This is a genomic window from Acinetobacter sp. YH12100 (assembly GCF_013419135.1).
Classification (GTDB): domain Bacteria; phylum Pseudomonadota; class Gammaproteobacteria; order Pseudomonadales; family Moraxellaceae; genus Acinetobacter; species Acinetobacter pseudolwoffii.
The window spans coordinates 1-56973 of sequence record NZ_VPAQ01000006.1; the positions used below are offsets into that span (position 1 = coordinate 1).

The 56973-nt window shown below is 42.7% G+C and carries 61 protein-coding genes and 1 rRNA gene (1 of these 62 only partly in view); 25 read left to right on the forward strand and 37 right to left on the reverse strand.

What is annotated here, in order from left to right; translation table 11 throughout:
* The 5 genes from FTU40_RS05580 to ftsY form a co-directional block, all read right to left on the reverse strand.
* Positions 1-221, reverse strand: a 16S ribosomal RNA gene (locus FTU40_RS05580); the annotation flags it as partial.
* 475 nt (positions 222-696) lie between these two features.
* On the reverse strand, positions 697-1350 hold the full coding sequence (locus FTU40_RS05585; RefSeq protein WP_180040113.1) for a DUF2057 domain-containing protein: 654 nt from the start codon (positions 1348-1350) through the stop codon (positions 697-699).
* Between the two features lie 199 nt (positions 1351-1549).
* Entirely contained in the window at positions 1550-2143 is a 594-nt protein-coding gene (locus FTU40_RS05590; RefSeq protein ID WP_005097059.1) for a nitroreductase family protein, read from the reverse strand.
* A 191-nt stretch (positions 2144-2334) separates the two neighbouring features.
* Positions 2335-3024 (reverse strand): nitroreductase family protein, encoded by a 690-nt coding sequence (locus FTU40_RS05595; RefSeq protein ID WP_180040115.1) that lies wholly within the window; start codon positions 3022-3024, stop codon positions 2335-2337.
* A gap of 173 nt (positions 3025-3197) precedes the next feature.
* Positions 3198-4304, reverse strand: coding sequence for a signal recognition particle-docking protein FtsY (ftsY, locus tag FTU40_RS05600; protein WP_005097061.1), 1107 nt, complete (start codon positions 4302-4304; stop codon positions 3198-3200).
* 178 nt (positions 4305-4482) lie between these two features.
* Between ftsY and FTU40_RS05605 the strand changes: the two genes are divergently transcribed.
* On the forward strand, positions 4483-5877 hold the full coding sequence (locus FTU40_RS05605) for a pitrilysin family protein (RefSeq protein ID WP_180040117.1): 1395 nt from the start codon (positions 4483-4485) through the stop codon (positions 5875-5877).
* Between the two features lie 11 nt (positions 5878-5888).
* Positions 5889-7466 (forward strand): pitrilysin family protein, encoded by a 1578-nt coding sequence (locus tag FTU40_RS05610; protein ID WP_180040119.1) that lies wholly within the window; start codon positions 5889-5891, stop codon positions 7464-7466.
* On the opposite strand, the gene FTU40_RS05615 is transcribed toward FTU40_RS05610, so the two are convergent.
* Both FTU40_RS05615 and FTU40_RS05620 read right to left on the reverse strand, forming a co-directional pair.
* A complete protein-coding gene (locus FTU40_RS05615; protein ID WP_005097067.1) occupies positions 7390-7713 on the reverse strand; it encodes a hypothetical protein in 324 nt (107 codons plus the stop codon). The genes FTU40_RS05610 and FTU40_RS05615 overlap by 77 nt on opposite strands.
* 97 nt (positions 7714-7810) lie before the next feature.
* Positions 7811-8170, reverse strand: a complete 360-nt coding sequence (locus tag FTU40_RS05620) for a hypothetical protein (RefSeq protein ID WP_035337940.1) — start codon at positions 8168-8170, stop codon at positions 7811-7813.
* A 224-nt stretch (positions 8171-8394) separates the two neighbouring features.
* On the opposite strand from FTU40_RS05620, the gene FTU40_RS05625 reads away from it, so the two are divergent.
* The 3 genes from FTU40_RS05625 to FTU40_RS05635 all read left to right on the forward strand — a co-directional run bounded on the left by FTU40_RS05625 (position 8395) and on the right by FTU40_RS05635 (position 9696).
* Entirely contained in the window at positions 8395-8628 is a 234-nt protein-coding gene (locus tag FTU40_RS05625; protein ID WP_005097069.1) for a hypothetical protein, read from the forward strand.
* A 151-nt stretch (positions 8629-8779) separates the two neighbouring features.
* Entirely contained in the window at positions 8780-9160 is a 381-nt protein-coding gene (locus FTU40_RS05630) for a DUF2750 domain-containing protein (protein ID WP_005170652.1), read from the forward strand.
* A 104-nt stretch (positions 9161-9264) separates the two neighbouring features.
* Positions 9265-9696: a CBS domain-containing protein gene (locus tag FTU40_RS05635; protein ID WP_005170650.1), complete on the forward strand. Its 432-nt coding sequence runs from the start codon at positions 9265-9267 to the stop codon at positions 9694-9696.
* Positions 9697-9822: 126 nt separating this feature from the next.
* Here FTU40_RS05635 and trpB read toward each other — a convergent pair whose 3' ends face one another.
* The 9 genes from trpB to FTU40_RS05680 form a co-directional block, all read right to left on the reverse strand.
* Entirely contained in the window at positions 9823-11031 is a 1209-nt protein-coding gene (gene trpB, locus FTU40_RS05640) for a tryptophan synthase subunit beta (protein ID WP_005170649.1), read from the reverse strand.
* A 103-nt stretch (positions 11032-11134) separates the two neighbouring features.
* Positions 11135-12322, reverse strand: a complete 1188-nt coding sequence (locus FTU40_RS05645; RefSeq protein ID WP_100357027.1) for a VWA domain-containing protein — start codon at positions 12320-12322, stop codon at positions 11135-11137.
* Between the two features lie 13 nt (positions 12323-12335).
* Positions 12336-13187: a MoxR family ATPase gene (locus FTU40_RS05650; RefSeq protein WP_180040121.1), complete on the reverse strand. Its 852-nt coding sequence runs from the start codon at positions 13185-13187 to the stop codon at positions 12336-12338.
* A gap of 21 nt (positions 13188-13208) precedes the next feature.
* Entirely contained in the window at positions 13209-13592 is a 384-nt protein-coding gene (locus FTU40_RS05655) for a hypothetical protein (RefSeq protein WP_074383190.1), read from the reverse strand.
* 21 nt (positions 13593-13613) lie between these two features.
* Positions 13614-13919 (reverse strand): YcgL domain-containing protein, encoded by a 306-nt coding sequence (locus tag FTU40_RS05660; protein ID WP_159138294.1) that lies wholly within the window; start codon positions 13917-13919, stop codon positions 13614-13616.
* Between the two features lie 130 nt (positions 13920-14049).
* Positions 14050-15192 carry an HRDC domain-containing protein gene (locus tag FTU40_RS05665; protein WP_005097077.1) on the reverse strand — a complete coding sequence of 381 codons (1143 nt, stop codon included), beginning with the start codon at positions 15190-15192 and terminating at the stop codon, positions 14050-14052.
* Between the two features lie 178 nt (positions 15193-15370).
* On the reverse strand, positions 15371-15967 hold the full coding sequence (recR, locus tag FTU40_RS05670) for a recombination mediator RecR (RefSeq protein WP_004278698.1): 597 nt from the start codon (positions 15965-15967) through the stop codon (positions 15371-15373).
* A gap of 13 nt (positions 15968-15980) precedes the next feature.
* Positions 15981-16310, reverse strand: coding sequence for a YbaB/EbfC family nucleoid-associated protein (locus tag FTU40_RS05675; RefSeq protein WP_004731251.1), 330 nt, complete (start codon positions 16308-16310; stop codon positions 15981-15983).
* Between the two features lie 28 nt (positions 16311-16338).
* Positions 16339-17526 carry an O-succinylhomoserine sulfhydrylase gene (locus FTU40_RS05680; RefSeq protein WP_100355326.1) on the reverse strand — a complete coding sequence of 396 codons (1188 nt, stop codon included), beginning with the start codon at positions 17524-17526 and terminating at the stop codon, positions 16339-16341.
* Between the two features lie 142 nt (positions 17527-17668).
* On the opposite strand from FTU40_RS05680, the gene FTU40_RS05685 reads away from it, so the two are divergent.
* From FTU40_RS05685 to FTU40_RS05730, 10 genes are all read left to right on the forward strand, one after another.
* Entirely contained in the window at positions 17669-18766 is a 1098-nt protein-coding gene (locus FTU40_RS05685) for an alpha/beta fold hydrolase (protein ID WP_100355327.1), read from the forward strand.
* Positions 18767-18828: 62 nt separating this feature from the next.
* The gene (locus FTU40_RS05690) at positions 18829-19701 is read left to right on the forward strand and encodes an NAD(P)-dependent oxidoreductase (RefSeq protein WP_005097081.1); all 873 of its coding nucleotides are present in this window, start codon (positions 18829-18831) and stop codon (positions 19699-19701) included.
* A gap of 86 nt (positions 19702-19787) precedes the next feature.
* Positions 19788-20057 (forward strand): YARHG domain-containing protein, encoded by a 270-nt coding sequence (locus tag FTU40_RS05695; RefSeq protein ID WP_005170626.1) that lies wholly within the window; start codon positions 19788-19790, stop codon positions 20055-20057.
* 31 nt (positions 20058-20088) lie between these two features.
* Complete coding sequence (locus tag FTU40_RS05700) at positions 20089-20502, forward strand: HIT family protein (RefSeq protein ID WP_005170623.1); 414 nt, start codon at positions 20089-20091, stop codon at positions 20500-20502.
* 303 nt (positions 20503-20805) lie between these two features.
* A complete protein-coding gene (locus FTU40_RS05705; protein ID WP_180040123.1) occupies positions 20806-21861 on the forward strand; it encodes a porin in 1056 nt (351 codons plus the stop codon).
* Between the two features lie 369 nt (positions 21862-22230).
* Positions 22231-22422, forward strand: a complete 192-nt coding sequence (gene cydP, locus FTU40_RS05710) for a cytochrome oxidase putative small subunit CydP (protein WP_004645265.1) — start codon at positions 22231-22233, stop codon at positions 22420-22422.
* Entirely contained in the window at positions 22422-24005 is a 1584-nt protein-coding gene (locus FTU40_RS05715) for a cytochrome ubiquinol oxidase subunit I (protein WP_180040125.1), read from the forward strand. Before cydP ends, FTU40_RS05715 begins: the two co-directional genes overlap by 1 nt.
* Entirely contained in the window at positions 24002-25147 is a 1146-nt protein-coding gene (gene cydB / locus FTU40_RS05720; RefSeq protein ID WP_074383199.1) for a cytochrome d ubiquinol oxidase subunit II, read from the forward strand. The genes FTU40_RS05715 and cydB overlap by 4 nt, the downstream gene beginning before the upstream one ends.
* Before the next feature lie 25 nt (positions 25148-25172).
* A complete protein-coding gene (gene cydX / locus FTU40_RS05725; protein ID WP_004278713.1) occupies positions 25173-25274 on the forward strand; it encodes a cytochrome bd-I oxidase subunit CydX in 102 nt (33 codons plus the stop codon).
* A 3-nt stretch (positions 25275-25277) separates the two neighbouring features.
* Positions 25278-25580, forward strand: a complete 303-nt coding sequence (locus FTU40_RS05730; protein ID WP_005170606.1) for a cyd operon YbgE family protein — start codon at positions 25278-25280, stop codon at positions 25578-25580.
* Positions 25581-25778: 198 nt separating this feature from the next.
* On the opposite strand, the gene rodA is transcribed toward FTU40_RS05730, so the two are convergent.
* The 6 genes from rodA to FTU40_RS05760 all read right to left on the reverse strand — a co-directional run bounded on the left by rodA (position 25779) and on the right by FTU40_RS05760 (position 31990).
* Positions 25779-26918 carry a rod shape-determining protein RodA gene (gene rodA / locus FTU40_RS05735; RefSeq protein ID WP_074383200.1) on the reverse strand — a complete coding sequence of 380 codons (1140 nt, stop codon included), beginning with the start codon at positions 26916-26918 and terminating at the stop codon, positions 25779-25781.
* A gap of 111 nt (positions 26919-27029) precedes the next feature.
* Positions 27030-27743 (reverse strand): 2-C-methyl-D-erythritol 4-phosphate cytidylyltransferase, encoded by a 714-nt coding sequence (gene ispD / locus FTU40_RS05740; RefSeq protein WP_005097091.1) that lies wholly within the window; start codon positions 27741-27743, stop codon positions 27030-27032.
* Positions 27712-28104 carry a septum formation initiator family protein gene (locus FTU40_RS05745; protein ID WP_005097092.1) on the reverse strand — a complete coding sequence of 131 codons (393 nt, stop codon included), beginning with the start codon at positions 28102-28104 and terminating at the stop codon, positions 27712-27714. The genes ispD and FTU40_RS05745 overlap by 32 nt, the downstream gene beginning before the upstream one ends.
* A 7-nt stretch (positions 28105-28111) precedes the next feature.
* The gene (gene eno / locus FTU40_RS05750) at positions 28112-29401 is read right to left on the reverse strand and encodes a phosphopyruvate hydratase (protein ID WP_005097093.1); all 1290 of its coding nucleotides are present in this window, start codon (positions 29399-29401) and stop codon (positions 28112-28114) included.
* Between the two features lie 59 nt (positions 29402-29460).
* Positions 29461-30318: a 3-deoxy-8-phosphooctulonate synthase gene (gene kdsA, locus FTU40_RS05755; RefSeq protein ID WP_005106657.1), complete on the reverse strand. Its 858-nt coding sequence runs from the start codon at positions 30316-30318 to the stop codon at positions 29461-29463.
* A 31-nt stretch (positions 30319-30349) separates the two neighbouring features.
* The gene (locus FTU40_RS05760; RefSeq protein ID WP_005097095.1) at positions 30350-31990 is read right to left on the reverse strand and encodes a CTP synthase; all 1641 of its coding nucleotides are present in this window, start codon (positions 31988-31990) and stop codon (positions 30350-30352) included.
* 226 nt (positions 31991-32216) lie between these two features.
* Here FTU40_RS05760 and FTU40_RS05765 point away from each other — a divergent pair, with 226 nt between their 5' ends.
* Positions 32217-32651: a hypothetical protein gene (locus tag FTU40_RS05765; protein ID WP_005097096.1), complete on the forward strand. Its 435-nt coding sequence runs from the start codon at positions 32217-32219 to the stop codon at positions 32649-32651.
* Positions 32652-32707: 56 nt separating this feature from the next.
* Here the strand turns inward: FTU40_RS05765 and FTU40_RS05770 are convergent, their stop codons facing one another.
* The 3 genes from FTU40_RS05770 to FTU40_RS05780 all read right to left on the reverse strand — a co-directional run bounded on the left by FTU40_RS05770 (position 32708) and on the right by FTU40_RS05780 (position 36471).
* Entirely contained in the window at positions 32708-33820 is a 1113-nt protein-coding gene (locus tag FTU40_RS05770; RefSeq protein WP_005097097.1) for a YheT family hydrolase, read from the reverse strand.
* 69 nt (positions 33821-33889) lie between these two features.
* Positions 33890-34300: a nuclear transport factor 2 family protein gene (locus FTU40_RS05775; RefSeq protein ID WP_005097098.1), complete on the reverse strand. Its 411-nt coding sequence runs from the start codon at positions 34298-34300 to the stop codon at positions 33890-33892.
* Between the two features lie 146 nt (positions 34301-34446).
* The gene (locus FTU40_RS05780; protein WP_005097099.1) at positions 34447-36471 is read right to left on the reverse strand and encodes an NADPH-dependent 2,4-dienoyl-CoA reductase; all 2025 of its coding nucleotides are present in this window, start codon (positions 36469-36471) and stop codon (positions 34447-34449) included.
* A 164-nt stretch (positions 36472-36635) separates the two neighbouring features.
* On the opposite strand from FTU40_RS05780, the gene FTU40_RS05785 reads away from it, so the two are divergent.
* The 3 genes from FTU40_RS05785 to FTU40_RS05795 are packed head-to-tail and all read left to right on the forward strand — an operon-like array spanning position 36636 to position 38852.
* On the forward strand, positions 36636-37172 hold the full coding sequence (locus FTU40_RS05785; protein WP_100329579.1) for a PadR family transcriptional regulator: 537 nt from the start codon (positions 36636-36638) through the stop codon (positions 37170-37172).
* A 30-nt stretch (positions 37173-37202) separates the two neighbouring features.
* Entirely contained in the window at positions 37203-38135 is a 933-nt protein-coding gene (locus FTU40_RS05790) for an alpha/beta fold hydrolase (protein WP_180040127.1), read from the forward strand.
* A gap of 18 nt (positions 38136-38153) precedes the next feature.
* Complete coding sequence (locus tag FTU40_RS05795) at positions 38154-38852, forward strand: NAD-dependent deacylase (RefSeq protein ID WP_180040129.1); 699 nt, start codon at positions 38154-38156, stop codon at positions 38850-38852.
* A gap of 160 nt (positions 38853-39012) precedes the next feature.
* Here FTU40_RS05795 and FTU40_RS05800 read toward each other — a convergent pair whose 3' ends face one another.
* Positions 39013-39921, reverse strand: coding sequence for a polysaccharide deacetylase family protein (locus FTU40_RS05800; RefSeq protein ID WP_074383203.1), 909 nt, complete (start codon positions 39919-39921; stop codon positions 39013-39015).
* A 312-nt stretch (positions 39922-40233) separates the two neighbouring features.
* Between FTU40_RS05800 and FTU40_RS05805 the strand changes: the two genes are divergently transcribed.
* Complete coding sequence (locus FTU40_RS05805; RefSeq protein ID WP_005097107.1) at positions 40234-41133, forward strand: LysR substrate-binding domain-containing protein; 900 nt, start codon at positions 40234-40236, stop codon at positions 41131-41133.
* 232 nt (positions 41134-41365) lie between these two features.
* Here the strand turns inward: FTU40_RS05805 and map are convergent, their stop codons facing one another.
* The gene (gene map, locus FTU40_RS05810) at positions 41366-42160 is read right to left on the reverse strand and encodes a type I methionyl aminopeptidase (RefSeq protein WP_074383204.1); all 795 of its coding nucleotides are present in this window, start codon (positions 42158-42160) and stop codon (positions 41366-41368) included.
* Between the two features lie 350 nt (positions 42161-42510).
* Here map and brnQ point away from each other — a divergent pair, with 350 nt between their 5' ends.
* Both brnQ and FTU40_RS05820 read left to right on the forward strand, forming a co-directional pair.
* Positions 42511-43797, forward strand: a complete 1287-nt coding sequence (brnQ, locus tag FTU40_RS05815; protein ID WP_100355332.1) for a branched-chain amino acid transport system II carrier protein — start codon at positions 42511-42513, stop codon at positions 43795-43797.
* A gap of 584 nt (positions 43798-44381) precedes the next feature.
* Positions 44382-44600 (forward strand): hypothetical protein, encoded by a 219-nt coding sequence (locus tag FTU40_RS05820; RefSeq protein WP_005097112.1) that lies wholly within the window; start codon positions 44382-44384, stop codon positions 44598-44600.
* A gap of 82 nt (positions 44601-44682) precedes the next feature.
* On the opposite strand, the gene FTU40_RS05825 is transcribed toward FTU40_RS05820, so the two are convergent.
* Positions 44683-45141: a hypothetical protein gene (locus FTU40_RS05825; protein WP_005097113.1), complete on the reverse strand. Its 459-nt coding sequence runs from the start codon at positions 45139-45141 to the stop codon at positions 44683-44685.
* Positions 45142-45258: 117 nt separating this feature from the next.
* Between FTU40_RS05825 and FTU40_RS05830 the strand changes: the two genes are divergently transcribed.
* Entirely contained in the window at positions 45259-46122 is an 864-nt protein-coding gene (locus FTU40_RS05830; protein WP_180040131.1) for an alpha/beta fold hydrolase, read from the forward strand.
* Between the two features lie 152 nt (positions 46123-46274).
* Here FTU40_RS05830 and gltS read toward each other — a convergent pair whose 3' ends face one another.
* From gltS to FTU40_RS05860, 6 genes are all read right to left on the reverse strand, one after another.
* A complete protein-coding gene (gltS, locus tag FTU40_RS05835; protein ID WP_005097189.1) occupies positions 46275-47498 on the reverse strand; it encodes a sodium/glutamate symporter in 1224 nt (407 codons plus the stop codon).
* 124 nt (positions 47499-47622) lie between these two features.
* Entirely contained in the window at positions 47623-47844 is a 222-nt protein-coding gene (locus FTU40_RS05840) for a hypothetical protein (protein ID WP_074383208.1), read from the reverse strand.
* A 462-nt stretch (positions 47845-48306) separates the two neighbouring features.
* Positions 48307-50946: a bifunctional aconitate hydratase 2/2-methylisocitrate dehydratase gene (locus tag FTU40_RS05845; protein WP_074383209.1), complete on the reverse strand. Its 2640-nt coding sequence runs from the start codon at positions 50944-50946 to the stop codon at positions 48307-48309.
* 297 nt (positions 50947-51243) lie between these two features.
* The gene (locus FTU40_RS05850; RefSeq protein WP_005097192.1) at positions 51244-51513 is read right to left on the reverse strand and encodes a hypothetical protein; all 270 of its coding nucleotides are present in this window, start codon (positions 51511-51513) and stop codon (positions 51244-51246) included.
* A 214-nt stretch (positions 51514-51727) separates the two neighbouring features.
* Positions 51728-52087, reverse strand: a complete 360-nt coding sequence (locus FTU40_RS05855) for a hypothetical protein (protein ID WP_005097193.1) — start codon at positions 52085-52087, stop codon at positions 51728-51730.
* A gap of 114 nt (positions 52088-52201) precedes the next feature.
* Positions 52202-52636 (reverse strand): I78 family peptidase inhibitor, encoded by a 435-nt coding sequence (locus FTU40_RS05860; RefSeq protein WP_005170565.1) that lies wholly within the window; start codon positions 52634-52636, stop codon positions 52202-52204.
* Positions 52637-52986: 350 nt separating this feature from the next.
* Between FTU40_RS05860 and xseA the strand changes: the two genes are divergently transcribed.
* Both xseA and xseB read left to right on the forward strand, forming a co-directional pair.
* On the forward strand, positions 52987-54258 hold the full coding sequence (gene xseA, locus FTU40_RS05865) for an exodeoxyribonuclease VII large subunit (protein ID WP_074383211.1): 1272 nt from the start codon (positions 52987-52989) through the stop codon (positions 54256-54258).
* A complete protein-coding gene (gene xseB, locus FTU40_RS05870; protein ID WP_005170556.1) occupies positions 54248-54442 on the forward strand; it encodes an exodeoxyribonuclease VII small subunit in 195 nt (64 codons plus the stop codon). Before xseA ends, xseB begins: the two co-directional genes overlap by 11 nt.
* 88 nt (positions 54443-54530) lie before the next feature.
* Here the strand turns inward: xseB and FTU40_RS05875 are convergent, their stop codons facing one another.
* The 3 genes from FTU40_RS05875 to FTU40_RS05885 form a co-directional block, all read right to left on the reverse strand.
* Complete coding sequence (locus FTU40_RS05875) at positions 54531-54734, reverse strand: hypothetical protein (protein ID WP_005097198.1); 204 nt, start codon at positions 54732-54734, stop codon at positions 54531-54533.
* A 313-nt stretch (positions 54735-55047) separates the two neighbouring features.
* Positions 55048-55248: a hypothetical protein gene (locus tag FTU40_RS05880; RefSeq protein WP_005097200.1), complete on the reverse strand. Its 201-nt coding sequence runs from the start codon at positions 55246-55248 to the stop codon at positions 55048-55050.
* A gap of 335 nt (positions 55249-55583) precedes the next feature.
* On the reverse strand, positions 55584-56973 hold the 3' portion of the coding sequence (locus FTU40_RS05885; protein ID WP_180040133.1) for a translocation/assembly module TamB domain-containing protein. Its footprint extends 3134 nt past the window's final position; only the last 1390 of its 4524 coding nucleotides appear in the window; its start codon lies off the right edge, out of view; it ends in the stop codon at positions 55584-55586.

A 56973-nucleotide genomic window follows, 5' to 3' on the forward strand; every position in this document is an offset into this window, starting at 1 on the left:
CTATTAGCGCAAGGTCCGAAGATCCCCTGCTTTCTCCCGTAGGACGTATGCGGTATTAGCATCCCTTTCGAGATGTTGTCCCCCACTAATAGGCAGATTCCTAAGCATTACTCACCCGTCCGCCGCTGAATCCAGTAGCAAGCTACTTTCATCCGCTCGACTTGCATGTGTTAAGCCTGCCGCCAGCGTTCAATCTGAGCCATGATCAAACTCTTCAGTTTAAAATCAGTAGTGCCTAAAGGACACCAATCTTGGCTCATCAATTTTCTGACAAATATTTCTCAAATAAACTTCGAGTAATTTCTACCATCAATCAATGAAAATAATTTCGATCAATCAACCAGTAAAAATCCACACAAGTTGTTCTTCATAATCTCTTAATGATCTTCTTGCTCTTCGTCAGAAACAAGCTACCAGGCAACTCACACAATAACCTAACTCAATCAGCTAAGTTCGTTTTGCTGTATCGCCTTGATGCAGCGTATTCTATACACTTTAGAAACAAGCGCAAGGGCTTTTCTCAAAAAGATTCAAAAAAGTGACTTGTACGTTTATTTTTTAATCTAAAATGTTATTTTTAGCCTTTTCTGAGAGATTTTCCAGATTTTTTGCATTAAAAGTATAACCAAATATAAATCTCTGCACTCTACCTATTAAAAAAGCATCAATACCATTTGATCCTTCATACTTTATCTTTTAATTCGTCTGTTCAGCCAACCAAGTCATAAATTTTTGACGTTCAGCTTTGGAGGCCTTTTGCCATAATTGAATGAGTTGTTGATCATTCTGCCCGACGAATTGAGTTTGAGGAGTGGCGACCGTAGCTACACTAGCTGCCTGAGCATATACAGGTGCTGGTTGATTAAGTGATGTTGCTGACTTGCTACTCATCTCGACTGTTTTGGTCAATACATTATTTGCAAACCATGTTCTCGCTGTATCTTTAGCGCCCGCTTGCTGAACAAGCAGCTGATTTTTTGCATCATATAAGCCAATGATGGGCTGATCCTGGTACTTTTTAGCTTCGTCAAAATTCTGAGGTGCATTAATTAACGCTAAACGATAGGTTTCACCATCTTTAAGCTCTGGAGTTTTTACAGTAAGCACTCCCGACTTTAAAATGTCATGTGAATTATCAGAGTGCTGAAAAAACTCATTATAGCGGACGCTGATATTATTCATTCCAGCATCCAGTTTATAAGTTGAATTAGAACGTAATAGACTTGATTTTATTTCCTGATTATTTACCGCAACGATCTTAATTTCTTCAGGTACTGTAATAGTCACCGCTGAAAAAACCGAGGTACTAAACAACAGTGCCGCTACAGTTGCCGCAATACGAAAATCCATATCATCTACTCATTTCAAGTTAATTATTAAAGTTGAGCTGCACTATGCCGCGTCGAAATGACAATTTTATGACAAAAACTTCTCTTATTTCACCTGAACTTTTAGCATTTATTTGACTGGCAATTTTAAATTATCTGCTATTAGCCAGTACAAATAAAAAAAGAAGCACAAAAGCACTTCTTTTTAGCTGAAACCCGATTTATGCAAAGGTTTTAAAACGCTCCGCATCATCCATAAAGGTTTTTTCGCCTGCAGGTGCTTCAATAGAACCAAAGACCAATTGCGCGCGAAGCTTCCAGTGCGATGGGACTTCAAAAGTTTGTGCAACTTCTTCATCAATAATTGGATTGTAATGCTGCAACGAGGCACCGATATTTTTCTCTGCCAAAGCTGTCCAGGTTGCAAACTGCGCAATGGCTGAAGAATGCTCTGACCAGACCGGGAAGTTATCGGCATAGAGTGCAAACTGTTCTTGCATCGATTTCACCACATTCTGGTCTTCATAAAACAATGCGGTGCCATAACCTGCTGCAAAACCATTAATTTTATTATTGGTTGCTTCAAATGCATCTGTCGAAACAAGATCACGCAAGGTTTCACGCACAATATGCCAGAAAGTATCATGTGATTGACCAAATAAAATTACCACACGAGAAGTTTGCGAGTTAAAAGATGATGGGCTGTGTTTAACTGCATCTTTAATGAGATTTTCAATTTCAGCCTGCTCCAGGCTCACATTTTTCCCAATGGTATAAATGCTTCGGCGCTGTTTGATTTGATCTAAAAATGCCATAAACTCACCTCTATGTATTTTGATTATTAAAAACTGATAAAGTCATACTACGTGTTTTGAGCACTTAAAACAGGTGCATTCCCATAACAATGTGTTTTATTTATAGAACAATCAGACTTAGATCTGAATAGAATATTTGTATTAGATTTCATTCGCAGCATCCATGCTGCTATACCGTCCTTCATCGGTTTTTAACCCAATACTTTAAAAAAGTGCTGATCTTGCTGTTCTAATTTTTCTTTTGCTGCCTGCTCAATCGAGCCAAAGCAAAGTTGGGCACGTAACAACCAGCTCTTTTCAATGTCAAAATGCTCGGCGACTAAAGTGTCGATCTGCGGATTATAATGCTGTAAAGATGCACCTAAACCCGAATCTGCCAATGCAGTCCACACGGCAAATTGCGCCATTCCTGATGTCTGTTCAGACCAGATCGGGAAATCTTCTGCATTGAGCGGCATTTTCTTTTGTAGTTGCTGAATCACGGCTTGATCTTCGTAAAATAAAATCGTGCCATATGCCGCGGCACACTGATTTAACTTGATCTCTGCACCTTCGTAAATATGTGTGGGCACATGCTGGCGCTGAACCTGTTTGACAAGTTCCCAAAACTTATAATGAGAATCCGCAAATAACAATACAATCCGCGTACTTTGGGAATTATAGGCTGAAGGACAACTGCGAACTGCTGCCTGAAGCATTTCACTCAGATACGCCTGACTATAATGTACCCGCTTGCCAAGTTCATAAATACTACGGCGCTTTTTCAACTGATCAACAAAAGTCAGTTTCAAATCATCATCGGGTTTGTTTTTTTTCGAAAATTTAAAGTCCTTGGTTATATCACTTGTTAATACCTGACCAATTTTATTTAGCAATGCCATTTCTTCCCCCCACAAAACCCAGCTAAAACAGCTCGAATAATCCCATACAAGTATAATGGCTTTATTACGGTAGATAGATCTGGTTCATATTTTCTAGCTGATTTTTAAAGCATTCAAACCCCTCAAAAACAACAAACTCCGCACTTAGCGGAGTTTGTGTGAATTATCACGCATTATTTATTTTCAGTTTCAAACAATGCAGCAACAAAAGATTTGGCAGAGAAAGGACGCAAGTCATCAATTTTCTCACCCACACCAATAAAGCGAATCGGCACATGAGTACGACTGGCAATATTAAACAGTACGCCACCTTTGGCAGTCCCATCGAGTTTGGTAATGGTCAAACCGGTTAGGCCTACCGCCTCATCAAACATTTCGACCTGGTTAATGGCATTCTGACCTGTTCCGGCATCGACAACCAACATCACTTCATGTGGTGCAGTCGCATCAATTTTCTGCATGACACGTTTTACTTTGGTCAACTCTTGCATCAAATGACCTTTGTTATGCAAACGACCAGCTGTATCAGCAATTAATACATCTACGCCTTTGGCACGCGCACTTTCAAAAGCATCGAAAATGACTGAAGCCGAGTCTGCACCATTGCCTTGAGCCACGACCGCAATATTATTACGCTCACCCCAGATCTGTAGCTGCTCCGTTGCAGCTGCACGGAAAGTATCACCTGCCGCCAGCATGACAGTCTTGCCTTCACCTTGCAGACGTTTGGCCAGTTTGCCAATCGTGGTGGTTTTACCTACACCATTTACACCGACCACTAAAATCACATAAGGCGATTTATTCGGATCAATGTGTAGCGGTTTTACCCGGGGTGCCAATAAAGCCACCAGTTCTTCCTGAAGCGCCTTATACAGTGAATGCGAGTAGATCAAGTCACCACGTTCGGTACGCTCGGTCAGGTTAGCAATGATGGTCTTGGTGGCTTCCACACCAATATCGGCCACCAGCAGCTGCTCTTCGACTTCTTCTAATAATTCATCATCAATTTCTTTACCACCGATCAGGATATTGACCATCCCATCGGCAAGGTTTTTACGGGTTTTGGTTAAACCCTCTTTCATACGGCTAAAGAAGCCACCTTTCGCCGCAGAATCTTCATTTTCAGTTTCTGTTACGACAGGTGCAGAAACTACAGCTGCTTCGCTTGGCGTTTCTACGATAGGCACATTGACCGCAGGTAAGCTCGGTAATGTGACATCATCATCTCCGATATCAGCATCAATCAAAAATTTGTTTTGCCCATTAGATTGCTGTTGCATGCCGAATCCTTGAAAAGCATTGCGTTAAAAACCCAGATTCTACCATAACTTGCCTGCTTTGCAGCTAGCAATGCAAATGCTGGACAAACATACCAAAAAGCTACAGCTCTTGGTTGCTTTCATCTCCGCATTTATTAAAAATAACCCTAAATACAAATGCCTATTTTTGGGAGATCTAGTGTCCGCCACCTTTTTGACTGTCTCCTCTGTTTCCAGAATGATTAAACAAACACTTTATCCACTTGGTGTCCTATTGCTGGGATTAAGTATTAATCAGGCCCAAGCCCAGACTCGTAGTGAATTATCACGCACCACTTTTGAAACGACTTTAAGTAATGGATTAAAAGTCATTATTCGGGAAGACCATCGTGCGCCCATGGTGATGACCCAGATCTGGTACAAAGTCGGCAGCAGTGATGAATCTGGCAATATTCTGGGGGTCTCGCATGCACTTGAACACATGATGTTCAAAGGTACGCATAAAGTTCCAAATGACGAATTTACCCGTCTGAGCCGGATTTATGGCGGTAGCATCAACGCCGCCACCTTTACCAATTACACCAATTATTATCAGCTCTATCCTAAAGCTTATTTTCCCATGGCGCTGGAACTTGAATCTGACCGCATGAGCAATTTATTACTGCGGCAGCAGGACTTTGAGCCAGAAATTAAAGTGGTGATGGAAGAACGGCGCCAGCGTACCGATGACAACCCGCGCGCTCAGGCCTTTGAACGCTTTAAATGGATCAGTTATCCGACCAGCCATTATCGCCAACCGGTGATTGGACATATGAAAACCCTGAACAATATTCAGTTAAATGATGTCAAAAAATGGTATCGGGACTGGTATAGCCCCAATAATGCTATTCTGGTAATTGTCGGAAATGTGGAATCGGAAGCGGCTTTAGCGCAAGTGCAAAAATATTTTGGAGATATCCCTGCGCGTCCAACACCGCCACGTAATGATGTGCTGGAGTTTGAGCGCTTAGGCTATCGGCATATGGAAATTAACAGTAATGTTCAGGTGCCCAATCTGTACATGACCTGGAATGTGAAATCCCTCGGCACTGCCAAAAACCCACAAGATGCGTATGCCTTGACCATTATTCGCAGTCTTTTGGACAGCGGCATTTCTTCACGCCTGCAAGACCGTCTGGTGCGTGATCGTAAAATTCTGACCTCTGTCAGCGTTTCTTATGATCCTTATAATCGTGGTGACAGCCTGTTTGGCATTTCTGCCTTACCTGCGCCAGGCGTATCTTTGCAAGAGGCACAACAAGCGATTCAGGATGAAGTGGATGTACTCAAAACCACCGCCATGACCCAACAGGAAGTAGATCGTATCAGTACCCGCTTTATCTCCAGTTTGATTTATAGTCAGGATGATATTGCCGGCCAGGCCAAAATGATTGGCAATCTGGAAGTCAATGGACTGAGTTATCGGCTGATGGATCAACTACCCAAGCATTTTGAAAGTGTCAGCGTTCAGGATATCCAGCGTGTCGCCAATGCCTATTTCGTCCGAGACAATCTCAGCACACTTTATCTCTCACCTGAACAAAAAGCCCAATAATGGGGATTGCAATGCGTCATCATCTTCGCCCTTTTTTACTTATTTTTATTTTAAGTTTTGCTTCTGCTGTTCATGCAGAAAATTATCTGGACCCTCAACCCGATCAAAACGATAATCCGAGTCAGTTACAGTCTATCCCTCTGTTGCAAAGCCTGAAAAATCTCAATCCGCAGCGTGAATTTCAGGCACCGTATATTCACGACCTGAACAATCGCTATCAGGTACGTACGCTATTTGTTGAAACCCAAGATCTTCCAATGGTGGATATCCAGCTGACCTTTAATGCCGGCTCGGCGCGTGATCAGGAAATTACTAAAGGACTCTATGGCCTGTCCAGTATGGCAGCCAAGTTGATGCGTGAAGGCACAGACAGATATAGTGCGAATCAGGTCGCGGCAATTTTTGACCAGACTGGAGCACAATTTAGCGTACAGGCCTATCGGGACATGTTTGTGGTTCGGCTGCGTACGCTTTCAGATCCAAATAAATTGGAACCGGCACTCGGAATGATGATGGAAGTTCTAAAGAATGCGTCATTTAAACCCGCCAGTATTAATCTGGCTTTAAGCAATACCCAAGTGGGACAAAAGCAATTACAGGAAAATCCAAGCCGGCTGATGGATATTCGTTTTTATCGCACTCTATATGGTCAGCATCCTTATGCAGAACCAATCAGTGGCACCCAAGGCAGTACCAAGAAAATTAATGCCGAATTATTAAAACAATTCCGTGATCAGTTTCTGGTGGCGCAAAATATGAATATTGCTATTACCGGTAAACTCAGCCCCAAACAGGCGCTGGAACTGTCAGAACGGATTGCCGGCAATTTAACTCAAGGTCAAAAAGCAGCTGCATTACCACCGCCTGAAATTAAATCTGGTTTTGAAGTGGTGCATTTACCTTATAACTCGTCTCAGGCGCATATCACCTTTGGACATATAGGGCCATCACGCTTTACTGAAGACCGACTGGCCCTAGAAGTCGCCAACCGCATGTTTGGCGGGAGTGGATTTAATGCGGTACTGATGCAGGAACTGCGGGTCAAACGTGGTTTTAGCTACGGCGCTTATAGCTCATTCAGCTTTAGTCAGGCACCCGGAGTATTCAGCTTTAAATATTCTACACGGCAGGATCAGCTACTAGAGAGTATTCAGATTGCACATCAGGCATTTATCAATTTTGTCAGCCAACCGATTGACACTCAACGTCTGGAAGAAACCAAAGCAGGCATGCTGCGCGCCTTCCCTAACAATTACAGCAGCAATGCCACCATTAATGCCCAGTTAGGCAATATGGGCTTTTATAGTGAGCAAAATGATTATTTATCCAGTTATCCGGAACGTCTAGCCAGAATTAGCGCAAAGGATGTGCAAAATGCAATACGCAAACATTTACATCCAGACCGCCTAACGCTGGTCGTGGTCAATAAAGAACTGGATAAAGATGCCTTGAAAATGCGTTTGGAGCAGAATTTAATGGATGCCAATTTCAATTTGCCAGCAAACCCTGTGCCTAAGGCATCTCCACCGAGAGCGGTGGCAGCTGACGCGCCCGCAGAGACTCCTGCTGATAGGCCTGCATCAATTTAAGATACTGCCCACGACGGATATGCTGCTGCTCTAATAGAGCCAGTGCCAGATCCTGAGTTTGGGGCAAATTTTGCTGTTCAGAAAGTTGCCGAATCTGGGTGATTTGAGAGATGCTAAGCGGACGATAGAGAGCCAATGCGGCTAAAAATAAAATTACCACAACCATAAAAATGACAACAATATTATAAATCTGTTCCAGCTTGATTCTGCTGAACCATTGAATTAACTTTTCTGTATCTATAGACATACACTACCTCAAGTTAAAGGTAGTGTATGGTTAGGCTTATATAAGTTCAAGTCAGTAGCGCCATATTTAGCAGGGCTAAAATCCACGACTCTGCGGATTAGCTCATCATTCTGCTCAGAATAGTGGAATAGAGCACCAATGCTACAATCACCAATACCAGTGCAACAGCAAATTTACTTAACCCCGCTTCTGCTTCAGGGGGATGCAGGCGATCTTCATCTGCAATTCGAACCAACTCGCCATTATAGAGTTTATAGAACTGCTCACGCTGATTGACGTCCAGAGCACGGGTAAAGTCATACACCTCTTTACGTTGTGCCAGTCCATAATTACCTAGATGCGTATATTTACTAAATATAGCGTCATCCAGTTTCTTGCGATGCAAATGTGCAAGTTCAAGGATTTGCCCAGCAGTTGGTGGCATATCAAAATTTACACCATCTAAAGTTCTTGTCATCATGGCTTTCTCCTTATTGTTTGATCTCTATTTACAATTTATCTTAATAATATTTATAAGTGTGTATAGTTTAGTCATGTAAACTATAACTAAAGTAAACGAATAAAATCGAATGGTTGACTTTTCCATTATTTTGTAATATTAGTTTAACAATACTAAGTTATATTTGTATTTAGACTGATTAGTCTGTCCTGTAATCATAATTAAAATTAAGGAGTTTTTATATGATACAACAACTCTCTCAACACGATCTGGAACATCTGTATGCAGATGCCGTGAATACCATCCAATCCCAAATGAACTTTGTGGATGCGGTAAAACAGCTTGAAGATGCAGCTCGTGCAGGTCATGGTAAAGCGGCGCTTTTTTTAGCAGAACTTTATTATCAAGGCTTCCGTGTAGAACGGGATTCACTCAAAGCGCAGTACTGGCAAAACATGGCCACCCTGCAAGCATGATGAAACGTCACCTAGGTGGCGTTTTTTTCCGCTCTTTTTTCGATAAATAGCAATAAATACATATTCTCTTACGAAATCTTGCAAAGCTGAAACAGTAATTTCATACAAAGTTCCTAGAATAGAGCCAGACACTTAATTGCACTTTATTCTAATGAAACCACGAAAAATTATTCAAATTGATCCGATCTGTAAAGAGTCTCTTTTCAAGATCACCATGCTGAAATCCCTAAGGAATTGTGGCGAGCTATGGGGCGCATATCATCAAGGCTGGGCCATGATGCGCGATCAGGAAGACTGTATTTTTCCCTTTTGGCTGAATCCACTGGATGCCAAAAACTACGCCAAGCAGCATTGGCCGGATTATATCCCGCGTAAAATCAACTCTGAAGATTTTGAAAATGCATTATTGCCGACCCTGTCACGACTGAATGTTACGCCAGCCCTGTGTAATACCAATGGCACCAGACTCAAACTGACTGCTGCACAAATGCGTCATCTATTTTTTTCTGAACAAAGACTGCACATTGCTTAAATAACATGTTATTTATAAAGACTAAAACCTAAACACTTAGAGATGTTCAGGTTGAATGCATACTCTAGGATTAATAATAAATTGACCAGTAAGGATGATTAAGCATGACCAATGTGGCACAGGTGCTCAATGAAAAAATGCATCAAGCTATTTATACCATCCGTCCAGATTCTACAGTTCTAGAAGCCATCACCTTGATGGCCGACAAAGGAATCGGGGCGCTTGTGGTAACCCATGAAGACAATGTAGTCGGTATTCTGTCAGAGCGAGATTACACCCGTAAAATTGCCCTGATGCAAAGAACCTCATTCGACACCACGGTTAACGAGATCATGACCTCTAAAGTGATTACCGTAACCACATCTACCACCGTAGAAGACTGTTTATCGCTGATGACTGAACGTCACCTGCGGCACTTACCAGTAGTGGAGAATGAAAAACTGATCGGTTTGATTTCAATCGGAGATCTGGTCAAGGCAGCAATGGATGATCAACGCAAACTCATTGAACAGCTGCAGCAGTATATTTCAGGTTAAAAGCATCTCTGGCTTTCTCTCCAATATTTGAAGCGCATTTAAATAACTGAAGATCAAGCTTCGATTGAATGTATAAAAAATCCCGGTATATAACCGGGATTTTTTATACTCGTGTTTTGGATAAAATCAGTTTAGACCTAATTTTTCTGCCACATAATCCGAGTCTTTATCACCACGACCAGAAAGATTGACCACGATCTTGACTTCTTTTGGCAATTTGCCTGCTTCACGAATTGCCCAGGCCACTGCATGCGAACTCTCTAAAGCCGGCACAATGCCTTCTACACGCGACAAGGTCATGAAAGCATCCAGACATTCCTGATCGGTGGCGGTGGTGTACTCGACCCGGCCCAAATCCTTAAGCAGACTATGTTGCGGCCCCACACCAGGATAATCCAGGCCAGAAGCAATCGAATGTACCGGTAAAGGTTCACCCTGCTCATCTTCCAGCACATAGCAGGCCATACCATGCAATTGACTTGGTTTACCCAGTGTTAAGGTCGCCGAATGCATATCGGTGTCCAGGCCATGACCTCCCGGCTCTACGCCCACCAGCTTTACTTCCGGTTCATTTAAAAACGCGGTAAATGCACCCACTGCATTGGAACCACCGCCAACACAGGCCACCACATAGTCCGGGTTTGCACCAAAACGGTCATTACTTTGCACTTTGATTTCATCACCGATAATGGACTGGAAATCACGTACCATCATTGGAAATGGATGCGGCCCCACCACCGAACCAATGGCATAGATATAATTTTTCGGGTCTTTCAAGTATTCTTCAAATGCACTATCAACTGCATCTTTCAGGGTTGCTGTACCACGCGTCACAGAGATCAGGCGCGCACCCAGAATCTTCATTTTTACGACGTTTGGATGCTCTTTTTCAATATCCACCTGACCCATGTGAATTTCACATGGAATCCCAACCAAGGCACAGGCAGTTGCCAATGCGACGCCGTGCTGACCCGCACCAGTTTCTGCAATGACTTTGGTCTTGCCCATGTATTTGGCCAGCAAAGCCTCACCCAGACAATGATTGATCTTGTGTGCACCTGTATGATTTAAATCTTCACGTTTCAGATAAATCTGTGCACCGCCTAACTGATCTGACAGACGCTTGGCATGAAATAAAGGACTTGGACGACCCACATAGTTGGCAAACAGGTCTTTAAGCTCGTTCTGGAATTCTGGAGTATGGCGGATTTCCTGATAAGCGACATTGATATCGTCCATCGCCTGTTTTAGATCGGGCGGAATAAACTGACCGCCATATTGACCAAAAAAGCCGTCCTCATTGGGTAAAGCAATACCATTAATTTGATGAGCCATAATAATTCCTGAACTTTGGAATGTACAACAAATGACTTTATCCTAAAATAATGTGGTTAACCCACTCATAATTATAGATAAAGCCACTAACAGAAAAATAAAATTAACGCGCGAGATATTTGGTCATATCTTCAATGCCTTTCAAAGTCATTGGAAACATATGATCTTCAAAGATTTGCTTAATTAAACCAATGCTATGCGTGTAATGCCAATAGTTTTCTTCTTCGGGATTCAGCCATGCGGTTTTATCAAAATGCTGTCGCAGACGCTGTAGCCAGACCTGTCCTGCTTCATCATTCATATATTCAACCGAGCCGCCGACCGAGGTGATTTCATAAGGCGCCATACTGGCATCACCGACCACAATTACCCGATAATCGCGACCATAGGTATTGAGTAAATCCCAGGTATTCATGCGTGAACTGGAACGACGGATATTGTCTTTCCAGACATAGTCATACAGGCAGTTATGGAAATAAAAATAATCCAGGGTTTTAAATTCGGTTTTGGCTGCGCTAAACAGTTTTTCACACTGGGCAATATGTGAGTCCATGGAACCGCCAACATCAAACAGCATCAGCACCTTAATGCGGTTACGGCGCTCAGGCACCAGCTGTACGTCTAAAATACCCTGCTTGGCGGTTTCACGAATCGTGCCATCGATATCCAGCTCTTCGGCTGCACCCTGACGCGCGAATTTACGCAAACGGCGCAGTGCCATTTGCATCTGACGGCTACCCAAAATCTGCTCATCGTCCAGATTGCGGTATTGACGCTGCTCCCAGACTTTCACCGCAGAACGCTTACGCCCCGGCCCGCCAATACGCACGCCTTCAGGATGATCGCCATAAGCACCAAAGGGTGAAGTCCCACCGGTACCAATCATCTTGTTACCACCCTGATGTTTTTTATGCTGTTCGCGCAGACGCTCTTCCAGCATTTTCATCAGTTCTTCTAATGATCCGGCTTTTTTCAGCTCTTCGCGCTGTTCAGGAGTCAAATGCTTTTCAAGCAGTTCAAGATCGAACCAGTCTTTGGGCAGCTTATGCACCTGATTTAGCAGTTCATCCAGATCAAAGGTCGCGATACCATCAAAATAGTCTTTCATGGCGCGATCGAACTTATCGAAATAGCGCTCGTCCTTGACCATGACGGTTTTGGCCAGCTGATAGAATTCATCCTGATCGGCAAACACCAGACCTGCAGCAACCGCCTGATTCAGGTCAATCAGCTCACGAGTCGATACCGGCACGCCGTATTTGCGTAAGGTATAAAACAGTCGCACAAACATGCGTGTTTCTCCCTTAACGACGTGACATAAATGCTAGACGTTCGAGCAACTGCACATCTTGCTCATTCTTGATTAATGCACCGTACAAAGGTGGAATTGCTTTAGATTTATCAGTATTGCGCAGAATATCTTCCGGCATGTCGTCAGCCATGAGTAGACTGAGCCAGTCGATCAGTTCAGACGTTGAAGGTGGTTTTTTTAAACCCGGAATCTGGCGCAATTTAAAGAAAACCTGTAAGGCTTCATTCACCAGTGTGGTCGAGATATTGGCAAAATGCACATCAATGATTTCACGCATGGTGGCTTCATCTGGGAATTCGATGTAATGGAAGAAGCAACGACGCAGGAAAGCATCTGGCAATTCTTTTTCATTATTTGAGGTAATGATCACGATTGGGCGCTGAGTTGCGGTAATGGTTTCCCCGGTCTCGTACACATAGAACGACATTTTATCGAGTTCATGTAGCAAGTCATTCGGAAACTCGATGTCTGCCTTATCAATTTCATCAATCAGCAAGACACAACGTTCTTCGCTGGTAAATGCTTCCCACAGTTTACCCGGCTTGATGTAGTTCTTGATGTCATAGACACGGTCATCACCAAGCTGACTATCACGCAGGCGCGACACCGCATCGTATTCATACAGGCCTTGCTGTGCCTTGGTGGTGGACTTGATATGCCAGGTGATCAGTCTTAGGCCCAGACTTTCTGCTACCTGCTCAGCCAATAAAGTTTTCCCTGTACCAGGCTCACCTTTGACCAATAACGGCTTTTGTAAACTACGGGCAGCTTTAACCGCCAACTTTAAACTGTCAGTCGCAATGTACTGAGCTGTACCTGAAAATTGTTGATGATCAGCAGACATGATTTAACCTTATTTTTTTACTTACAACGGTGAACTTTTCTTGTGAACACGAAGATTGCCCTTGTTCGACACATAGGTCGACCAGCAATAGCCAATCACAGATCCAATCCCAATGACAAATAAAATAAGTGACGCATTAATCCAAATCAGAGCTTGCTCTTTGGTCAACACACCAAACAGCAAGCCAAAAATTGCAGGTGCGATAGAGGCATTCGGCCCCTCGGATACCGTCGGTGTCAATAGAATGGCAAAGCCTAAAATCCACAAAAAACCACCAAGCGGCTTAGGCAGCCGCTTGGTTACGCCATACCAGCACCATAAAGCAATCAGGCTGCCCAGCAGATAAACCGCAACAGCAATGCTCTGTTCAGGAATTGAGTCTAAGACAGCAACATAACCATTCATTTCACAACTCCTGAATTAACATTAAGCGCCACGCAATCCTTCTGGAGCGACTGCATTCGGATCAATCAAGCCTTCTGGCGGCATTTGCAAAAAGAAACCACGTGTAGCAATAGAATCCATCACATGCAATACATTGGCACGTGCCAGTTTACGCGATTCGCTCAGTTCAAGATGCATGACAAAAGTCGCACGTCCAAATGCGGCTTGTACGGGCTCAGACAATACGCTGAGTGGCTCGAATATTTCAGCTTCGCTTTCATCCGCAGGACGCGCCACATACAGATACATTTCACTTTTTTTGCTGGATTTGTAGATAGACACTTGCATGTTTCAAACGACTTTTCTGGAAAAACATCCGCAAGGATACATCAAAAAAAAGACAGAAACATTAGCCACGTCTCATGCATCAGTCGTGATTTTGTATAATTGCTCTATCTTTAACCAATCCTGCAAGCGATCACTCGCTGACTTTCATCTGGGTCGATAAATAAGATTCATCCTGATGCAGCACCTGAATCAGTGGCTGGGTTAACAGTTCATAGCGCCAGCCCAGCAGATAATCCGGCAGATCCTGCTCATCCTTATGAAAGACCACATGCTGATACAAGGCATTCAGCCATTTTTTACGCATCAGCACTTCTTTTGGAATTGAGGTTTCATCGACTACATTTTGAATGATGTTATCGATCTTTTCGCCGATATCTTTGGAGGAATGACGGATTGGACGCGCCAGACGTAACGGCCAGCTTTCCGGTTCCGGCAAGAATTTCAGCAGATCCAGAATGGTTTTACCATGTTCACGAACCACATTTGAACGGATATCTTTGACTTGACTCAGCTGGAAGTTATTGCGCGGGAACTTCTCGACCAGATCAATCATACTGACATTTTTTAAGATAAAACTACGTGGCTGATTCAGTGCTTTGGCAATCTGATCGCGCCAGACCATCAATTGCTGTAATTGCATCAGCTGACGGCGTGAATGGCGATAATTCCCCACATCCTGATATAACAAGGCCGTTGGTGTATCTTCACCAATTTCCTGAGTCAAGAAACGACAGTCTTGCAAGGCAAAATCCAGTAGGTATTTCGTATCTAGCTCTTGTTTGATTTTGTCAGACAGCTTGACCAGATAATGCACATCATTGGCCGCATAAAGTAATTGTTCTGAACTTAAAGGACGTGCCAGCCAGTTAGAACGGGTCTGGTCTTTTTCGATATCGACTTCCAGCATCTGTTTGAGCGCATTCTGATAGCTGACTTGCAGACCATGCCCCAGAAAAGACATGCCGACCTGGGTATCAAACACATTGGTCAGTGATTTCTTTTGGGTATAGTGATAAAGCAGATCAATATCTTCGCTACAAGCATGAAAAATATTCTGCTGGGCGTTAAAAACTTTATTGAAGAACTCAGTCAGATCCAGGGTAGTTCCATCCAGCAAATAGACCTTGTTGTCTACATTGATCTGAAACACACCCAGTTTCGGCCACAAAGTATCGACCTTGATAAATTCGGTATCCAGCCCGTAAACAGAACTCTGATCCATCAGGTTCAGCACAGGGTATAAATCGTTTTGATGTTGAATAAATTGAAACATAAAGACTGAGTCTAAAATTAGATTCTCGATAGATCCATATTAACTGATCTATAGAATTTTTGTATAAAAAATAACGCTGATTCTGCTCTATCTAGCAAAAATACCCCTTATTTATTAGGCTCTAGATTTTAAATAATATCTTTTTTATATTAAAACTAACAAGATTTTTAAGTCTATCTTACTTCATGCGCATCCGGTTATGTACGGCCTGACTCAAGGTATGACTATCGACATATTCCAGTTCACCGCCCTGTGGTACACCTTGGGCAATTCGAGTCATCTGGATCGGCAGATGCTTGCTCGCTTCCACCAGATAATGTGCCGTGGCCTGACCTTCTACCGTCGCATTAGTAGCGAGAATGACTTCCTTCACCTGACCATTGGCCAAACGGTGCAACAAATACGGAATGCCAATTTCTTCAGGACCAATCCCATCGAGCGGTGACAAATGCCCGCCCAGTACATGGTATTTCCCTCTAAAGCTGCCACTTTGCTCAATCGCCATAACATCTGCAGGTGATTCCACCACACAGAGCAATTCATCATCACGATCTAGCGACGTACAGATATTGCACACTTCATCTTCAGTCAATGAATGACAAACCGAACACTCATGAATGTAGTTGGTCGCCTCAGTCAACGCATGCGCCAGACCAATTGCACCTTCACGATTTTTCATGATCATATGCAATGCCATACGTTGAGCCGATTTCGGCCCAACGCTTGGCAAAATGCGTAATGCTTGAACCAGTTGATCAAAACGATCACTAAACATTGCGCATTCTTCCTTAGAACATACCTGCCAGACCCGGTGGTAAACCCATACCCGAGTTTGCTGCTTTCATTCTTTCATCAGAGACCAATTCTGCCTGACGCGCAGCATCATTCATTGCAGCAGCAATCAGATCTTCGATCATGTCTGGATCATCCTGAAGTAATTCAGGGTTGATTTCGATACGCTTCACCACATTGCGGCAAGTCATGGTGACTTTGACCAAACCACCGCCCGCTTCGGCATGCACTTCAGTTTGTGCCAGCTCTTCTTTGGCTTTTTTTACATTGTTTTCAACTTCTTTTTGCATGCGCTGAGCTTGCTGCATCAACATATTAATGTTCATAAATATCTCCGAACATAAATTTATAAAATTAGATAAGATCTAAACCACGAGTAATATCACGAATAATATCACCAATCTCTTCTAAACCAACAGAAACACGAATTAAACCTTCGCGAATACCTGCTGCTTCTTTGGCTTCAGGCGATAATTTACCGTGTGTGGTGGTTGCCGGATGGGTAATGGTTGATTTCGCATCCCCCAGGTTACCGGTGATCGAGATAAACCGGGTATTGTCAATGACTGTCCAAGCGGCTTCACGACCGCCTTTCACCTCAAAAGACACAATGCCACCAAAACCCGTCTGCTGTTTCACTGCCAGCGCATGACCGATATGCGCAGGCAGACCGGCATAATAAACCTTCTCTACCTTTGGATGCTGATCCAGAAATTCAGCCAGTTGCTGCGCACTTGCTGAATGCTCACGCATACGTAAACGTAACGTTTCTAAGCCTTTCAGGAATACCCATGCATTAAACGGGCTCATTGAAGGACCTGTGGTACGCACATAACCAAAGATTTCTTCCAGCAGTTTATGGTTTCCAACCACAGCTCCACCTAAGGCACGGCCCTGACCATCCAGATATTTAGTCGCAGAATACACCACCAGGTCTGCACCAAATTTGAGGGGTTGTTGTAACACTGGTGTACAGAAGCTATTGTCGATTGCCAGTAAAGCATCATTGGCATGGGCAATATCAGCCAATGCCTGAATGTCAGCCACTTCTGCAAGCGGGTTTGATGGAGATTCAACAAACAGTAATTTGGTTTCAGGCTGGATGGCATTTTTCCATGCATCAAGATCGGTCAAATCGACGAAATCGACACTAACCCCAAATTTTGCGACATATTTTTCAAATAGCGAAACAGTCGAACCAAAGACTGCACGTGAGCAGATGACGTGATCACCTGCTTTCAAAAAAGCCATGGTCACTGCCATAATGGCAGCCATACCTGAACTGGTAGCAACGGCGCGCTCTGCACCTTCGAGTGCCGCCAGACGTTTTTCAAACATGGCAACGGTTGGGTTGGTAAAGCGAGAATAGATATTGCCCGGTTCCTGACCTGAAAATTTCGCAGCAGCTTCGGCGGCATTTTCATAAACAAATGACGATGTTAGAAAAATGGGTTCAGCATGCTCACCCTCAAAGCTACGGGTATGACCTATACGGATGGCTAAAGTTTCTAATTGATATGAAATATCGTCTTGCTGGCTCATCGCTCTACCTCAGCCCTAAGGCTGCCTTTTGTAAAAAATTGCCAACATTTTGAGCGCCTATGCTATTTCAGGTCAAGGCATAATAAGCAATTATTGCTTAGACTTCGATCAATCCTTCCCCGGATACGGATATTTTATTTACATGATTCAGTTAAAACAAAACTTTCAGCGCCAGCAAAAAAAATTGAAACATTTCAGTGCCCGGATGTTTAATGCCTCCTCTCTGATTCTGTCGCAAAAAACGCCTTTTGAATATATTGCCAGCACCGAGTTTTGCAAGATTCGCTATTACGCCTCACCCGATAAGAAATACAAGGAGCCATTGGTATTTGTCGCCCCTCTCGCCATCAATATGGATATCTATGATCTGTATCCCTATCGTTCGCTGGTCAAGCATTTTCAGCATAGCGGTTTTGATGTCTATCTGGTGGAATGGAAACGTTTTAACTTTAGACATCGTCATTTAAACTTTTTGTCTTTTATTGATGCAGCCATTCCTCAATCTATTGAAACCATCTGCAAGCATTCGGACAGTCAGTTCATTTCCCTACACGGCTGGAGTATGGCTGGGGTATTTGTCACGCTTTATACCGCCTTGCATTCGCCTGAACATGTCAAAAATTTGATGGTCGTTGGCAGCCCCATCGACAGTTATGCATCAGGACGGGTCGGCAAACTGTTTTCGACCACCAATAAACTGATTTCTAAAAATAAAAATCTGCAACAGGCCATTCATCAGGGTCATATTCCAAAGCAATATATTCATACGCCCGGCATTGTAAATGCCTTGGGCTTTAAGTTACTGGATCCGATCGGCTGGCTGAAAAGCCAGAAGCAGTTTTTGCTGAATCTGGATCATGTCGAAAATGTCTATGAACATGCCACCATGGGAAATTTTCTGAATAAGATGATTGATTATCCGGGCGGGATTAATCAGGACATGGTCTTACATCTGTGGCTGCAAAATCCTTTAAAACAAGGTTCAATCACCTTAAATGGTCGTACTGTTGACCTTAAGAATATCAGCTGCTCGCTGTTGGTCGGTGCCGGCCAAACCGATCAGATTGTCACAGAACAGTCAGCTAAGCCTTTGATAGAATTGACAAGTAGCCAGGACAAGACGTTTACTCTGATTCCGGGTGGTCATCTGGGCCTGATGTCCAACCAGAAAACAGCCAATACGTTCTGGCCCAAAATGACGACCTGGCTGGCGCAGCGCTCTACACGTCTTGATGCTTAGCGCATCTGCGTCAGCATCGCCAAAAAACATTAAAATTTATTTACATATTCAGAGGATACAGCATGATTCAGTCAGTAGCATTTATCGGTTTAGGTGCCATGGGTTATCGTATGGCGGCACATTTACCCAAGCAGTTTGATACCGTCTATGTCTGGAACCGCAATTTTGACAAAGCAGAGCAACATGCTGCTGAATATGGCACTCAAGCCGTTACGCTAGAACAGGCCGTTCAGGCAGATATTATCTTTTCATGTTTGCCGACCAGTGCCGATGTAGCACAACTTCTGGAAAATTTGTCGCTTAAATCCGGCTCAGTCTGGGTCGACTGTACCAGTGGTGTACCGGATTCCGCGCAAACACTGGCAGCACAACTGGCTGAACGTGGGGCGATCTTTCTGGATGCACCGGTCAGCGGTCAAACCATTGGTGCTGAAAATGGCACCTTGACAGTGATGGTAGGCGGCGATGTCCAAGGTTTTGAAAAAGCCCTTCCTGCGATGCAGGCTTTTGGCACACTGATTAAGCATGTCGGTGAATCTGGCGCAGGTTTTGCAGTGAAAGCCGTGAATAATATGTTAATGGCTGTAAACCTGTGTGCGGTCGCAGAAGGCTTTACTACGCTGAAAGCACATGGAGTCAACCTGAATGAAGCACTGGATTGTATTAATGCTTCAAGTGGTAAAAGCATGGTGACCGAAACCGTATTACCACAGCGTATTTTAAATCGCAGTTTTCCTGTAACCTTTGCCCTGCCACTCTTGGCCAAAGATACCGGCATCGCAATCGATCTGGCGCGTGAGGCTAAACTGTCTGCGCCTGTGCTATCATTAACCCAGAATCTAATTCAGGCGGCCAGTGATCTATCGGATAAAAACAGTGATTTTTCCAGTGCCGTGAAAATGTATGAATCATGGAGTAATATTACCATCGAGTAATATCTCGCCATTGAATAATGATAACAAAACCTCATATTGTGACTAGTAGGCAGGCACATATAGTGGATAACCCAGAGGAAACTCGCATGAAGAAATTTTCTGTTGCAGCATTAATTGGCTTAGCAACTTTGTTCGGGGCTTCAACATCGGTTCTTGCATCTGAACAGGAATGCAAAAAATTGAAAAATGATCATGACGTGATTTATGCGTCTAAAGGATTCTGTTTTAAAGATCCAGAAGCAAAAGCGAAGTTCGGCAATGACAATTGCTATACAACCAAGCCAAAATTCTCGGAAAAAGAGCAACAGCGTCTTGACGTGATCAAAGATCGTCAGAAAGAATTGAACTGTAAATAATTCAATTCAATAACGCTCAAGGAATGTACTTATGACTTATGATGATCAGAATATTTTTGCACGAATTCTACGCGGTGAACTTCCTGCGATTAAAGTGTATGAAGATGACCAGGTTCTTGCATTTATGGACATCATGCCGCAAGCAGATGGTCATACTCTGGTCGTTCCGAAAGCACCAGCCATCACTTTACTAGATCTAGATCCTGAAGCTGCGGCCTATACGATTCAAATTGTACAGAAGGTTGCGAAAGCAATTGAAAAAGGTTTGGGCGTTGATGGCATTGTCCTGATGCAATTATCAGGTGCTGCTGCTGGTCAGACTGTACCGCATATTCATTTTCATCTAGTGCCGACTTCTCTGCACAACTTGGGTAAACATGCTGCCCAGATGGGTGATCAGGAAAAAATTAAAGCGCTGGCTGAAAAAATCAAAGCTGCACTTTAAGTTTAACTGAATAAAAAAATGGAGCTTCGGCTCCATTTTTTTATTCTACTTAAAGCATAAAACTTTAGAAATAAATGCGAATCATTAAGATAATAGCAACCAAATTATCTTTAAATACAAAAAATTGAATGTGTAATATTACAAAACTTACAAAATACAACATTTAACAGATTTGAAATATTTCCTTAATCTTACTGTCTTATTTGTAATCGATACTTGGCACCAATAGAGCGGTACATGTTTCAACACATGACTGAAACTTGTTTTAAGACGATGAATAAAAAGTCTTTATTGGAGCAACACATGAAAAAAACGTTATCTGCATTAGCAATTGGGGCAACAATTTTAACACCAATGATGGCAGCTGCTGCTGATGTTAAAGTGTATGGTCGTGCACACGTATCTTTAGACTATCTTGATAATGGCTCAGATTATAACGAAGTAGGTCTTTCTTCAAACTCTTCACGCCTAGGCTTTAAAGCTGAACAACAATTAGAAAATGGCATGACTGTTTTTGGTCAAATCGAACAAGAAATCAACTTCGCTAGCGGTGCTGAAGATAAAGATGATGGTGTTAACTTCGCAACGCGTGATACTTTCGTTGGCTTAAAAGGTGACTTTGGTCAAGCACGTGTAGGCCGCTTTGACAGCCCATTTAAAGTAGCGCGTGGTCCAGTCAACTTCTTTGGTGACCAATTAGGTGATATCCGAAACGTAACTCGTGCGGGTGACTTACGTTTTGATGAACGTAATGCCAATACGATTGAATATAAATCACCAAAGTTTGGTAGCGGTTTTAATGTAATCGGTGCTGTATCTCTGCACAGCGAAACAGAAGTGGCTGATAAGGAAAAAAGCAAAGCATATGACTTAGCTTTAACTTATAAAGAAGGTCCGGTTGATTTTGCTGCTGCTTATGAACACTATGAAGAAGATGCAAGTCGTGGCGAACGTGATGGCTTCCGTGTTGCAGCTGCATATAAAATTACACCAGAATTAAACTTCGGTGGTTTATATCAGTATTTAACGCATGATAATGATGCTGATAATCCAGATGCTCAAGTATTTGGTGTAGCTGCTGACTATAAATTTGCGCCAAAAACATATCTACGTGGTCAAGTGTTCCACCGTGATGTAGATGCAGATGATGCAAATGCAACATTATTGGCACTTGGTGTAGAACATCGTTTAGACAAAGCAGTACGTGTATATGCAAACTTGGCAACTGTACTGAATGATGAAAACTCTAACTTGACACCATGGACTCAAGGCCGTAGTACAAAAACTTCAGGTATCACAGGTGGTGCAGATGGTGAAGATGCAATGGGTCTATCTCTAGGTTTACGTTACGACTTCTAAGTTCTGCTCTCCTCAGAAAGCTTAAAAAGAACATGCTTCCAGCATGTTCTTTTTTTTGGCGTGTTTTTTATCAATATAAATAAAATGAGAAAGATTGTGACCCTGATATTCAACCCTTATAAAACCAACCAAAATAGTTTGATTAATTTTATTCAATATTTTAAAACCAAGCATTTTAGTCAAATTTAAAAACCAATAAAATTACATAAAATAATAAAAAATATTTAGAATAAATTTTAACTCATATAAATATATATTTATTATTTTCAAATATTTATAAATATATATTTATTTAAATTGTATCGTCTATTTATTTTTTAGTTACAATAGATTAATAATATACAACAAGTCACAGACAGGCTTAGTCGAATGAGCTTAGTTCCCAAAAATCTAAACCAGAGAGTAGTTAGAGAAATAACTGCCATTTTAATTATCAAAGTTATTTTACTGATGATCATTAAAAACATCTGGTTTGATGCACCTACGATTCCTAAAAATTTTGACAACCAAGTCGCCGAGCGTATCGCCGGCAATCCTTCCCAAATCCAGGAGACACGTTGATGATTTCTGAAAGCGTGGTCGATCTCTCGCGGTTCCAGTTCGCCATGACCGCGATGTATCACTTTATTTTTGTTCCACTGACTTTAGGCCTGGCTTTTCTGCTTGCCATTATGGAAACCACCTATGTGATTTCCGGCAAAGAAATCTATAAAGACATGACCAAGTTCTGGGGAAAACTGTTTGGTATTAACTTTGCCTTAGGGGTAACCACAGGCCTGACCATGGAGTTCCAGTTCGGAACCAACTGGGCTTATTACTCGCATTATGTCGGTGATATTTTTGGTGCACCGCTGGCGATTGAAGGTTTGATGGCCTTCTTCCTTGAATCGACCTTTATTGGCTTGTTCTTCTTTGGCTGGGATCGCCTGTCCAAAGTGCAACATCTGGCAGTTACCTGGCTGGTAGCTTTAGGTTCGAACATGTCTGCGCTGTGGATTCTGATCGCCAATGGCTGGATGCAAAACCCGGTTGGTTCTGTATTCAACTACGAAACCATGCGTATGGAAATGGTGGACTTTGCTGCTCTGATATTTAACCCGGTTGCTCAGGTTAAATTCGTACATACAGTGTCTGCAGGTTATGTCACAGGGGCTATTTTTGTACTGGCCATTTCAAGTTATTACATGCTGAAAAAACGTGACCTGCCCTTTGCACGCCGTTCTTTTGCCATCGCAGCCATCTTCGGCCTTGCATCTACACTTTCAGTGATTTTACTGGGTGATGAATCAGGTTATGAGCTGGGCGATGTACAGAAAACCAAACTGGCAGCAATTGAAGCAGAATGGGATACGCATCCTGCACCAGCAGCATTTACTTTGTTCGGTATTCCGAATAAGGAAACCATGACTACAGATTATGCAGTGAAAATTCCTTATGTGATGGGTCTGATTGCTACACGTTCTACGACTGAACAAGTTACAGGTATTAAAGACCTGCTGGTTCAGCATGAAGCGCGTATCCGTAATGGTATGGTGGCCTATTCACAACTGGAAAAATTACGTGCTGGTGATCAGTCTCCAGAACTGAAAACCGCTTTTGAAGAAAGCCAAAAAGACCTCGGTTACGGTCTGCTTTTGAAAAAATACACGCCAAATGTTGTTGATGCCTCTGATGAGCAAATCAAAGCAGCGGCTAAAGACACTATTCCACACGTACCAAGTCTGTTCTGGGCCTTCCGTGCCATGGTCGGTTCTGGCTTCTTGATGCTGCTTCTCTTTGTTCTGGCTACCTTTGCGGTTGCGAAACGCAATGCTGAAAACAAACCTTGGTTATTAAAATTTGCCTTATTTGCACTGCCTTTACCTTGGGTGGCTGCACAAACTGGCTGGTATGTAGCAGAAGTCGGTCGTCAGCCTTGGACGATTGGTGAAGTCTTACCAACTCATCTTTCAGCCTCCAGCTTAAGTACTGGCGATGTATGGGGTTCAATCCTGGCATTGGCAGCCTTCTACACGGTGTTATTGATTATCGAGATGTATCTGATGATCAAATTCTCACGCCTTGGTCCAAGTTCCCTGCATACCGGTAAATACCACTTTGAAAAGCTTGCAGCAGAAAAGGCAAATGGGGAGACTCAAGCATGATCGAATATGAATTACTCAAAATAATTTGGTGGGTGCTGGTCGGCGTATTGCTGATTGGCTTCGCCCTCACCGATGGCTTCGATATGGGCTCTATGGCGATCATGCCATTTGTGGGCAAAAATGATAACGAGCGCCGTGCTGCAATCAATACCATTGCCCCGCATTGGGATGGTAACCAGGTCTGGTTCATTACTGCCGGGGGGGCTTTATTTGCTGCCTGGCCAATGGTTTATGCAACAGCCTTCTCTGGCATGTACTGGGCATTATTACTGGTACTGTTTGCCTTATTCTTACGTCCGGTCGGCTTCGATTACCGCTCTAAACTGGAAAATACCAAATGGCGTACTTCCTGGGACTGGGGCTTGGCGATTGGTGGTGCAGTTCCGGCATTAGTCTTTGGTGTAGCGTTTGGTAATATGTTCCTCGGTGTGCCTTTTACCCTGGATGAAACCGTACGTTCTACCTACACAGGAAGTTTCTTTGCCCTGCTGAATCCATTTGCAATTGTATGTGGTCTGGTCAGTTTATCGATGTTATGCGCACATGGTGGTGCATGGCTGATGCTGCGTACTGATGGCGACCTGCGTCAACGTTCTGCCAAAGCGACACAAATCATGGGTCTGGTCTACTTGGCGACTTTCCTTGCTGCGGGTGCATGGTTGTATTTTGGAAACATCCAGGGTTATAGCCTGGTGATGCCTTTTGACACCAATGGTGTTGCCAACCCATTAGCAAAAGAAGTACTGACCAATGCCAATCCGGGCTGGATGAACAACTATTCAACTTATCCAATTACAATGGCAGCTCCAATTGCCGGCATTCTAGGGGGATTAATCATTGTACTGGCTGCAGGTAAAAACAAGGCTGGCTTGAGCTTCCTGGGTTCTTCTCTGGCAGTCGTCGGTGCAATCTTGACTGCCGGTTTTGCCCTGTTCCCGTTCCTGATGCCATCCAGCTTAAATCCGACTGTCAGTCTGACGATGTGGGATGCGGTATCCAGTAAAAACACCTTAACTGTCATGACAGTTGCAGCTTGTATTTTTGTTCCATTGATCCTGATCTATACCACTTGGTGTTATTACAAGATGTGGGGCGTGATTACCAACAAACATATTGAAGACAATTCACACAGCCTGTATTAAGGCTGTGCACTAAGGAGACAAAATTATGTGGTATTTTGCCTGGATTCTGGGTGTACTGATGGCGTGTTTTGCCAGTGTGATTGCTGCAATTTATATGGAACAACACCAAGACCTGGATGAGGAATAAAATATGACCGAAGCTGCGCTTGAGAAAACCGTTGTAGACAAGAAACCAAACAAATTTGCGATGATGATTTCCTGCCTGCTGGCTTTTCCTCTCGCCGCAGTGTTATTGGTTCATCCCTCTGCAATGCTGGATGCCAACGGTGAATATAGCCATAGTGCCATGATGTATATCATGATTGGTATTTCTGGAGGCTTTGTACATGGTGTCGGTTTCGTACCTCGCCACTGGTTCTGGAAATGGCTATTTAGTCCATTTTTGGCTTGGCCTTTGATGATCTGGGGCTATTACACCTGGTTTTTCAGTTAAGTTTTAAGACGAAAGAAGCCCTCGATTGAGGGCTTCTTTATATCGTTTATCCATTTCTGCTTTTTGTTGTACGCTTATATCACTCTGCATTTGGAAGCAATTTCCACATTGAGCATGAATGTAATGAAGATACTTTTCTTTACCCGCATGTCTTAACAATATTTGTAAAACCGGAACACATCCGACTTTTAGAATAATTTATCGATGGGTATGAATCGACATCACAATTCCCATACCTGCGAGCATAGAAATCACCGCCGTTCCGCCATAACTCATGAGCGGCAATGGGTCTCCAGTCACCGGCAAGATACCACTCACCATGCCCGAGTTTAAAAATACAAAGAAGAAAAAGGTCAGTCCAATAGCTCCGGCATATAAACGTCCAAAATTATGAAAACTGTTTAAGCCAATCATCAAACAACGAATAATAATGGCAGTAAATAAACTGAACAGCAGAAAAACACCAATAAAACCGAATTCTTCGGCATAGGTCGACATAATAAAGTCGGTATGATGCTCGGGCAGATAACCCAAATGCGATTGTGTCCCTTCAGTATAACCTTTGCCTGTGGAACCACCTGAACCAATGGCGATTTTGGACTGAATGATATTCCAGCCTGCACCCAATGCATCCGACTCCGGATCAAACATCGTGGTAATACGTTTCTTTTGATACTCTTGTAGTACGAACATCCATAAAACTGGTGCTGCCACAGCCAGTGCTGCTGCCGCACCAACAATCAGACGCCACGACATCCCGCTTAAAAACAAGACAAAAACACCCGGAACCACCAAACCAATATTCAAATCAGGTTGGAGTGCAACCAAAACAAATGGTATAGCCAGTAAAATTAATGCACCGACAATATGTACAAATTTGGGAGGAAATGGCTTACGTGCAAAATACCAGGCCATCATCAAAGGCATGGCAAATTTCATCACCTCACTCGGTTGCATACTCCCAATACCAGGCAAAGTAATCCAACGCGTTGCACCCAGGCGTTTTTCACCAATCACAAACACCAAGAGCAGCATGAATATGCCAAAGGCATACAGGTAGGGACTGATCGCCTGATAGACTTTCGGTGGAATCTGCGCACAGATAAATAGCAGCACAAAACCAATCCCGAAACTGATCGCCTGACGAACAACCATCCCGGAATCTTCAGAGGTCGCGCTATACACCACCATCAACCCCAGGATTGCATTGAGAACCAGAAAGCACAACAACCAGGGATCAAGGTGCAACTTGGTCCACCGGGAGGAATCTTGCGGGTTAATACTACGTCCATCACGCAAAGAATGACGTAAAAACCGATACTGCTGTGAAGGTATCATTGGCCAAAAGGTGAAAAAGAATGATGGCAAAATTATAAGTGAAAGCTATAGGGAATAGATCGCTATAGCCAGATTTATTCTGTTTTTATTTAAATTTTATCGAATATATTTTTAAGCCTGAGCTTGTAAAATCAGCTTGGCCAGTTCCAGATCATCCGGATAGGTAATTTTAATATTATCGGAACGCCCTTGCACCACACTCACCTGCTCACCGATATGTTCCAGTGCGCTGGCTTCATCGGTAATGTTAGCACCATCCTGCAAAGCCTGTTCAATCGCCCGTTTTAATGTGCCCAGCTTGGCCATTTGCGGCGTTTGTGCCTGCCAGAGCATGGAGCGATCCACCGTTTCCTCAATATCAGAACCGGTGACTACACGCTTAAGTGTATCTCGTACCGGAATCGCCAGAATCGCAGCCCGATCCTGTGCAATTGCCGTATTGACCAACTGTTGAAGACAATCCAGACTGACACAAGGGCGTGCCGCATCATGCACCATGATCCAGTCATCTTCAGAGGCCATTGCAGATAAATAATTTAATGCATTCAGCACCGAATTCACTCGCTCTGCGCCGCCCAAACAAAAATGTGCTTTTTCCAGATCGGAAAATGGCAGAGTTTTTGCGACATTGTCCTGTGTACCAATCGCCAATACATAACCAGTCAAAGGCAATTGATTCAGACGTGCAACGGTATGTTCAAGAACAGTTCGTTGTTGAAGCGTCTGATATTGCTTGAGTTCTGTTTTAGAAAAACGGCTACCTGAACCTGCAGCAGGAAGAATGACCCATAATTTACGGGGTATTTGTTGGCTCAGGTGACTCATTGGTTCGCAGATCTACTTTAGAATTTGGATTAAGATAGATGGGTTTATATTGAGTACTGATCGTGCTCATTTGAATAAAAGTTTCACGTGGCTTAATCAGGCCAAGATCTAAACGCGCATGTTCTTCGATGGCTTCAATACCATTCTTTAAATCGTAGACTTCTGCCGCCAGAACGCGATTACGTTCTTTCAGCTCATCATTCAATTCCATTTGCTGCTGGATTTTCTGGGTCAGCTGCTGATGATCATGATAACCACCTTCACCAAACCAGTATAAATATTGAAACCCTGCGATCAAAATGATCGCAAGGCCCAACAGTACTTTACTCGCAGTCGAGTCGAATACATTTAACATTGACATAAGTCGCTTAGTTCAAACCTTTAAACTCAGCTTTACCGCGATATGCAGCATTAGTCAATTCTTCAATACGAAGTAACTGATTATATTTCGCTACACGGTCAGAACGGCAAAGTGAACCGGTTTTGATTTGACCTGCTGCTGTACCGACTGCAAGATCCGCAATGGTTGAATCTTCAGTTTCACCTGAACGGTGTGAAATCACAGTAGAGTAACCATTTTCTTTGGCAAGATAGATCGCATCTAAAGTTTCAGTCAAGGTACCGATCTGGTTATATTTGATCAGGATCGAGTTACCTACTTTTTCGTTGATACCACGTTGCAGGATTTTAGGATTCGTTACGAACAGGTCATCACCTACCAACTGGATCTTGTCGCCAAGAATCGAAGTCAGGTAAGACCAGCCTTCCCAATCCGACTCATCCAAACCATCTTCAATTGAAATAATTGGGTATTGGTTTACAAGGCCAGCCAAATAGTCAGAGAACTGGTTGCTGGTGAACGCTTTGTTGCCTTCGCCCGCAAGAATGTACTGACCATTTTTGTAGAATTCTGAAGATGCACAATCCAGCGCCAGCATAATGTCAGAACCTGCTTTGTAGCCAGTTTGACCAATTGCTTCAAGAATAACCGTGATTGCTTCTTCGTTAGAACGAAGGTTTGGTGCGAAACCACCTTCATCACCCACAGCAGTGTTTAAACCTTTTTTGTTTAAAACTGATTTTAAAGAATGGAAGATTTCAGCGCCAGCGCGTAAAGCTTCAGAGAATGAAGTGAAGCCCACTGGCTCAATCATGAATTCTTGAATATCAACGTTATTGTCTGCATGTGAACCACCATTGATGATGTTCATCATTGGTACAGGCATGGTCAAAATCGAGTTGTTGCGAAGGTCTGCAATATATTGAAAAAGAGGAATTTTCTTTTCATCAGCAGCAGCACGTGCAGCAGCCAAAGATACAGCTAAAGTTGCGTTTGCACCCAGTTTTTCTTTGTTTTCAGTACCGTCTAAAGCAATCATCGTGTTATCGATGTCTTTTTGTTCGAATACAGATTTACCAAGCAAAGCATCACGGATTAAGGTGTTTACATTATTTACCGCAGTTTTAACACCTTTACCTAAGTAACGTGCTTTATCGCCATCACGAAGTTCTAAAGCTTCACGAGAACCAGTTGAAGCACCAGATGGTGCACATGCACGGCCAACTACGCCAGATGCTAAGATTACGTCTGCTTCGATGGTAGGGTTACCACGAGAGTCCAAAATTTCACGTGCACGAATGTCAACGATTTGGCTCATGAACTATTCCTCAGTTGATTAATATGAGCTGCCTTTAGGGCAGCGCAAGAGTGATAAACTCAGTGTGTATCTAACTTTTCGAAACCTTTGACCAAGGTATCCAATTCTTTTAGCTGTGCCAAGAAAGGCTCAAGTTGAGACATGCGCAATGCACATGGGCCATCACACTTGGCTTTCTCTGGATCAGGATGTGCTTCCAGGAACAAACCTGCAAGACCGGTTGCCATACCTGCACGCGCCAATGTGGTAATCTGGGCGCGGCGTCCGCCAGCAGAATCGGCACGGCCACCTGGAGTTTGCAAGGCATGCGTCACATCAAAGAACACAGGCACATTCATTTCTTTCATGATATCGAAGCCCAGCATGTCTACAACCAAATTGTTATAGCCAAATGCTGAACCACGCTCACAAATGATCAGTTTGTCATTTCCTGCTTCCAGACACTTATGCAAAATATGACGCATTTCGTGTGGTGCAAGGAATTGTGCTTTTTTGATGTTGATGATGGCATCGGTTTTTGCCATGGCTTCCACCAGATCCGTCTGACGACTCAAGAAAGCCGGCAACTGGATAATGTCCGCCACTTCTGCAACAGGCGCCGCCTGGTACGGCTCGTGTACATCAGTGATGATTGGCACATTAAAGTGTTTTTTAATGTCAGCTAACCACTCGAGACCTTTGTCGAGGCCTGGGCCACGGAACGAATTCAAGCTTGAACGGTTGGCTTTATCAAAGCTGGCCTTGAACACATAGGGAATACCCAAACGTGTACAAATATCGACATAAGTCTCAGCGATCTCAAAAGCCAAGTCTTTAGATTCAAGTACATTCATTCCGCCGAATAATACAAATGGCAAATGATTTGCCATTTGTATATCGCCCAAACGTACAATTTCTTGTGGTTTTAATTGCGACATTTAAACTTCCTAGTTGTGTCCTACACACCGATTATTGAGTTTTTTGGTACTGCTTTTTCGCAGCATCAATGAAACCGGCAAATAATGGATGACCTTCACGTGGTGAGCTGGTAAATTCCGGGTGGAATTGTACCGCAATAAACCAAGGATGTTGAGGAATTTCAACTGTTTCTACCAGATGCTGTACCGGTGAATAACCAGAAATCTTCATGCCTTTTTCTTCAAGCAATGGGATATAACGGTTGTTCATTTCGTAACGGTGACGGTGACGCTCAATGATTTCTTCAGAACCATAGATTTCAGCTGTTTTTGTGCCTGCAACCAGTTCAGATTTTTGAGCCCCTAGACGCATGGTGCCACCCAAATCAGAGTCAGCAGAACGTTGCTGAACTTCACCGCGCTCATCTAACCATTCAGTGATCAAGCCAATCAATGGAGATTTGGTCGAACGGTTAAATTCAGTCGACGTTGCATCGCTAATGCCCACAACATTACGTGCATATTCGATTACAGCCAACTGCATACCTAAGCAAATACCAAGGAAAGGTACACCGTTTTCACGTGCGAATTGAATCGCCTGCATTTTGCCTTCAGTACCACGTTCACCAAAACCACCTGGAACCAGAATCGCATCGGCATCTTTCAATACTTCGTTCACGTCCTGGCTTTCAAGTTCTTCTGCATTGACATAGTCAATTTGGACTTTAACGCGGTTTTTCACCCCGGCATGTAAAAGTGCTTCGTTCACAGATTTATACGCATCTGGAAGTTCTACATATTTACCGACCATCGCTACACGAACGGTGTATTCTGGGTTCAATAATGCTTCTACCACGTTATCCCAATCGGTTAAATCCGCTTCAGGAAGGTCGTTATAACCAAAACGTTCGCAGATTAAATCATCAACATTCTGTTCGTAGAAAGTACGTGGAATCTGATAGATCGAACGTGCATCTTTACATACCACAACGGCACGTGCTTCAACGTTGGTAAATAATGCAATTTTACGGATAGTATCTGCATCTACATCGTACTCGGTACGGCAGATGAGAATGTCTGGCTGAATACCAATCGACAGAAGTTCTTTAACAGAGTGCTGTGTTGGTTTGGTTTTTAATTCTGCTGCAGACTTAATGTATGGGAGTAACGTTAAGTGCATTAACATGGTACGTTTATGACCAAGTTCAACCATTAGCTGACGTACAGATTCCATGAATGGGAGAGATTCAATGTCACCTACTGTACCGCCGATCTCTACAATCGCAACATCATAGCCTTCGCCTGCACGCAGGACACGCTCTTTGATATTGTCAGTAATGTGTGGAATAACTTGCACAGTACCACCCAGATAGTCACCACGGCGTTCTTTGTTCAGAACATCTTGGTAAACACGACCTGATGTGAAGTTATTCAGTTTGGTCATTTTCGCACGACGCAAGAAACGTTCGTAGTAACCCAAATCTAAGTCTGTTTCAGCACCGTCTTCTGTAACAAAAACTTCACCATGTTGGAATGGGCTCATCGTCCCTGGATCGACATTAATGTATGGATCCATTTTTACCATGGTCACTTTTAAACCACGAGCTTCTAAAAGTGCAGCAACAGAAGCAGCTGAAATACCTTTACCTAGTGATGAAACTACACCACCAGTAACGAAAATAAAATGGGTCATTGGGTTTCTCGTACAATCGAGCCTAAATCGGCCTGCAATGTTGCGCAATTTTACTTTACCTTGTACCTAGAAAGCAAAGTCAATCCGCATCAATTCAAAGAACAATAAACAATTGACTATTCTAACAGCAATTCCAATAAAAAATTACTGTAAGTTCATATGATTTCTATCTTGTAATTTGCTGCTATAATAGTGTAATCCCCTCCACACTTTTCTGTTTGATGCAATGATGATGAAGAAATTTTTACTCTGTACCGTAATCCTGACTGGCCTGAGCTTGACTGCGTGTGTAAAAAAAGAAGCACCTAAAGAAGAAGAACAAGTTGAGGTTAATCCAGCACCTGAAGTTGTAACGCCTGAACCAGCACAATTTGAACCGCTTGAGCCGGTAGAAGAAGCGGTAATTGAAGAAGTTCCAGAGACAACTGTGGAAATTCAACGTGAACAGACAGCTAACACGACGACTGAAATTCGTCGTGAAGTGAAGAAGCCTGAACCTGTTGAAGCTACACCAGCTCCAACAAGAACGCCGTCAGAAAACAATCCAGCTCCAGAGCCTTCAAAACCTGCAGCAACGCCTAAATCAAACTCTGATTCAAACAAATCTGAAGAAGACGCTGTGGCTGATGCCATTGCAGCAGCGATGCCAGCGCTTGATTAATCAAGAGAATTCATCAAAAAAACCCAGCTTTTGCTGGGTTTTTTTATTACTCTTTTTTAAGCAGATGTCGGTGCAGAATTACGAGACAAGTGCATCAAATAGTCTGCCATTAATCGCGTAGCCCACGATTCTGTTTGCATCAGACCTTGATAAAATCCGCAATGACTGCCTTTTTTGGTGGTAATCACCATGATATTCGACATTGCCCGAATTTTTTCTTTATAAGGTTCCAGATTCTGGATATGACACACCGGATCATCTTCCGCATTTAAAATCATTAATGGAACTTTAATGTTTTCAAATACATAAATTGGATTCGTGGCCTTACTATAACTCTCATAGTCTGAAAAACCGGCCAGTTGATAATAACGCTGTTCAAACTCCGATAAGTCTTTTACCTCCAGCAATTGCTTCCAGGAAGGATAAATTTGCCAGGTTTCCTGATAAGGATGAATAAAGCGTTTGATTAGTTTTTTGGCCATGACTTTGCTATAAAACGGATGTACATGGGCAAATCCAGTTTCGGTGTTATAGCCTGGACATAAGGCAAAAGCCGCTTTTAACGGTGTTTGTGATCCCTCTTCTCCGAGATAACGCACCAGCAAGCCTGTACCCGCAGAAGATCCGACCCCATACAGCTCAGACTGAGGAAATCTATCCTGTATATACAGCAGTTGTTCACGTAGATCTTGGGTCGAGCCGAACAGGTTCATTTTAGCTACAGGCATGGGCAGGTCTGCATGCCCACGGCGCAAACACAAGGCCACTCGCCAACCGGTATGTTTATGCAGATCCTGTACCAGTTCACGCATCGACTCTGGAGAGCCGGTGATGGTATGTAATAAGACAATGGTCGGTGTATTTGCTGGCAAATCCAGCCCATACCAGGCAATACCGGTAATCCCGCCATCCGACATTTTTAGCTGTTCAAGTACATCATATTTAAGTTTAATCGTATGTTTTTTAATAAGATCCAAATATAGAATATGTGCGTGTGCATTGGCTAACCACGGCGTAGGACGATATTTTTGTTGCAGCTGCGGTAAGCGTTCAATGAGTCCTGAAAAAACACCATTTGGATGGTAATACAGGGTCGGTTCATCTGCGCCACTGAAGCGATCCAGATATTCACTGGACAGCTGACCCAATTTTTTAAGCAACATTTTCATCTGTCATCCTCTCTAGTTCGACTAGCTGTGATTTACAAACTTCATGCCGACTTGAATCAATAATTCGAATTAAGTTTTAACTTGGAATGACTGCATCCGTTGGCCCATTTGTACCGCTAAGGCTTCAAGTCCAGACTTAGGCCGGATCATCACTTCAAAATCAATGATCTGACCTTCTTCATTAAACTGAATCATGTCAACTCCCTTGAGTTTTTTATCGCTTACCTGAGCAGAAAACTCAAGTACGACATTGTTACCATCTTCACTTATAAATTCACGGTGATAAGTGAAGTTTTCAAAGACTTGGATCACATTGCTCAGAATAAAAAAGACCACCTGTTTGCCAGGATAAGGATGAAAAGCCACAGGTGAGCGAAATACAACATCCTCAGCAAGTAACTCATTCAAGATCGACATATCGCGGGTTGCTAACATCTCGTGCCAACGATCAATGGATTTTTTTGTAGTTTCGATGCTCATTTGAGGTTCCTTTTTTGTTTTGATATTTTAAATACAGAGCGCTCCCCCTTTATTAAAGGTGAGAAGTACTGCTTCACAAGGGAGATTCTTTCTTATAAATCCTCTCCTTTAATAAAGGAGAGGAAAAAAAGCAGGTTTTAATATTTTTAGATCACCGCTGCCAATTCAGCCCCCTGACGAATGGCACGTTTAGCATCTAACTCACCCGCTTCTTTGGCGCCACCAATCAAGTGTACACTTTTACCAGCAGATTTTAACTCATCAAACATGGCGGTATAAGATTCCTGACCAGCACAAATAATGACATTATCCACTTCCAACACCATTTGCTTATCATTGACGGTGATATGCAAGCCCTGATCATCAATCCTGTCATAGCTGGCACCCGCAATCATTTTCACGTCACGATGTTTAAGCCCTGTGCGGTGAATCCAGCCCGTGGTTTTACCCAGACTAGAACCCACAGAAGCAGCTTTTCGTTGCAATAAGTAAATTTCACGAGATGATTTTTCCAGAACTGGAGTTTTTAAACCACCGACCTGATCATATTTGGTATCGATGCCCCATTCATCATAGAATTTTTCTGGATTGATACTGCCACTTTCCCCTTCATGGCTCAGAAGTTCCGCGGTATCAAAACCAATACCCCCCGCACCAATAATCGCCACACGCTGTCCCACAGCTTTACGCTCTTTTAACACCTCGAGATAAGATAAGACTTTTGGATGATCAATCCCCGGAATATCCAGTTGACGCGGGGTTACCCCTGTTGCCACGACAATCTCATCAAATGCTGACGCTTCAAGTTCTGCAAAACTGGCAGTATGATTTAACTTTAACTTGATGCGTGGCTGCAACTCGATTTGACGTTTAAAGTAGCGCAAGGTTTCATAAAATTCTTCCTTGCCCGGAATGGTTTTGGCAATATTAAATTGTCCCCCAATCTGTGCAGCCGCATCAAATACCGTGACCTGATGACCACGATTCGCTGCATAGACTGCAAAACTTAAACCGGCAGGACCTGCCCCAATCACGGCAATATTTTTCGCTTCGCCAACGTCTTTGAAGATGAGTTCGGTTTCATAACAGGCCCGTGGATTGACCAGACAGGTGGCAATTTTCATCGAGAAAATATGATCCAGACAGGCCTGATTACAACCGATACACGTATTGATCTCATCGCTACGACCCTGTTCAGCTTTAAGCACAAACTCAGAGTCAGCCAGCATTGGACGCGCCATGGAAATCATATCGGCATCACCAGAAGCCAGTACATACTCAGCCATCTCAGGTGTATTGATGCGGTTAGAAGTAATGAGAGGAACTTTTACCAGACCTTTGAGCTTGCGGGTAACCCAGGTAAAGGCTGCACGAGGAACCTTGGTGGCAATTGTCGGAATACGTGCTTCATGCCAGCCGATGCCGGTATTGATAATCGTGGCACCGGCTTTTTCAATGGCTTTAGCCAGTTGTACCACTTCATCTAAAGTTGAGCCACCTTCCACCAGATCCAGCATAGACAGACGATAGATAATAATAAAGTTTTCACCGACCATTTCACGGGTACGGCGCACGATCTCGATCGGGAAACGAATGCGGTTTTCATAGCTGCCGCCCCATTCATCATCACGATGATTGGTTCGCGCTGCAATAAACTCGTTAATCAAATAACCTTCCGACCCCATAATTTCTACGCCATCATAACCGGCATACTGTGCCAGCTTGGCACAATTGGCGAAGTCATCAATAGTTTGCTGAACCTCAGCTGAACTCAAGGCATGCGGCTTGACCGGGTTAATGGGTGCCTGAATCGGAGAGGGTGCAACATTTTCTGCCTGATAGGAATAACGGCCCGTGTGCAAAATTTGCAGGGCAATTTTCCCGCCTGCATCATGCACCGCTTGGGTAATCACTTTATGCTTTTCAGCTTCTTCGACACTGTCAAGCTTGGAGCCGCCCTGAAACGTCACCCCATGATCATTGGGTGAAATACCACCCGTCACGATTAAGGCCACGCCACCTTTGGCACGCTCTGCATAAAAAGCTGCCATCCGCTCATATCCGCCGGGTGCTTCTTCAAGCCCCACGTGCATTGACCCCATCAGCACCCGGTTTTTGAGTGTGGTAAACCCTAAATCAAGCGGGGCAAGTAAATTCGGATATTTAGACATTTCAACTCCTTAGCGTGCTGATGTGCTGGCTATTTTTATTCAGCTGATCAGATATTGCATTTATCGATCAGAATTATGCAACTTGTTGCACTAATATATAAATCAGAATTGATTTTTATGCAACATGTTGCATAATAATCCCGAGTCATTTTTTTGAGACGTTTATGTCTTTATCGCATGTGCTACTGACCAGCCTGATTGAAAAACCCAGTACCGGAATAGAACTGGCGCGGCGCTTTGACCGCTCAATGGGATTCTTCTGGAATGCGACCCACCAGCAAATCTATCGAGAGCTGAACGCCATGTCAAAACAGGGTTGGATTTCAACACTCGAAGAAGAAGATGCACATTCACGTAAAAAAACCTATCAGGTTGAACTGCCCGGTCGTGAAGAATTGGCTCACTGGATGATACAGCAAAGTCCACCGGCACAGTTGCGCGAAGAATTGATGGTACGCTTACGTGCCGAAGCGCAGCTTGGTGGCAACAACACATTAGCGGAACTGGAACGGCATTTAGTCCTGCACAAAGAAAAACTCAACACCTATCAGCAAATTTTTGCCAAAGACTTTGCCCAAGCTGATGAAAATGATCGCACCCTGTATATTCATAAAATGATTTTACAACTCGGCATTGATCAAGAACTTGGCTGGATTCACTGGCTGGAAACCGTTATTCCGCGACTCAAACAGTTTAAATAAACGATCGGGATAAAAATAAGGAGAATATTCATGCCCTTTTATCGCATGCCAGACGGCGAACAGCTGTTTGTACGTGAATACGGTCAGGGTCAACCGGTTTTAGTGTTGTCTGGTCTGGGCATGTTGAGCTGGCAATGGGCGGCCTTTTTATATCCGCATAAAAACAGGTTTCGTTTTATTATTCCAGAATGGCGTGGTTTCGGTGCATCCAAAGACTGTAAAATTCCAGCAAATCTGGATGCAATTAACTGTCATTGGCAGGATGTGCGCTCAGTGGTAGATCAGCTCAAGTTCGATCGAGTCATAGTCATTGCCTACTCTATGGGGGCAACCACACTTATGCATGGTCTGCACTCTGATCATTTCGCTAAACGGATCACGGCTTATTTGCATATTGATCAGACACCCAAAATACCGGTAGATGATACTTGGGCTTTTGGTCTGTTTGGACCAAAACATGACGAATTTAGGGAGATTTTGCAGCAACTGTCTGTTCTCCTCGCTGCACATCCGCAAATTCAATTTATTCGCGATCTAGATCAAACGGTACGCCAACAGATTGGCGCATTGTGGCTGCGCTTTATCCAGCTGCAAAACAGTCATCCCTATAGTCTTAAAGCATTTGAGTTTTTACTGCATCAACCTCGCTTTCAAAGTTTATTACTGCCATCCAGCCGTGTGGACTACATGGCCTGGTATATCAACAATTATCTGTATCATCGAGAAGATTACCGTGAAGCATTAACCAAACTTCAATGTCCGGTGACTTTCTTTAGCGGCGCGCAATCCCGGCTCTATCCTTTTGAAGGACAGCGCCTGATTGCAGAAAGCCTGCCTCAAGCCAAACAGGTGATTTTTAAAAAATCCGGTCATACGCCCTTGCTGACTGAACCGCTAAAATTTTCCAGAGAACTCGGTGTCTTCTTGAAAGAGAATTCACAATCGAGTACTTCGGCAGTTTAAATATTCAGGAGAAAAATAATGAACAAACTGGTGGTCTTTTCAGGTGCGGGTATGAGCGCAGAAAGTGGCATCAATACCTTCCGTGACAGCGATGGTCTTTGGGAACAGTATCGGATTGAAGATGTCGCCACTCCACAGGCCTGGGCCAGAGATCCGCAACTGGTACAGCGCTTTTACAATGCACGCCGAAAAAATATTCTGGAGGCAGAGCCAAATACTGCACATCTCCAGATTGCGCAACTGCAACAAGATTATGATGTGCATGTCATTACCCAGAATATCGATGATCTGCATGAACGTGCCGGCAGCAGCAAAGTGATTCATCTTCATGGCAATATCCGACTGGCCAAAACCTCAGGTCCAGATGCACAAAGTACGACCGAATTCTATCCGGTTGAAGAAACTGATTTAGATTTAAACAAGCACTTTTGCACAGCAGGTTATCCACTGCGTCCACACGTGGTCTGGTTTGGCGAAGCCGTTCCTGCCTATGCAGAAGCCCAAAATTGTGTACAAGATGCCGATATTTTTGTGGTGATTGGCACCAGTCTGCAAGTTTATCCAGTGGCGGGATTGATTCATGACATTCCGGTATCTTGCCAGGCCTATTATATTGACCCCAGAGCAGACCAACAACAATTGCCGGTACAATTTCACAAGATCACCCAAACGGCTACTGACGGTGTGCAACAGTTGATTCAGCTCCTAGAAAAATAATTTCATCACAAGACATATGCTGTGTCATGTTCGATGATGATTATTCAGGTATTTAGAAAACGTAGCGACACTTAATCATATTGGTTACAGCCTAAATACTATCTAACTCTTACTGTCTATAGCATACACCTCGTGATTTTCTAAAGTGAAATAGCCGTATCTAAGGCGCCACACTTAAACCAAATTTCTTCAAATTTGGATATTCATATGGGGCATCTTCAGCTGGATAACGTAATGACTCGAGCCCATAAATTTGTGCAATATTCCATAAAATACTTTCACCCGCAGGTAGAGTTTGTGGCTGAATTTTATAAATTGAATCCTGATAAGCGCTATCACTATCAACAAATTTCCAGCCCTGTTGCTTAAACGAGTCAATAATGTCTTCTAGCCAAGCCGCATTAATGGCTCTTACATGAAGTAAAAGCACATGCTTGGGTGAACGTCCTAATGTTTGTTGTGCTAAATTATCGTAATACTGTGCTCGATCAAGCAAATGAAACAGATAAGCTTGTTTTAATTTATTCAGGCTTTCTTGATCTTGTGCTTGCTGATACTGCAAAAACAGTTGATTGTAATACCAATCACTCGCATCGATGCTAACAGTTCCCGATTGATAATGATGGGTTATCAGCCATTGTCGTACTCCTTCCCTTTTTTCTAGCGTATTTCCCTCTTTAAGAAATGGAAATCGGTAACGTGGTACAAATCCGGGTAATGTAGAAAATATTTGATGTCCTTGCTCTATGTCTTTTAAATAATTTTTCAAGCTAATGTCATCTTTATTTAGGTTAAGATGTAAATTTCCATGATTGCCTATTCGATGCCCCTGTTTCCCCCACTCTGAAATCATCTGCAACCCTTTTTCTGTGCTAATTTTACTGACGCTTGGATAGACAATAGCCAAAATTCGCTTTTGTTTTAGGGTATTTAGAATGTCATTATTGATATGACAAGCATCTGGGTTATTGGCTGGGTCTAGTCCATCATCGAAACTGAGGGCGATCTGTTGAGCAAAAGCCACATGAGAAACACAGAGACATAGGCTTAAGACAATTTTTTTAATCATAAATGAGTGCTAGAGCTTAGAAAATAAATACCTTTTAACCTAGCATAATTATTCAAACTGATTGAACTTTACATCGACGGCTAATACGAAATTTATTTATTATCTAAGCTTATATATTGAATGGCAATTTTTTTAATGAATCACCACTTAGCTGTGGTGTAATGAGATTCCAGACATTATAAATGAGCGCCTATGTATCACATTATCGAGTGTGTTGGCTTTTAAATTTTAGTAACTTCAATATTTTTTTAATTGACAGAACGTAACAATCAATTTTTAATCAGCAGATTGTTGCATAAATGGAATTTTGGAATGCTGACTGATCTTGATGATTTTTACTGCTTTGCACAGGTGGTGGAACATGGCGGCTTTAGCGCAGCCGAACGTGCAACAGACATCCCTAAATCCAAGCTTAGCCGTCGTGTCCATAACTTGGAAGAACGTCTAGGTGTCCGCCTGATTCAACGCAGTTCGCGTCATTTTGCGGTCACCGATATTGGCATGAACGTTTACCGCCATGCACAAGTCATGTTAAATGCAGCACAGGCAGCACATGATCTGGTCGATCATCTTAGTACCGAACCGCGTGGTACGATTAAAGTCAGTTTGCCGGTTTTAATTGCCCAGAATGAAATCGCCAAAATCCTGCCAAACTTCCTCAAGCAATATCCAGAAATTAAAGTTCAGATGATGATCACCAATCGCCGGGTCGATATCATTAATGAAGGCTGTGATCTGGCACTGCGGGTACGCTCCAATCTGGATGACGATCCGAATCTGGTCATCCGTCAGTTTGAAAAAATTGAACAGCATCTGTTTGCAAGTCAAGGTTATCTCAATCAGTTTGGTGAGCTAAAAACCCCCGAGCAACTGGCTGAACATAAGATTCTGACTATGGCAGAAGATCATACCGAACAATTTCTGACCTTACAAAACGAGCAGCAAGAACAAAAGAAAATTCGGGTCAGTCCAACTGTATTGGGTTCAGACCTCAATATGTTGGCGCAACTTGCGGCTTCAAGCTGCGGGGTGACCTTATTGCCAGATAACGTGGTAGAGCAGTATGTGGCACGTGGCGAACTGGTACGGGTTTTACCTGACTGGAAAGCACCGCATGGTATTTTTCATGCGGTTTATCCCTCACGTCGCGGTCTGCTGCCTGCAGTCCGGGTATTTATTGACTATCTGGTCGCAGAATTAAACCATAGCTAATAAAAATATGGACAAAAAAATAGCTCATTCTTGGGGAAAAATGAGCTAGAGAAACAGGTCACTACAGCACAGTGAATAAAAAAGGAAACTTTGTAACTGATTCTCAGTCTAACCAGACTTCTATTTTCAAACCATTGTTTTGCTGTAGTGTTTTGTATATTTTTGTCAGCAAAAACGATGAACTTGTAAATTTGGCAAGTCAAAAGTTTTTAACAGAAATCCCGTCAAAATTTTAAATTTCCGGATAATCACCCGTGCCTTCAGGCCATGGAGAGAGTAATTCAAATCCGGTTTCGGTCACATAAACCATATGTTCCCATTGTGCAGACCACGATTTATCCGTGGTAACCACAGTCCAGCCATCTTTTAGTTCTTTGACACGAGCTTTACCCATATTTACCATCGGCTCAATGGTAAAGACCATACCCGGCACCAGCTTGATGCCTTGACCCGGCTGTCCATAATGCAGAATATTCGGTTGTTCGTGATAAACCTTGCCGATGCCATGACCGCAATACTCACGCACAATCGAATAGCCTTCACGCTGTGCAACGGTTTGAATTGCATAACCAATATCGCCTAAGGTAGCTCCCGGCTTCACTGCATGAATCCCGGCCAGCATCGCTGCATAGGTGGTATTGACCAGACGTCTGGCTTCTGGAGATGGCGTTCCCACATAATACATCCGGCTGGTATCACCGAAATAACCATCTTTGATGATCGCCACATCAATATTGATAATATCACCATCCTGCAACACGGTTTTTGAGGATGGAATACCGTGACAGACTACTTCATTCGGCGAAATGCAGGTGGTCTTGGTATAACCATAATAGCCAATATTGGCCGGTGTTACTTTTAGAGTATTGATAATAAAATCATGACAGAGATCATCCAGATATTCGGTCGTGACACCTGGCTTGACATGCTCCCCGATCATCGCTAAAACTTCTGCGGCCAAACGCCCAGATATCCGCAATTTTTCTACATCTTGCTCAGTTTTAAGACTAATCGCTGGAGCTCGCATATATCTATCCTCACTATGAATATCTGAATTATAGTCCCTTTTTTGTTACATATGTCACAGTTAGTGGATTTCATCACCGCAATTTTTCTGGAAATCAGAATTTCAACTGTTGCTTATTCATACAAACAATAATTTGAGAATTTTAAAGAAAATTCAGATCAATCCATATAGTGGGCTTAGATCATCTATTTTTTAGCTGATTATCAATCAGATATTTCTACCAAAATTTGAATGAATGGTTATCTGAGCAGCAAAATCAATAGATTCAAGGCCTGTCGCCTTAAAATAAACTCCAAAAAGCTGGACATATACACTAAAATCGCTTTCTTTTGGTCGATTGATCTCCCTTTATGACAAGTCTGCGTACCCGGGATATTGTCGCCCTAGGTTTTATGACCTTTGCACTGTTTATTGGTGCGGGCAACATTATCTTCCCTCCGATTGTGGCTCAACAAGCCGGTGAACATGTATGGCTCGCTGCTTTAGGTTTCCTTATTACTGCAGTCGGCTTACCTGTAATCACCATTATTGCGTTGTCGCGTGTTGAAGGTTCTATTCAGGCACTCAGTTCCCCACTTGGTAAAGCAGCCAGTATTTTACTGACTGTGGTGTGTTACTTAGCTGTTGGCCCTTTATTTGCAACACCGCGTACTGCAACCGTTTCTTATGAAATTGGTTTTTCTTCTTACTTTGGTGATGAATCGAGCAGCCTGCTCATGTACAGCATCATCTATTTTTCTATAGTCACTGTGGTGTCTTTATATCCAAACAAGATTCTGGATACAGTTGGCTATTTCCTGTCACCGCTTAAAATTATTTCTTTGATCATTTTGGGTGTGGCAGCCGTAATGATTCCTGCCAGCAATCCACCGGCAGCGATCAATAATTACGTTACCAGTCCGGTGACTGAAGGCATCGTCAATGGTTATTTGACCATGGACACTTTAGGTGCTTTGGTTTTCGGGATCGTGATTGTGAAAGCGATTACTTCACGTGGTGTAACCGATAAAAAACTGATTACCAAATATGCGGTGAATGCCGGCATTATTTCCGGTATTGGTTTAACACTGGTGTATTTAAGTCTGTTTAAACTCGGACTCGGTAGCCACGAAATTGCACCGAATGCAGCCAATGGTGCCATTATCCTGCATGCCTATGTACAACATGCCTTTGGTGATATGGGTGCTTATTTCCTGTCTGGCATGATTTTTATTGCCTGTATGGTGACTGCGATTGGCCTGACCTGCGCCTGTGCCGAATATTTCTCCAGTTTGACTAAAATTCCATACAAGATTTTTGTATTTATTCTGGTCGGTTTCTCACTGATTATTTCAAATCTGGGTTTAACCAAACTGATTGCCGTTTCGGTGCCCGTATTGAGCGCGATTTATCCACCTGCAATTAATGTGATTTTATTGAGCTTCTGCGCTAGCTTCTTCAAAAAACCGTCTCATGTGATTGCACCAGTGACGCTAGTGGCATTTATCTTCGGTATTTTTGATGGAATAAAAGTTGCTGGTTTTGAATTGCCTGCCGTACTACAAAATTTGCCGCTCTCAGAACAGAATCTGGCCTGGTTTATTCCATCCATGATTGTATTGCTAATTGCAGCTGTGATTGACCGTATTAGAAACTAATCTTTCTAGGCTGTCTGATAAAGATCGTATTTTTACCCAAAATCCGGTTTTAGCGTGATCAATAATTGTCAGGTTTTACCCAAACGGACTTTTATTGTTTCTTACAGACAATATCAAATCATCGCTGTGTGTCTATTTACTCGTGCTTTTTCCAGAAAGTGTGATTCATAATTAGGCTCGAATGATCCTATTTTTAATATAAATATAAATAATTTTTTGAATTTTAGCTTTTAGATACATGTTGTTGCTGACTTAAACCATCTTGCCCCCTGACTTATACACAGTCTTACATTCTATTGATTAACACTACATATCTTTGGCGTAGAATTTGCATTTTCTATCTGCTCACATCAAACAATTGCTAGCTATTGTTTTCATGACGATATGGAGGTGTAATCTGAATATATAATGCTTTACTAATCAATTGATTATGCATTTTTACGACTAAAGAAGGCCATTTTGACCTTGAAAGTGCAGCCCGATGGTTGCAAAGGCTGATATTAAACAGTACAACTGTATGTTCAATTCTGACTAACTTAATCTGCTTTAGTCTTCAATAACATAAATAAATGGGAGGGATGGAGATGTTATCATTACATTTCAACAAGCAAGTCTTCATTGACGCTCTTAAAGCCAACGACACCAATCTGGTGACATTTATATGCACCACTTTTGCACTTATGCTGACTTTAACCGTCCATTGCTTAATTCAAGGTAATTTAAAACTTGAATACTTTGGTTATGCGCTGATCGTCTCAGCTGCTTTCTTCCTGTGGGCTGCCATAGACCAGAAATACCGATAATCAAATTTTAAATTAGCCCAGATGGATGATGTGGCCAGTCATCCATCTGGTAAAAAAACCAAAATATTACTTTTAAGAATAATTAAAATAGCCCACCAAATGCGCCATAGAGTAAAATCCCCGTTCCTCCAAGTTCTGCAATAATTAATCCCAGCATTGCCAAGCTCATCAGACTGCCAGGTAGATGAAACCGACCCAGTTGATGCGGTTGCTTAAACTGATTGGTGGTATCTTGCAGGAAACCATGCAGCATATAAGCTGCAATCGAAAAACTAAAAAATACGATATTCACCAGTACGCAGATCAAATTCATGGCACTGGATAAATCGGAATAATATGCCAGAACTGCCAGAATTAGCGTCGCTGGTGCATATAGCAGACTGCTACGATGGGCAATATCGACATAATAATGTGCGCGTGACTGTGGTGATTGACGGATCTGCCAATACTTCCAGACCCCGGTAAACATCCCAATCCACAAGAATATTCCACTAAAAATAATGGCGATTTTAACGGCCAGTGCAAGTTCCATTGATAGCATAAGCTCATTCCATATCTATTATTTTACTGACTTTTAAGTCATGCTTTGCGCAAGCATCCCTTCAAAAACTGTATAAAGTTAAAGCTTCATCAGGAAGCTAAAATCATAGTGTATCGTATGTCTGAATTTGAAACATTGACTCTACAGTGCCAGGATGGCTATCACTTAAGTGCACGCTTTTATGCGGCTTCTTCAGAATCTGAAAAACGTCCGGTATTGGTCTGTCCTGCCACAGGTATTACCCAACAGTTTTATCATCATTTCTGCATCTGGTTGCAAGCTCAGGGCTATGCGGTACTGGTCTTTGACTTTCGGGGAATTGGTGAGTCACTCGCAGGCCCTTTAAAACAGTCCAAAGCCAGCATTGTGCAATGGGGTCAACTGGATATTCCCGCCGCGATTGATGCTTTATTAGCACGTACTCATGCAGAAAAAGTGATTTTGCTGGGGCATAGTGCTGGTGGTCAGCTTCTGGGGATCGTACCGAATTATGACAAAGTTGCAAAAGTGGTGGCTGTTGCTGGCTCAACCGGACATATCAAAGGACTTAAAGGTAAAACCAAACTGCTGGCGCCGGTCATGTTCAATCTCATTTTCCCACTGGCCCGTATGAGCAAAGGATATGCTCCAACTCAAGCGATTGGCATGGGCGAAAATCTGCCTAAAGATGTGGCGCGTGAATGGGCACAGTTCTGTAGCAAACCGGGCTATGTCATGAATGCAATGGGTAAAACCATATTGCCACGCTCAGATTTTCATGCTCAAATCACCTGCCCGATTATTTCGATCTGGTCATCGGATGATGAAATTGCAACAGAAGCAAATGTAAAAGATTTACTGCGTTTATACCCCAATGCAGACACTCAGATGATTGAGCTTCAACCTAAAAGATATGCGCATAAAGCCATTGGCCATATGCTGATGTTTAAAAAATCACATCAAAACTTATGGCCGGTGATTGAACAACAATTGACGGTTTAAATCAGATTTAGATGGTTATTTGCAAGCTGCTATGTTCTAATACACTCAGTTTGAGATGAGCCTCTTACAGTATATGGGCTTGACCTATATACGACTAGCCCCTAACCATGGGGCTTTTTATTGCATGTATGATTTTAAAAACGTATTAACATTTAGCCGAAAAATGCAATGATGCTTTGGATCACCACAGCATTCACAATATCAATAAAAAATGCACCACACAGCGGTACAATTAAAAAAGCTTTATGTGATGGACCATAGCTATTGGTCACCGCCTGAATATTGGCAATCGCTGTCGGTGTTGCCCCCATACCAAAACCACAATGCCCTGCCACTAATACTGCTGCATCGTAATTTTTGCCCATGATTCTAAAGGTCACAATTGCGGTAAATAAAATCAATACCGCTGTCTGCGCCAATAAAATGGTAATGAGCGGACCTGCCAAATCGGCCAGTAACCAGAGTTGCAGTGATAGTAAAGCCATAGATAAATACAGGGATAAAGACGCATTGCCAAATACATCGATTGCACGGTCGAAGATATCGACTTTCAGCACATGCTCCAAGACATTACGCACAATCACACCTGTGCCTAAAGCCCATACAAAAGTGGGCAATTCAAACCATCTTCCCTGGCTGAAGTCTGTCATCTGATTGGCGACAAAAATACACAGGGCAAACATCCCCAAAGTCGACACGGCATTACTGGATGTAATCAATCGGGTTTTCTTTGGATACTCAAAGGGTGCGGTGTTAATGTGCGATTCGAGCTGCTGTTCATTAGTCTCTTGCGCTACTGTTTCAGCCAGTTGGTTGCGTTTAATCAGGAACTTGGCAACTGGACCGCCCACAAGTCCACCAATAATCAAGCCAAAGGTAGCACTTGCCATACCAAGGACAACTGCTCCCTGGATCGCATATTGAGTTTCCAGAACCTCGCCCCAGGCACCGGCGGTACCATGACCACCCGTTAAGGTGACGGAACCGACAATCAAGCCAATCAGTGGATCAAGTCCAAGCGCTGTGGCTAAACTCATACCGACAGCATTTTGCACGACTACAAATAAAATGACACAGACCAAGAAGGTCAGGAGCGATTTTCCACCTTCTTTCAGTTTCAAAAAGTCTGCACTTAAGCCAACAGAAGTAAAGAACATCAGCATCAGGATGGTTTGAATTTGTGCGTCAAATGTGGCACTGATATTAAACAATTTATAGAGAATAAAGGCCGTAATCGCTGCGACTAAACCACCGATTACAGGTTCAGGTAAGTTATAGTTCCTAAAGAAGCTAATTTTACTAACAAGATACCGCCCAATAAAAAGAAAAAAAACAGCAATTACTAGAGTGCCAAAGGCATCTATTTCATAAGTCATAACATTCCCTATTGGCTTTATTTTCATACAGTTTTGGGAAAGAGAGATGAAAAATCAATCATAGAAATGTAATGCAAGTTATTGTTTCTAATAATTGTTTAATTTATAGCCCGAATAGACGCAATTAACGTGATGGAATATCATAAACCCAGTTGCGCGCTTGCTGATCTGTGGTTGTCTCACACACATAGTAATCGTGATTCCACGCGTCTTGATGGAAGATTTCTTTCTTCGCATAAATGACTTTCTTTGAGTTTTCGACACACTCAAAGTTGTCACCTTGGTCTTTGACTTGAGTTCCATTAAGAAAACCGCCAATACAGAGGAATCGGGATTGTTTAGGCATGTTTTAGGTCAACTTGCTAAATTATTTTTCAATGTGGGGATTAAACGATTTATTGGATAAAGTGTAAAGCATTACCAATAAAAGTTTTTCAATATTGGACATACTCAAAAATTTAATTCTGAAGTTGTGAAAAGATACAGAATTTCATGCTGCAAAATTTAAATTAGATGTCAACTCCCACCCTTTCTGTATCAATTCAAATATTTCCCCCTTATTACCAATATCACGTATTAATTTTTTATTTATTAATGACTCTAAGGCCTCATCATATTTAAAAAATTCTCTATTATTTTCCATACCTAATTTTTGAGTTCTAATTTTAATTTCTTATTTTCATAAAAAAAATAAGGGCTGACAAATCAGCCCTTATTTTATACCGCTTATTACTTAATTAACAAAGAAAATCATAGATTTGCTCTTGCGCTAGGGAAAAGCCTTTCGGCTTTTCTTAATCCTAGCTCATTAAGTCAATTGAGCAGCAGCAATTTTCTTCGTATCAACATTCGCAGCAGCGTTAGTATATTCGCTCATCTTGTCGAAGCTTAAGTATTGATAGATGTCAGCTGACATACTATCAATTTGAGCTGCATATTGTTGGTATTCTTCTGGAGTTGGTAATTTACCCAATACAGCAGCAACAGATGCAAGTTCAGCAGAAGCCAAGTAAACGTTAGCCCCCTGACCTAAACGGTTCGGGAAGTTACGTGTAGACGTCGATACACAAGTTGTGTTCGGAGCTACACGTGCCTGGTTACCCATACATAATGAACAACCTGGCATTTCAGTACGCGCACCAGCTTTACCATAAATATTATAGAAACCTTCTTCCATCAACTGATGTTCGTCCATACGCGTTGGCGGAGCAATCCACAAACGAGTTGACAATGCACCACCTGGAACTTTCTCTAACAATTTACCAGTCGCACGGAAGTGACCAATGTTTGTCATACAAGAACCAACGAATACTTCGTCAATTTTCACGCCTTGAACGTCAGAAAGAAGTTTTGCATCATCTGGATCGTTCGGGCAGCAAAGAACAGGTTCTTTAATGTCAGCTAGATCGATTTCATACACTTTCGTGTATTCAGCATCCGCATCCGCTTTAAGCAGTGATGGATTCGCTAACCATTTTTCCATGTTCTCAACACGACGAGCCATTGTACGCGCATCGCCATAACCTTCAGAAATCATCCACTTAAGCATAGTGATGTTTGAACGAAGGTATTCAGCAACTTTCTCTTCAGAAAGCGTGATCGAACAACCAGCAGCTGAACGTTCAGCAGAAGCATCAGACAATTCGAATGCTTGCTCAACAGTCAGGTCAGTTTCCATTTCTGTCAAATCGATCTCAAGGATACGACCAGAGAAGATGTTTTTCTTACCTTTCTTCTCTACAGTTAAGTCACCCGCTTGAATTGCGTAGTAAGGAATTGCATGTACCAGGTCACGTAGTGTGATACCAGGCTGCATTTTACCTTTGAACTTCACAAGTACAGATTCAGGCATATCAAGTGGCATAACACCAGTTGCTGCAGCAAAAGCTACCAGACCAGAACCCGCCGGGAACGAAATACCGATTGGGAAACGAGTATGCGAGTCACCACCAGTACCCACAGTATCCGGAAGAAGCATACGGTTTAACCAAGAGTGGATAATACCGTCACCTGGACGTAAAGACACACCACCACGGTTCATGATGAAATCAGGAAGCGAGTGTTGCATTTGAACGTCAACTGGCTTTGGATACGCAGCGGTATGACAGAAAGACTGCATAACAAGGTCAGCAGAGAAACCTAGGCAAGCCAAGTCTTTCAATTCGTCACGCGTCATTGGACCAGTGGTATCTTGCGAACCAACAGTGGTCATCTTAGGTTCACAGTAAGTACCTGGAAGTACGCCTTGACCTTCAGGAAGACCACAAGCGCGACCAACCATTTTCTGTGCTTGAGTGAAGCCTTTGCCAGTTGCAGCAGGTTGAACCGGAGTACGGAACAACGTAGATACTGGAAGACCTAAAGCTTCACGTGCTTTAGTGGTCAAACCACGACCAACGATCAGGTTAATACGACCGCCAGCACGAACTTCGTCTAGAAGTACAGGTGTTTTAAGATCAGCTTCAGCAATTACAGCACCGTCTTTAGATGCAGAAACTTTCGCAGCAGCATGATCGATTTTAAGAACGATTTCATCGCCCATGTTCATGTTGCCAACATCGATCTCGATCGGTAATGCACCCGCATCTTCCATCGTGTTGAAGAAAATTGGCGCAATTTTAGAACCTAGGCAGTAACCACCGTCTTTTTTGTTCGGGATATGAGCAATGTCATCACCAAAGAACCAAAGCACAGAGTTGGTTGCAGATTTACGAGATGAACCTGTACCAACAACGTCACCTACGTAAGCAACTTGGTTGCCTTTCGCGATCAATTCTTTGATTTGGTTTAATGGACCAACTTCACCAGGAACTTCCGGGTTGATTCCGTCACGTACGTTTTTCAACATTGCATTTGCGTGCAATGGAATGTCCGGGCGGCTCCAAGCATCTTGTGCAGGTGACAAGTCATCAGTGTTGGTTTCGCCAGTGACTTTGAAAACTGTCAGTTTGATTTCTTCAGGAACGTCTGGACGTGAAGTAAACCATTCAGCATCAGCCCAAGACTGCATAACAGCTTGTGCATTTGCATTACCCGCTTTTGCTTTATCAGCGACATCGTGGAATGCATCAAATACAAGAAGCGTTTTCTTAAGCGCTTCAGCAGCAAGCTCAGAAAGTTCAGCGTTGTCTAAAAGTTCAACTAAAGGCGCTACGTTATAACCACCAAGCATAGTACCTAGCAAGTAAACCGCACGTTCTTTAGAAATAAGTGGAGAGGTTGCTTCGCCTTTTGCCAATGCAGCCAAGAACGCAGCTTTTACATATGCAGCTTGGTCAACACCTGCTGGTACACGGTTTTCAAGCAAATCTACCAAGTATGCTTCTTCACCAGCTGGCGGGTTAACTAGTAGTTCAACTAATGCAGCGGTTTGGGCATCGTCAAGTGGCTTCGGTGGGACTCCGAGTGCGGCACGTTCTTCAACGTGTTGGCGGTAAGCTTCTAGCACAGTGTTATTCCTCTTTTTTAAAAAATTACTTATGAATTCCTGCTTATTCCAAGCTTCACAAATAATATGGACTCCGAAATTTTACTAAATTTCCAGTTAAAAGTTAATGCAACTCAAGTGTTTCTTTGTGATGCTCGTTATTTTATAACTAAATGATGCTCTTAATGATTATTCAATAATCACTTTTAGATCAGATCTCAAGAAACAAGCCTATGAGCAGGCCCTTTTAACTGAATTTAATGCATAAAAAAGGCAACCATGATGTTGCCTGATTTGAAGTTAAAAAGATACTCCACCTTAGTGTACAGTGGTCGAGTTTAAATATTGCTGATATGAATCCCGGCAGCCTTTGAATTTCACCACGCATTCATCTTCACACATCGTGCTGTGATTATTGCTGGCAAAGGAAATATCCACCTGATACAGCTTTTTTTCTTGTTCTAGCACCTTCTTTAAAAATACTTTGTCGCCTACGCTCAGGACATAGCGACTACCAGCAATAATGACTACACCATGTTCATCTTCTAAGAGCAGATCAGAATGATGTAAATATCTGACGACTTGCATATTGTGTTACTCCTCGGGTAATTGGAGTTAAATTCATTATTCAATATAAAGATAAGTATTTCTATATTTTAGATTTAGAAATTGTCACAAAGTGTACATTTTGCTTAGGCTATTTTTTTATTATTAAGTAGAGGTTTTTTTGTCTTTTATTCGGGTTGATACTTTTTTTAAAGAGATGTTGCTATGCCTGATTCAGCCATTAAAAAACCGTTCCCTAGAACGGTTTGTAATCTGGTAATTCATCATGCGGCGTGGCAATACATTTTTCAGTAAACTCAGCGCGGACTTTTTCACGGGCTGCTTTTACATCTGCCTTAATCTCTTCGGCTGGAAGTGCGTAGACTTCATCAATAATGTTCAGAATAAAACCTTTGGTGGTTTCATCATCGATCTTGAGGGCATGCTCGATTGCTTTCTCTTTCTCAATCGCATTCTGACGATCCAGCATAATGGTTCGCGCGGCATTTCCCACACTTCGACAATAACCTTGCCACTGCTCTTCAGGGGTTAAGGGTTTCTTCTCGGCACAACCGGCCAGAGCCAGCATAAACGATAAAGCCAATAACTTTTTCATGAGTTTCTCCTTCCGAGGGGCAATATAAAAGATCGGGGAAGATTTGTCATTTAAAATGCCAGTATGACTCTAAATTTAAAAAAGCCCATCAATGGGCTTTTGTTTTTTAAATGATTAACCGCATGAAGCCTGAAGAATTTTTTTGCTGGCAGGATCTACAGTTACTGTCACACGCTCTTCACGATAATCCATGGTGACTGCTTGGCCCGGCTCGACCATACGTACAATCTGCGCCTGGGTTTTCTGTTTGATTTGCGCTTCAGTCAGGTTGGACTGACCAACCAATGTCATCGCCTGATCGGCAATACATTTAGGCTGGTTCATATGCAGCAACTCCCATTCTTCTACCACCTGTCCATTCTTTAAATGACAATATCCAACCTGGCCATTACTTTCATTACGTATTTCAAGCTTGCCACCCTGATTGACACAATAAGTGCTCGCCGGATTTGGCATACCTATTTTAGGCGCTTCCGTTTCTGATTGTGGTGTAGTGGTACAGGCGCTTAAAGCAACCGCCAGCAAACCGAACAGCATTGTTTTTTTCATGAGCGTGTATTCTTCTTCAATAATTCTGCACTAATTTAGCATATTTCCATACCTTTTCTAGGCACAAGTCTGTGTACATTGTTAATCAAACACCTTCAATAAAGTTTAAGAATAAAAGTATTGCTAAATTCAGTATTGCTATCTTGCCAACTATTTGATTGCTGAAGCTAGAGATGCGTGGAATCTGTTTAAATTGAGACGAATACTAATTTAGCGTTCTCAATGAAGTGATTCTTCATTCCATTATCAACACAATGTCATTACATAAAGTTTAAATAACTGCATTTTTAGATTTGTGATCTTTGCCAGATTGATTTACTATTTGATTGAATTTTAAACTTTCTACTGGCATGACAGACGATCTCCAACTCTCCCTCAAGGAATATCTTGCGACAGTTCAGGAAGTGGTCAAACTCACTTTCGATACGCCGGTATGGGTCAAAGCTGAGATTCGTAACCTTAGTATCAAAGCAGGTCATTATTATCTGGAACTGGCAGAAAAAGAGGCTGATAGCGATCAGGTCATTGCCAGTTGCCGAGCCACCATCTGGAAATTTAGCGCCCAGAAAATTGTCACTCAATTTGAACGTGAAAGCGGGATTGAATTAAGTCGTGATCTCAAAGTTCTGATTAAAGTCAAAGCCAATTTTGATCCACAATATGGTTTTTCTTTAAATATCGTCGAGATTGACTCGGGTTATACCTTGGGTGATATTGCCCGGCGTTATCAGCAGATTATTGACAGGCTAAGCGCTGAAGGGCTGATTCAGCGTAATAGAAACCTGCCCAGCCCTTTTGATTTGAACCGAATTTTAGTGATTGCTCCCGAAAACGCAGCAGGTCTCGGAGATTTCAGAAAAGATGCCGATGCACTACATCGTGCGCAAGTTTGCGAGTTTATCTATCACACTGCGACTTTTCAGGGAAATTCTGCCCCGCAAAGCATTATGCAGAGTCTGGCACAAGCTCTGAAACAATGGGCGAAAACCTATGACACTGCGCCAGATTTAATCGTCATTATTCGGGGTGGCGGAGCAGTCAATGATCTGGCTTATTTAAATGATTATGATCTGGCTGCCCTGCTCTGTAAACGCTCGGTTCCGATTTGGGTGGGCATCGGACATGAAAAAGACCACACCATTCTGGATGAGATTGCGCATCGCTCCTTTGATACTCCGAGTAAAGTCATCGCCGGAATTCGCAATCATATAGTCGAACTCACACAAGATGTCTTGAATTATTTACAGCGGATTCAGCGTTTATCTCAACAGCAAATTCAGGCCTACCAAAATCAGAATGATCAATTCTTAAAACTCATTCAAAGTCTGGCCAACAGCCAAATTATGGATGCCCTGCAACGTCTGCAACAGATCAAGGCCAATACCTCCAGTCTGGCTCAGCAACATACCCAACTAATCAATCAGCAGCTAGATGCCCTGATGCGGGAAACGCTATTGCAAAACCCACGACATGTTTTATCGAAAGGTTATGCCATCGTACGTCAGCAAGAACATGTGGTGGGTTCTATCAACCAGATTCAGCCCAGCGATCCGGTTCAGGTAGAACTGCAGGATGGCATTTTTTCAGCACAACTTATACAGGTACTTCCCCATGACTCATGATACTTTAAGCTTCCAGCAAGGCTATGACATCTTGAAAAAGAATGCGGAATTGCTCGAATCTCAGCAAGAACCGGACATTGATAATCTGATGAAAATCGTGGAAGAATCCATGAGCGCCTATAAAGCCTGCAAGGCACGTGTTGAAGCGGTGCAAAGTGCGCTAAATGACACATTTAAAGATTAGTGATTGAATGACTCTAGTTGAGTAGCTCAGGCTATTTAAGCATCTTTATATCATAAAAAACCCTCAAAAAATGAGGGCTTTTTTCAATTTAATTTACGCTATGAATATCCAGTTCCTCATTACTTGCCAATACGACAGAGGCTAAAATTGGCACCCCCAGAATAAAGGGTACAGCGAAGATCCATAAAACCACAGTCACTTCTGGATCAAAGAAAAATTGAATCGAAAGCGCAGTCAAAATAAGTACAGCGAATAGAATCATTGCAAAACGGATTATAAATTTAGTTGCCATGCGAACATACTCTGATGAGTGAAATTGTACTTTCAATATACACCTAATTTTATTAAGGCTTTATTGATTTTCAATTTATTATGATCTGATTTGATTGATTTTTTATATTTTAGCGCTGATTTATTGCTTCATTCATTTTTCTTAAGGATGTAACAGAAACATAATTTCAGCCATATTTCACAACTTTTTTGCAGCCCATTGCGCTTAAATTCTGATATTCATTGCTTCTACAGGTGTATACCCAAAGCACTGTACTTCATGACAAAGAAAATCACGAACATAAAAAGCCCAATATTGAATTGGACTTTTTTCTTTACTCTTCAACTTCTATGGGATTACCATCTTCAGGGCGAATATGCCGCGTGCCATCATCTGCAGGATCAACACTTGAACCATCTTTGGTAATCGTGTTGTACAGCTCATCCTCTTTCTTATCATCGATAAACTCTTCATCTTCGAAATCTTGAGGCTCATTGTCATCATCGAAGTTTAACGGCTTTTCTTCATCTATCATGGCGATCCATCACTTCTATAACCCAGAAAATATCATGCTCAAACATTTGATCGTTTCATTCAAGGGTCAAGCATGATCATTTGTGTAACCGGGTCTATATTGCGGTTTTCAAGCCAGATACATATCAATAGATACTAGCGTTCTTTGATAAGTCATTTTTTAATCATTATAAATAAAATACCCTCATCCTCTTGCGAAGCAGTGCTTCTCATCCCAGAAGGATGAGGGTATTTTCAGCATCTATTTAAATATGAATAAATTGAACATTTTTTGATCAATTAAAGATATCTAATGAAATCTAGCAATCATTTAAAAATATTTATCTGTCCTTATGATTAGAAACGCCAATTATAGAACAAGTCAATTGCACGTTCTAAGGACTGACTCGCTTCCAAGTAAAGACGCTGATTCACCTGATAACGTAAAGTCAGTTTGTTCACCGGGGTAAAAACTCCGACGCCATAACGAAGATATAAATCAGGGGTAATATAGCCGGTCACCGACACCTGGGTATCATCCCCTGTTCCTTGTGCATCTAGTGCCAAACCACTCAAGCCAAACGTCCGTCCAATCTGGTTGGTCAGCGCGCGGGTTCCACCCAGGCCCAGACTGATACCTGCTGCGGCAATGGTATTATTCACATCAGATCTGAATCCTTCAGCCTGACTTAAACCGGATGCACCTTCGTTGATACGACCAGTAATCAAGGCATTTAAAGCTTCCTGCTCTGACAAGCCAGCATCATTATAAATCTGAATATTTGGGCTTGAAGCAGTGCCCGTCACCCGTACCCCGACCGTACTTCCCTGAACCGACTTATTGGCATCAACATCCAGCGTCGGATTGGTCAACTCACCATTAAAACGGGCAATGGCACGGTTCAGATCCAGACTCTGACCATAAGCTTCGATTTTCACCCGCTGTGATACCCCGATCGCACCATTGGCACGCATCGCAGTTTCCAGACCCCGCTGTGACAGATTGACCCGGCCCAATAGCGGAATACGGCTATCAAAGCCCTGGAATATCACTTGATTGCCCAGAGAAACCGCCACATCAGCCCGAATATCCCAAGGACGGGCAGATTTGAGAATAGCCAACTGGTCATCACCTTCACGTACGACACGTACATCTGAAGAAAGTCCAACCACAGGTTCTGAGGCTTCAGGCATAGAAATTAGTGCACGTGGCACATCAACCGTACCACTTAGACTCAGCTTTTTATTGAATGGATACATGTCCAAAGTTAAATCGGGCGTAACCACGGCAGTAATTAAAGGTGCCTGACGAATCAGCAGATTTTCACCTTGCAGTTTTAACTGCACTCGCGGATCACCTTTCCAGTCGACTGAACCGGTCAATTTACCCACGCCACGACCACTGTTAAATGCACCATTAATACTGGCAGAATTCTGACGTATCGATGAATACAACTGCACATTGGTCAGATTCACCGGCAAGGAGATCATGCTGATCGAAGCATCTTTGACTCGAACCTCACCTTCCAGCAAAGGATCAGTTAAGGTTCCACTCACTTTTCCGGCATAGGACAAGGTGCCATCCAGATTACGGATGTCCTGAATAAAGGGTTTAAAGACTTTAAGCTGTACCTGATTAAAGGCAATTTCGCCACGCATCGGTTTACTGTCCCGATATGGATCAATAATGACATTGGCATACCCTGTCCCGATATCCGGAGTTTTTACATCCAGTCGAACTTGCAAG

What these genes read in the sequence shown, in the direction of transcription:
- FTU40_RS05585 (WP_180040113.1), bottom strand. Translation starts at nt 1,350, where the DNA reads ATGGATTTTCGTATTGCGGCAACTGTAGCGGCACTGTTGTTTAGTACC.
- FTU40_RS05590 (WP_005097059.1), bottom strand. Translation starts at nt 2,143, where the DNA reads ATGGCATTTTTAGATCAAATCAAACAGCGCCGAAGCATTTATACCATT.
- FTU40_RS05595 (WP_180040115.1), bottom strand. Translation starts at nt 3,024, where the DNA reads ATGGCATTGCTAAATAAAATTGGTCAGGTATTAACAAGTGATATAACC.
- ftsY (WP_005097061.1), bottom strand. Translation starts at nt 4,304, where the DNA reads ATGCAACAGCAATCTAATGGGCAAAACAAATTTTTGATTGATGCTGAT.
- FTU40_RS05610 (WP_180040119.1), top strand. Translation starts at nt 5,889, where the DNA reads ATGCGTCATCATCTTCGCCCTTTTTTACTTATTTTTATTTTAAGTTTT.
- FTU40_RS05615 (WP_005097067.1), bottom strand. Translation starts at nt 7,713, where the DNA reads ATGTCTATAGATACAGAAAAGTTAATTCAATGGTTCAGCAGAATCAAG.
- FTU40_RS05620 (WP_035337940.1), bottom strand. Translation starts at nt 8,170, where the DNA reads ATGACAAGAACTTTAGATGGTGTAAATTTTGATATGCCACCAACTGCT.
- FTU40_RS05625 (WP_005097069.1), top strand. Translation starts at nt 8,395, where the DNA reads ATGATACAACAACTCTCTCAACACGATCTGGAACATCTGTATGCAGAT.
- FTU40_RS05630 (WP_005170652.1), top strand. Translation starts at nt 8,780, where the DNA reads ATGAAACCACGAAAAATTATTCAAATTGATCCGATCTGTAAAGAGTCT.
- FTU40_RS05635 (WP_005170650.1), top strand. Translation starts at nt 9,265, where the DNA reads ATGACCAATGTGGCACAGGTGCTCAATGAAAAAATGCATCAAGCTATT.
- trpB (WP_005170649.1), bottom strand. Translation starts at nt 11,031, where the DNA reads ATGGCTCATCAAATTAATGGTATTGCTTTACCCAATGAGGACGGCTTT.
- FTU40_RS05645 (WP_100357027.1), bottom strand. Translation starts at nt 12,322, where the DNA reads ATGTTTGTGCGACTGTTTTATACCTTACGCAAATACGGCGTGCCGGTA.
- FTU40_RS05650 (WP_180040121.1), bottom strand. Translation starts at nt 13,187, where the DNA reads ATGTCTGCTGATCATCAACAATTTTCAGGTACAGCTCAGTACATTGCG.
- FTU40_RS05655 (WP_074383190.1), bottom strand. Translation starts at nt 13,592, where the DNA reads ATGAATGGTTATGTTGCTGTCTTAGACTCAATTCCTGAACAGAGCATT.
- FTU40_RS05660 (WP_159138294.1), bottom strand. Translation starts at nt 13,919, where the DNA reads ATGCAAGTGTCTATCTACAAATCCAGCAAAAAAAGTGAAATGTATCTG.
- FTU40_RS05665 (WP_005097077.1), bottom strand. Translation starts at nt 15,192, where the DNA reads ATGTTTCAATTTATTCAACATCAAAACGATTTATACCCTGTGCTGAAC.
- recR (WP_004278698.1), bottom strand. Translation starts at nt 15,967, where the DNA reads ATGTTTAGTGATCGTTTTGATCAACTGGTTCAAGCATTACGCATTTTG.
- FTU40_RS05675 (WP_004731251.1), bottom strand. Translation starts at nt 16,310, where the DNA reads ATGAACATTAATATGTTGATGCAGCAAGCTCAGCGCATGCAAAAAGAA.
- FTU40_RS05680 (WP_100355326.1), bottom strand. Translation starts at nt 17,526, where the DNA reads ATGAGCCAGCAAGACGATATTTCATATCAATTAGAAACTTTAGCCATC.
- FTU40_RS05685 (WP_100355327.1), top strand. Translation starts at nt 17,669, where the DNA reads ATGATTCAGTTAAAACAAAACTTTCAGCGCCAGCAAAAAAAATTGAAA.
- FTU40_RS05690 (WP_005097081.1), top strand. Translation starts at nt 18,829, where the DNA reads ATGATTCAGTCAGTAGCATTTATCGGTTTAGGTGCCATGGGTTATCGT.
- FTU40_RS05695 (WP_005170626.1), top strand. Translation starts at nt 19,788, where the DNA reads ATGAAGAAATTTTCTGTTGCAGCATTAATTGGCTTAGCAACTTTGTTC.
- FTU40_RS05700 (WP_005170623.1), top strand. Translation starts at nt 20,089, where the DNA reads ATGACTTATGATGATCAGAATATTTTTGCACGAATTCTACGCGGTGAA.
- FTU40_RS05705 (WP_180040123.1), top strand. Translation starts at nt 20,806, where the DNA reads ATGAAAAAAACGTTATCTGCATTAGCAATTGGGGCAACAATTTTAACA.
- cydP (WP_004645265.1), top strand. Translation starts at nt 22,231, where the DNA reads ATGAGCTTAGTTCCCAAAAATCTAAACCAGAGAGTAGTTAGAGAAATA.
- FTU40_RS05715 (WP_180040125.1), top strand. Translation starts at nt 22,422, where the DNA reads ATGATTTCTGAAAGCGTGGTCGATCTCTCGCGGTTCCAGTTCGCCATG.
- cydB (WP_074383199.1), top strand. Translation starts at nt 24,002, where the DNA reads ATGATCGAATATGAATTACTCAAAATAATTTGGTGGGTGCTGGTCGGC.
- cydX (WP_004278713.1), top strand. Translation starts at nt 25,173, where the DNA reads ATGTGGTATTTTGCCTGGATTCTGGGTGTACTGATGGCGTGTTTTGCC.
- FTU40_RS05730 (WP_005170606.1), top strand. Translation starts at nt 25,278, where the DNA reads ATGACCGAAGCTGCGCTTGAGAAAACCGTTGTAGACAAGAAACCAAAC.
- rodA (WP_074383200.1), bottom strand. Translation starts at nt 26,918, where the DNA reads ATGATACCTTCACAGCAGTATCGGTTTTTACGTCATTCTTTGCGTGAT.
- ispD (WP_005097091.1), bottom strand. Translation starts at nt 27,743, where the DNA reads ATGAGTCACCTGAGCCAACAAATACCCCGTAAATTATGGGTCATTCTT.
- FTU40_RS05745 (WP_005097092.1), bottom strand. Translation starts at nt 28,104, where the DNA reads ATGTCAATGTTAAATGTATTCGACTCGACTGCGAGTAAAGTACTGTTG.
- eno (WP_005097093.1), bottom strand. Translation starts at nt 29,401, where the DNA reads ATGAGCCAAATCGTTGACATTCGTGCACGTGAAATTTTGGACTCTCGT.
- kdsA (WP_005106657.1), bottom strand. Translation starts at nt 30,318, where the DNA reads ATGTCGCAATTAAAACCACAAGAAATTGTACGTTTGGGCGATATACAA.
- FTU40_RS05760 (WP_005097095.1), bottom strand. Translation starts at nt 31,990, where the DNA reads ATGACCCATTTTATTTTCGTTACTGGTGGTGTAGTTTCATCACTAGGT.
- FTU40_RS05765 (WP_005097096.1), top strand. Translation starts at nt 32,217, where the DNA reads ATGATGATGAAGAAATTTTTACTCTGTACCGTAATCCTGACTGGCCTG.
- FTU40_RS05770 (WP_005097097.1), bottom strand. Translation starts at nt 33,820, where the DNA reads ATGAAAATGTTGCTTAAAAAATTGGGTCAGCTGTCCAGTGAATATCTG.
- FTU40_RS05775 (WP_005097098.1), bottom strand. Translation starts at nt 34,300, where the DNA reads ATGAGCATCGAAACTACAAAAAAATCCATTGATCGTTGGCACGAGATG.
- FTU40_RS05780 (WP_005097099.1), bottom strand. Translation starts at nt 36,471, where the DNA reads ATGTCTAAATATCCGAATTTACTTGCCCCGCTTGATTTAGGGTTTACC.
- FTU40_RS05785 (WP_100329579.1), top strand. Translation starts at nt 36,636, where the DNA reads ATGTCTTTATCGCATGTGCTACTGACCAGCCTGATTGAAAAACCCAGT.
- FTU40_RS05790 (WP_180040127.1), top strand. Translation starts at nt 37,203, where the DNA reads ATGCCCTTTTATCGCATGCCAGACGGCGAACAGCTGTTTGTACGTGAA.
- FTU40_RS05795 (WP_180040129.1), top strand. Translation starts at nt 38,154, where the DNA reads ATGAACAAACTGGTGGTCTTTTCAGGTGCGGGTATGAGCGCAGAAAGT.
- FTU40_RS05800 (WP_074383203.1), bottom strand. Translation starts at nt 39,921, where the DNA reads ATGATTAAAAAAATTGTCTTAAGCCTATGTCTCTGTGTTTCTCATGTG.
- FTU40_RS05805 (WP_005097107.1), top strand. Translation starts at nt 40,234, where the DNA reads ATGCTGACTGATCTTGATGATTTTTACTGCTTTGCACAGGTGGTGGAA.
- map (WP_074383204.1), bottom strand. Translation starts at nt 42,160, where the DNA reads ATGCGAGCTCCAGCGATTAGTCTTAAAACTGAGCAAGATGTAGAAAAA.
- brnQ (WP_100355332.1), top strand. Translation starts at nt 42,511, where the DNA reads ATGACAAGTCTGCGTACCCGGGATATTGTCGCCCTAGGTTTTATGACC.
- FTU40_RS05820 (WP_005097112.1), top strand. Translation starts at nt 44,382, where the DNA reads ATGTTATCATTACATTTCAACAAGCAAGTCTTCATTGACGCTCTTAAA.
- FTU40_RS05825 (WP_005097113.1), bottom strand. Translation starts at nt 45,141, where the DNA reads ATGCTATCAATGGAACTTGCACTGGCCGTTAAAATCGCCATTATTTTT.
- FTU40_RS05830 (WP_180040131.1), top strand. Translation starts at nt 45,259, where the DNA reads ATGTCTGAATTTGAAACATTGACTCTACAGTGCCAGGATGGCTATCAC.
- gltS (WP_005097189.1), bottom strand. Translation starts at nt 47,498, where the DNA reads ATGACTTATGAAATAGATGCCTTTGGCACTCTAGTAATTGCTGTTTTT.
- FTU40_RS05840 (WP_074383208.1), bottom strand. Translation starts at nt 47,844, where the DNA reads ATGCCTAAACAATCCCGATTCCTCTGTATTGGCGGTTTTCTTAATGGA.
- FTU40_RS05850 (WP_005097192.1), bottom strand. Translation starts at nt 51,513, where the DNA reads ATGCAAGTCGTCAGATATTTACATCATTCTGATCTGCTCTTAGAAGAT.
- FTU40_RS05855 (WP_005097193.1), bottom strand. Translation starts at nt 52,087, where the DNA reads ATGAAAAAGTTATTGGCTTTATCGTTTATGCTGGCTCTGGCCGGTTGT.
- FTU40_RS05860 (WP_005170565.1), bottom strand. Translation starts at nt 52,636, where the DNA reads ATGAAAAAAACAATGCTGTTCGGTTTGCTGGCGGTTGCTTTAAGCGCC.
- xseA (WP_074383211.1), top strand. Translation starts at nt 52,987, where the DNA reads ATGACAGACGATCTCCAACTCTCCCTCAAGGAATATCTTGCGACAGTT.
- xseB (WP_005170556.1), top strand. Translation starts at nt 54,248, where the DNA reads ATGACTCATGATACTTTAAGCTTCCAGCAAGGCTATGACATCTTGAAA.
- FTU40_RS05875 (WP_005097198.1), bottom strand. Translation starts at nt 54,734, where the DNA reads ATGGCAACTAAATTTATAATCCGTTTTGCAATGATTCTATTCGCTGTA.
- FTU40_RS05880 (WP_005097200.1), bottom strand. Translation starts at nt 55,248, where the DNA reads ATGATAGATGAAGAAAAGCCGTTAAACTTCGATGATGACAATGAGCCT.